Genomic DNA, 40,688 nt, shown 5'->3' with positions numbered 1-40,688 from the left:
GCCCGTCCAAAAAGGACGGGCGGGACGCCCATCCCACAATAACAATTAAAATTGTAAGTTATTTAATTCGCGATCCTTAGTCTGTTCAACGGTAAGGTTTATTTGCGCCTAGCTAGTTAATTTTGAACTTTTAATTGATAATTTTTAATTTCTCAGGCGACCGGGTATGTAAGCAAGCCAGCAAAAACCTACGATTAAGAACAGCCACGTCACGGTAATATTGCTGCCCAACAAGTTGCGGAGAAAATCTTCCATTGTTCTCAAAAATTATAGGGTTTAAAAGAATTTATTGCTGTTCCCTCTCCGAACACAAAAGGTAGAGTGCGATCGCGTTTTAGGCGATCGGACTCTACCTCATCTACCTAATATTATGGCTGGCTGGTATCTGCCAACATTTGGTTAACCATTTGCAAGTGCGCTTGAAGGTTCGGCAGCTTCTGGGTGGCCCAAGCCTTCAAGTCGGGATCTTGTCCCTGTTGAGATTGTGCCTGAAACAAAGCAATAGCCTGATTGTGGCTCTCGATCATAGCCTGCTTGTAAGCCCTGTCAAAACTTGTACCAGAGAGTCCCGAAAGTCGCTCCATCAAAGCGGTGTTCTGGGTACTCATCTCCGTTGGCAATTCAACCTGCTTTTGCATTACTAACTGCATCAATTCTTTATTTGCTTGAGTGTGTTCCTCAACCATTTCTTGCCCGTACTGTTTCACGCCAGCACTAGAACCGCGCTGCACTGCCAATCTGCCGAGCTCTACTTCCATCATACTAAGTTGACCTGCTTGCATGACAAAGGTTCTGTCTCGGCTGCTGAGAGAATTAGGCGAGGTTTCGCCACCTGTGGGAGTGTTGGGAGAACGACCGGGAGTGTTGTTGATGGGGGTATTTGGAGAACGGCCGGGAGTGTTGTTGGTGGGGGTATTTGGAGAACGACCGGGAGTGTTGTTAGTGGGAGTAGTTGGAGTGTTGGGAGAACCGCCAGGATTGTTGTTGTTGTTTTGATCTGTAACAGGAGGTCCCGGAGAATTAGGATCGTTTAAGTCGTTATCAGCAAGCTCAAAAACTCGATCGCCCGACTGGTTGAAGCCGTGAGTCTGGCGGTTTAATTCTGCGAATCCCGGCACAGCTATCAAGGAACTAACGCCGGCAATTCCGGCAACTGTTACCAATTTTTTGAACAAATTTTTGCGATTGAGTGAAGTCATGAATTTCTAAGCCTCTAAGTTGTTTTCAAAAGTATGTGAAGCGAAACTATCCCGTAGGGAATCGCCAGAAACTACCGATGGGAGGGTGTACTGCCTTTCCGAAACAAGTTGATCAAACCAAACGCGCCCAAGGCACCCAGCCACCCGAAATTGTTGGGGCTATCGCGCCGAGCACTCAAAACTCCAGAATTAGTATCAGCCGGCGTCGATGTGGTACCGGTTGTACCGGTTGTACCAGTTGTACCCGTTGTACCCGTGCCAGTCGTACCAGTTGTACCGCTTGTACCGGTGCCACTCGTACCCGTTGTACCGCTTGTACCGGTGCCAGTCGTATCGGTTGTACCGCTTGTACCGGTGCCAGTCGTATCGGTTGTACCGCTTGTACCGGTGCCACTCGTACCCGTTGTACCGCTTGTGCCGGTGCCAGTCGTATCGGTTGTACCGCTTGTACCGGTGCCACTCGTACCCGTTGTACCGCTTGTGCCCGTTGTACCGCTTGTGCCACTCGTACCGCTTGTACCAGTTGTACCGCTTGTACCCGTTGTACCCGTTGTACCGCTTGTACCCGTTGTACCGCTTGTACCCGTTGTACCCGTTGTACCGCTTGTACCCGTTGTACCGCTTGTACCCGTTGTACCGCTTGTACCCGTTGTACCCGTTGTACCCGTTGTATCGGTGCCAGTCGTACCCGTTGTACCGCTTGTACCGCTTGTGCCCGTACCGCTTGTGCCCGTACCGCTTGTACCCGTACCCGTACCAGTCGTACCGCTTGTACCGGCGCCTGTGGTATCAGTTGTACCGCTTGTGCCAGTCGTACCGCTTGTGCCCGTACCGCTTGTGCCCGTACCCGTACCAGTCGTACCGCTTGTACCGCTTGTACCGCCGCCAGCACCGCCGCCCGTACCGCCCGACTGGGCTGAAGCAGGCACTGCTAAGGAAACCGTTGCTAAACCTAAAGTACAAGCGCTTGCTAAAACAACTTTCAACAATTTAGAAGATTTCATGGTAATGCTTGCTTTTGCATAGAGTGCTGCGATCGCTTGTGATGCCAAAACCGCCGGGTCAACTTGACAGCGTAACGTGCAAATTTTATAACCTTTGCTGCGGAATAATGAAGGTAAGGGGGCAAATTTAGTCCCGTTCCCTCGATGATTTTTCCCTGATTAATTACACCGCTACGTTAACAGTTTATAAGCTATTACTTATGCTTCAACTTCGCCATTCATCTTTAGGAATATTTGACAAAATGGCTTTTTATTTCAGGTGGTGGATGAAATTTGATTGAGCGGCAGACTAGCTCTATAAAAATTTGTGTACGGGGGATAAAAAGCGGGTTGATATGAAAAATTTTGGGTTGAGTAACGAGACATATAAGCATCAACCCGGTTTCTGAGACAAGCGGCCGCTTCTTCCTATAAATTTTCCCCGGCAGCAGGTGCTTTGAGCCAGAAATTATTGATTTTATCACCATCAATTTTGGCTTAGCACTCCGCCAGATGAGTTAGTTTAAAAATTTTTTGATCGCTATTTTTCCTTAACTTGCTGCTGGCAATTTGGGCACTGGCAGAATACCGTTCAAACTTTCCCCGAAACTAAATTATCTCAAAACGCCAGATCGCTCGCTCTGAGTCGCCAGAACACCTACAACCCCGAAACAGCAAGGCTTTGGACTGGATTTTGACTAGCCTAAAACAGTAAGGCGAACTGAGGGCTATCCGAGTCTGGCCCGCGCGAGATTAAATTAACCAGCGGCGGCGCAGTCGTCAGAATTGCTTGTGAGTGCGATCGGCTAAACTCTCCTATAGTAAAGCCAAAACTATGCCAGATAGCGCTTATTCCATAACACATTTCACAAGCAGACATCAAGTATGCTGTATCGAATTATTGCCCGAATTGGCTATGTAATGTTCATCGCTTTTTCTAAATTTGCAAGTGAAAAAGCCGATCTCAGATTAATGGCTGTTTCATAAAATAAATTACCCAAATACGGCTGAACCTGCAACGGCAAGTCAATGGCCTTAGCCGCTCAGAATAAATTTAATATTACATCTGTCCTAGGAATGAGAAAAATGCGGTTGAAAACTTGCTTTTAGAGAGAGGAAAGTAGTGGCTTCTAGTATATAAGATTTACTTTGTGTTTAATAATTAGAGGTCATTATGCCAGAACAACAATTTGACACCTTACCTTCGGAAGCACAAGAACTCCCCCAAGGAGCTAAACAAATTTTTCAGGCGGCTTTTAAGAGCGCTAGCGAAGATGGAATGAGCGCAGATGGTGCTACTAGCGTTGCTTGGAACAGTGTAAAATCTGAATATGTTCAAGAAGGTGGTACGTGGCATCACAAGGGCGACGATACTAACCAAACCCGCAAATCTGTACAGTCTGGTGGCAATTAGTTATCAGGCATTAGTAATATCGTGTCCGCTAACATAACCCCTATCCGCTGTGTAGTGAGGCCTTCATTCCTCAAATTTTGATTTGGAGAACGAAGAATTCTCACTACCAACCAATTGTAGTGACGTTATTCTAGCGGGCATGATATCATGAGTCATTAGCAATCTACTCATCACTTGTGGTTAATGCTTGACGTTGATAGCTGTTGGAATCGCGGTGGTACACAAGTTAATCGAGCCTGTTAATAGGCTGGCGCATATCCCATTGCAATTCGGCTAAAACGAGCAAGCTAAATACCATTACGGCTCCCGTAAATAGGAAAGACCAACCGCCCGTGTAAGGCAAAATCAAAATCCCCAACAGGTGAAATAAACTTGCTGCTAAAAGCGCGCGCGATCGCACTGCAAATCCCGTCCCCAAATACCCTATTCCGCTCATTCCCAACCACAGGGGACAGAGATTCGCCAACACTTTCCCCCAACTGAGAAAAATTGCTAAATCGGTCAGCAGCAATCCTAATAACATCAGTATTACCCAACCGTAAAGCACCCAAATCAGGCGTTCTATTTTGACCCAAGAGTATGTCATGCTTACCATTGCTGCTGTACCTACGAGGCTGAGGACTGACCACAAACCTGCTTGCAGCATCCAACTCACCGAAAAAAATTGTGCTGTGCCGAAAATGGGTATTAACAGCAAGCTCCACAGCAAGCAAGTACGATCGAGACAAGTATAAAATTGTGAATAAAATCGAGCTTTGCCAAGGGGAAACTGAACCTGCCAAAGCCCTTCTAAATCCTGAAGCTCGATGTTAAGCTGTTTCCGGCGCAGAGGGGGAACTGAATAATTAAAAAAGGTCATATCTGACACTATTAAGATTTACAATTATTTGCTTAGGTACTATCTCACCAGCAATCGCTCTAATTGCAATCTGTCAATCGGATTAATCTAGTTAATTTGATAATCTGCCTGCAGTAATAGTTATTCGCTCGCACCCGGTAAAACTGGAATAGATAGATTGCACAAGTTGATAAAATAGCTCTTGCGACAGATGGCTGGAATATTACTTATTCGATACTTTAAAAAGAAAGTAAACTTTGTTACAGAATTTATGCTCACTTCATCCCATCCTCTGAAACAGGTATTCCACTGCCCGGAAGAATCGGATTTTTACGCGCACTGCTTGGAAAGTTTAGTGTTAAATGCTAGTGACAATTCTCGACTTATCGTAGAGTTTGGTTCAGGAGAGGGAAGTCCAGTTATTAAGTCTTTGCTGAGAAGTGATTTTGATGGGAAAATACAGGGATTTGAGCTAAATAATGTAGCTTGGAAAATTGCTCAGTCTCAAATTAAAGAATATCAAGTGAGCGAAAAATACACCGTCAACAATTGCTCTTTTTTTGATTCGCCTTTATACGAGTCGGCGGATTGTGTCATCTCAAATCCGCCTTACTTGCCGGCGGTGGATGATAATATTTACCAGCCGCTGTTGCACGGCGGGAGCGATGGTTCGACAATTGCTAAGAAACTTTTATCTCTGGGCAGTGACGAAGTTTTGCTGATGGTTTCTAGCTATTCTAATCCTGTGGGTTTGATCGATTATGCCTTGGATCGAGGCTACTCGGTTGCGAATTTTGAAATTGCACCTTTAACTTTTGGCTATTATAGTTCGGAACCCAAGGTGAAAAGCGCGATCGCCAGTCTCAGAGAACAGGGAATGGCTTTTTATTCGGAAAACATCTATCTGCTGGCTGGAGTTTTGTTTAAGAAGCACCAAAAGTCGCAAAGAGATTTGTCGATCGAGCTCATTCAGTTAATGACAGCATTTTAAAATACAGCGCTGGTAGGTGCAAGATGCCTGTTCCACCATTGTCAGCAACAGGCAAGATGCCTGTTCCACAAAGATTGTATTTCTTGTGGAACAGGCATCTTGCCTGTTCTACCATTGTCAGCAACAGGCAAGATGCCTGTTCCACAAAGAGTGTATTTCTTGTGGAACAGGCATCTTGCCTGTTCCTAAAAGGATTATTGAGAACGTTGCAATATCTAGGGTGCATCAGTCTCTGACGTACCCTAGGATATAGCTGTTAATTGTGTTCTGCAGCTTGGATCGATCGCACTACAGCAGCCCCAGCCCGATCGCCGATCGACTTCTCCTGATCGTACCCCAACACCAGCTCCCAAGCCTCCTGCGGGTATCTATCAACCAGCGGGATCGCCACTTCATCCAACATCCAGCGGCCGTGACGCTCATCTTCTTTGATGTGCAGTTCCCAATAACCCATCGCAGCCTGCGAGAGGCCCAAACGCTGGGCGGCGGCTAGATAATTGCGGTAAGCGACGGGCCCCGCCACCTCAAAATAAGTGAGTCCGCCGTTGTAGCGCAGAAAATGGCGCTTGCGTTCCGTCAGCAGAAAGTTGTGATTAATGCTTGCGAGCACTTCCCAAGGCACTAAATCGAAGTACGCTTCCGGTTCCGTACTCATATCGAATTCAGCCAGCATTTGAGCAAAAAAGGTCGAATGCTTGCGGGGGAGGCGACCGCCACCGTATTCTTCGATCAGCACTCGCGTAAGGGTACACTGAATTTCGTTGCCGGCACCGCCGATGATGCGAGAAACACGGCTGGCTTCCACTAAACCGTCGAAGGAGGCGATCGCCAGCAGGTGTTTGTATCCCTCTTCAGTCATGTGTTCGCGCAAATAGCGATCGATCTCAGTTAGCGGAGGATCGACATCGGCGGCCGCGCGATCGCGCAGGGCTTGCTTGACATCCGGCAATTTTTGCAGCGCTGCAACGTCGATTTGCGCGATGTCCCACTGCTGCCAAGGTTCCTCAATGCGATCGCGCACAGAACGCAAATAGTGCGATCGCTCATTATTGTAGCGGCGCAAATCATCGTACCAAAACAAGTTGAGGCGGTTGATGCGGTAAAGTACGCGCTGCAAGAAGCGGTGAGCGGCCTCATCGCCCGGTTCCTGTTGATAAGCTGCTTGAATTGCATAGGCGATCGCGCTTTCAAAATCGCTGACAAGTAACGGTTTTGCCGCCACCGTCTTGTCTAAATCCTCGACTTCTAGCAAATTGACAAATTGTCGATCGGCTGCTTCGTAATTTGGGGGTGGGGGTTGCTTTTTGGGAAGACTCGGCGAGTCTATTTTGGGGAGTAAATCTGCCGTGTTTTGCATGGAATCAACTTATGTTATGACTTTGATTATTGTGCTGCCTGCCCAAACAGCCAACCGTTGCAGATTGCTGAGGATTCTGGCTAATTACTTTCAAGATAGCGAATCTGTCAGCCGTATACACCCTTCCATTGATAGAGATTTGATAGAAATCAATTTGGTCACAACGGCCCCGATTCATTCCGAAAGCAGGGTGACTGAGGGAGACTTTATCAAACTCCGCAAAGTAATTGGAGCTAATATCTGGGCATCTTTTGCAGCCGGCACTGCTTCCCGCCACGCTTTGATACCGCCTGAAAGGACAACAACATTCAGGCTAATATCCTTAATCTTATTAGTCTCATTTCCTCCAGATTCTTGGGAATACCGAGCGATTTTTTCCAACTGTTTGTATGCTTTAACAGATCGCCCTCCTCTGGCACAATAAAGTACAATTATCGGCTGAGGTCGATCGGATTTAACCCTTGCTTTGACAATGGATTGCACCTGCTTGACACCGAACCCTAACTCAATATCAGTTAGGGGAACCAGCGGACTTTCATCGATGCGATCTTCGGCGTATTCTTCGGGCGATCGCACATCGATCAAAATCACTGGTTTCAACTTACCCTGCTGCAATTGGGCAACACTTACTTGTTTCGTATTTAAACTGGCGATAAAAGTTAGGATATCCATGTGATGAAATAGGGCAACTGCACTCAGAGAAGCAACACTCGTCAAGCCAAAACCCATAATTGCCAGCAAAAAGCGAGAATAGCGATTAATACCTGGTTTTGCATTTTCATCTAGCATTTTTCATCATCCTTGAAAATGGATAGAAAATTTGTCCGACATATCCAGCAGGTATAGAATCAGAGATTCCATATTTATGAGGCATTTTTTTTGCTGGCATATAGATAGTGCCAAATAGCAAATCTAACAGTGGCAACTGAACAGCAAAATTTTTGTTGTTTATTCCGGGAATTTTACTGTGATGCCAGTGATGAAATTGTGGGGTTGCTACGAACCATTTTAGGATGCCAAATTTTAATTTAATATTAGAATGAATTAAGAAAGCGATCGCGGCCGAATAAAGAGCATAAACCACCAAACTCTCCTTGGTAAATCCCAAGCAGTAAAGAGGCATAATTTTACAAATCTGAGTAAACAGTTGCTCGCAGGGATGCACCCGCACTGCTGCTAACCAGTCCATATGTTCAATGCTGTGATGGACTGCATGGAATTGCCAAAGCCAGGGTACTTCATGCAGTAGTCTGTGAGCGATATAATATGCCATATCTGAAACTATAACTGCTTCTGCCAACTGCAACCAGACAGGTTGAGAGGCTACTTTGCTTTGCAATTCCGGGTTGAGTAAATTAGTCATCAGCGACAAAATTACAGTCACAACAATAGCGCCTAATCTACCAATAAAGTGACCTGTAAAAAAATATGTGGCATCGGTTTCCCATCCGAAACGAAATATCTTTTGCTTGTGCAAGGAAAAGATTCTTTCGAGGGGAATGAAGATGCAAGCTAAGACGACGAAGCCTTTGACAAGTTCAGGTAACATGAGATTCTCATTAATGTCGATATTTACTTAAGCACGTCGCTACTACCAGCAGCGCAGACAGGATTACCATTCTGAAGGATAGGAGCAGACGGTTGGGTATTTCCAGGAGAATTTGCTCCACACAGAATGGATACAGTAGTCTTCCCTTTGTTAGCTGCTTGGGAAACAGGTACTAAAAATACAGCCCCGACATAGCTACGAAGATTATTGCTGCGGGCTACAGCATAACTAAACGCAGAATTTTTGGTAGATATGGTTGAATAGTTATAGTTGGTTGTCTGAGTTTTAATGCCGAGGCCTAGGGCATTAACGGAATTGGAAAATGCGCCATCCTCGGCGTATATTGCTTGTTGACCTTTGTTCATTGCGCTAACATATTGTTTAGCTTCTGATAGCTTCGCCTTGCCACCACAACCGACAACAGAAGGGAGGGCGATCGCACCAACTATTATGCTGCCCAGAGGAAAGTAAATAAAAGTGATTCTCAGTAAAGTTCCTACCCATGATTTACGTTTTTTGTCAGGGAGAATGTTTTTTTCTGAAGATTCCGCTTTTTTATCGAGTGCATCGAGTTGAGGGTTTGTCTTAAGCTGCATGGTTGTTCTCGATACTGCTTGTTTGTTGAGTGCATCGAGTTGAGGATTTTTTTTAAGCTGCATGGTAGTTGTCCAAATGTGTTAGCAGAGTAGTTTTCAAGTGATTGACATACTCCCCAGCGTAAACACATGGGGATTCTAGAGTCAAACAGCGAGTGCACGCGTAGCTTGTCTAATATCGCCTAATCTAACAGTCGATGCCAAGAAAAATAAGCAAGTTATTTTTAGCGTCGTTTTCATCTAGTCCATTGAGTGCGGTGGGGCTTGTGCAAACCTCGCCTACTGCGCCTTGCTTCTACTCTATTTTTATTAAATCACGTGGCTATTTGAGAACTTGAGTGAGTTTTAATCGACTTCTCATCGACTTTTCTGGGACTTACGCAACACACACCTGTGACAGAAACCGGGTTTCTGGCCAAAACTGGGCAATCAACCTGAGATTTTTCCTCAGAAACCCGGTTTCTCTGGCGTTATCCCAGGGTTAGAAACCGGGTTTCTGGCCAAGACTTGGCAATCAACCTGAGATTTTTCCTCAGAAACCCGGTTTCTCTGGGCTTATAGCCGATCGCCAAAATACTCCTGATACAACCGACATCTCGGAATGCAATGATTTCCATCCAATTTCACCAACCCCATACTATTTAACTTAAACCCCAATTCTGACCTCAATCTAACTGGCTGCGGAACACTAACAATCTCTCTCATCGCCTCCATTAATTCCGAATATTTCTCTAAATTCCATAAATGTCGCCGCAAATGATCGCTGTAAATTCCCGCTTCAGTTGCAGATTCTTTCACTAACCGATCTAAAGTCACATCTTGACGCGAAATATGATACATTCCTAGCCGCACTAAATAAGGATTTCCGCCCACTAACCCCATCAATTCTGCAACTTCATTCCCACTCCAATTCAATCCGTGCCGCTTTGCTAAATCTTGCATTTGCTGGGAATTAAACTCTGGCAATTCAATCGGTAAACCCACATTAAACGGCGATTTATTCACATCCAGCGGGATATAAACTTCTGTCGAATGCACCACAATCAAACGAAACTTTTTCCAAATATCTCGCCGTTTTGCTTCTTCGTGTAAAGCTCGCAATAACCCAAAAAAGTCATCGGCAATTTCCGGTGATTCAAACAGGCGATCGCTCTCATCCAAGCCTAACGTCAGAGGTTTTGAGGATTCTGAAAGCAAATACTGTTCAAAATAAGCCTTGCAGCACTGATTGCTGCCAATCAAATCGGCTAATTCCCAACACTTGGGCAACTGCTCCAGCATTCCTAACTCTTGACCGATGCTAGCACAAAACCACTGCAAAAATGTATCTGAATTAGCGAATATTTTCCTATTGGCTAGCTGAAAACTCAGCGCTACTGTGCGAGAACCTTGCTGTTCTGCATGATGCAAAATCCTCGCCATCAAGGAAGTTTTTCCCATTTGTCTGGGTGCTTTTATACGGATCAGGGCTCCCGGTTGGGCGATCGTCTCGTAACAGCGGGATTCGATCGGAGGGCGATCGATATAAAAACAAGAAGTGAGTTCAACTTGTCCTCCCGGCAATTCTGGCGGCGCTGCTGGCAGGGGTTGAATTATTGACTGTTTGGTGCTAGTAATTACTTTCCATTCTACAGCCAATTCATGGTCGGCAGTTAACGATTTGCGACCTTCTTTGATAATGGTTAAAATTTGTGATATTAACTTAAATGAGTCGCCAACACCGCGCCACAGCCAGGGCTGAATTCCTGCTAAATAGCTCAGTAAATCAAAAGAAAGCGGTGTATTTAATTCAAATAAAATCGGTAAAATTGCGGGTTTATGAGCAGTTAGATTGTGCAATTCCTTGGCTAGCTGCACTTGTTCCAATATCATTTCGCTAGCGGCCGATTCTTCGGAAATCAGCAACAGCAAATAATCGCAACGCTTTAAATATGAGGCGGAGTCGCTGCTGTTGTTAATAAAAAAGACTTCGTGGCCTCCCGCACTCAAAGCTTGGTGTAACTGCTGGGAAAGCGTATTGTGTGAGGTCGATCCTCTTCGAGGGCTTCGCCAACGGGCGATCGCCACTTTTGCCCTCTCCAGCAGTACCTCCTCTGGCTCTGAATTCGCCTCAAAATCGGCTATATCGCGCCATTCCTGCCCCAATCCGCGACAAATTTCGATGAAATTGGCATAATCCACAGGTTTGCCATTCAGAAAATGGCTGACTGTAGATTGGGCCATCCCTAAATCCTCAGCCAGGATTTTCTGACTGGGGAAGCCATTTCTCAGGAGACAGGATTTAACTGCGCGAATGCACTCTTCGCGCACCCTTAGCGATCGTGGCATTGCTTATCACAATCAAAACACTGAAACCATCATAAATGCCAACCGCCCCTAAAGTCGATGAAAAGTCGATGAAAAGTCGATGAATTTTCAAATAACTCAGTCGCCAACTCAAATAGCCACCTGATTAGATTAGAAATAACAAGGTTGAATCCCATCAAAACGAGGTAAAAGCATTGTGTATTCTATCCTAATTTGGTCGCTGGCGTCAGCCACTAATCAACCAGGTTTCGCCTTCACCCCGCCCCTATTCTGGTTACTGCTCGGAGTTGTGCTTAGTGCGATGGAGCTATTAATCATCAAAACTCAGCCCCAAAAATACAGATTTTACCTGCTAATGATGGGAGCTTCGGCTGTAATTGAATCATTTATTTTGTGGAGAGGTTCTGTAGCATTTGAGTTTAGTTGGGCGAACATAATGTATGAAGATTTTGACTGGCAAATCTTCTACTGGATGGGGATAGCCCTCGCGCTGAGCATCTGGATTAGACCGATTTTTATTGTTCGCAAAAAGTTTGTCATTCCCGAAGCCACGGAAGCGACAACTATCTCCGAAATTTTCCCCGGAGAAACCGGAATGGTGATTTATGAAGGGGCTTCGTGGAAAGCCCGCAATGAAGATTCCCAAGGGGCGATCGCACCCCGACAAAAAGTTTATGTTTTGCGCCGCGAAGGAAACACGCTGATTGTTGTACCTGACAGATTAATTCACATCAACAGCTAAATCTCAGTTAGCTCTTTTATGACTCGGCGATAGAAATCGCTTCTTGCCAAACAAAGTCCCTCTCTAAGAGACTAATAAATCACTACCAACTGTCAACTGTCAACTATCAACTGTCAACTATTTACCAGGAGATTCACTATGTATCACTATTTTTTGACGGTATTGCTTGCCATCACCGGAGTATCCTTAGCCAGCAGTGTCAAAATCGTCCGTCAAGGAGATGAGGCTTTAGTTGAAATTTTCGGAAAGTACGATCGCAAGAAACTCGAACCGGGTTTGACTTTTTTGATTCCCTTCGTCGAAACAGTGGCTTATAAACAAACTCTGCGCGAGCAAATTTTAAAATTGCCACCGCAAGAATGCACAACGCGCGATCGCGTTTCCGTCACCGTTGATTTTATTGTGTACTGGCGAATCATTGACTTAGAAAAAGCTTCCTACAAAGTGCAGAATCTCAAGGAAGCGATGTTAAATATGCTGATTCTTTCAATTCGGACTCACCTTGCTAAATTATCTGTTGAGGAACTCTACACGGCTCGACATGAGATTAATAATGCTTTAGTCGAGGAGTTGGATACAACGACAGATCCTTGGGGTGTGAAGTTTACGAGAGTGGAATTGCGCGATTTTGCGATCGGCAGTAAAGTGATTCAGCCCACATCCATTGACCGGAAAGAAGTACAAAAGCTGCGAGCTTAGAGATTAGTATTTCCTCCTTTTCCTCGTTACCAGGCTCTGCCTGGTAACGCAGATCCAGAGGCTCTGCCTCGCCGACTTTAATTCGCATTGTATATACCATTTAAGGAGACAACACCATGACTAGAAATCAAGAATCAATTGTTCGCAATGCAGCTTATCGCGGTTGCGGATGCTTATCACTTATAATCGGTATTGGAGTAATGAATGGGATAGCTCTGCCATTTTATCTCACTAATACCAATAGAAGCAAGCAGTCGGAAGCAAAACAGTATGTTAGCTCAATGAACAAGGCGCAGCAAGCTCACTTTGCTGAAAAAAGTGCTTTTGCCACTTCTGTTAATGCTTTGGAAATTGGGATCAAAACGGAGACAAAAAATTACAAGTATTCAGTTCGCGCCACAAAGCAAACTGCTTTTAATTATGGAGTCTCCAAGCAACCACAACTTAAGAGTTATGTCGGCGGTGTCTTTCTACTTCCTGTTAAAAAAGTTGAACCAAATGCTGCTAAAGATGGAAAAATAACAACAATATCCATATTCTGCCAAGCTGATTCTCTCGGTCCAATTAAACCAGCGGAGCCCACCTATGAAAATGGTAAACTTGCTTGTGGGCAAGGCACAAGACAAGTGACCAGATAATCTAACTATACGCAATATAATGACAGTCGATTACCAATATCAAATCGGCATTCAATTGAGATTTACCGAACTAAAGTCTTTACTACAAACAGGGAGGATACAAAACTATGAGCCAACAAGATTCTAAATCAGCTAGCATTTCACCTAACGGTTGCGGATGCTTATTGCTTTTAATGGGCATGGCAGTAATTAGCGCGATCGCTCTGCCATCATTTCTAGGTGATAGCGCGCATGATAAGTATATGACATCGTATATGACATTTCAAGCGCAAGAGTATGTTAGCTCAGTGAACCGAGGTCAGCAAGCCTATTTTGCAGAAAAAAATGCTTTTTCCAGTTCTGTTAAGGCTTTGGGAATGGGCATTCAAACAGAGACAACACATTTCAAGTATTCAATTCGTGCCACTAAGAAAGCAGCATTTAATTATGCAGTAGCCAAGGAAAACGACTTAAAAAGTTATGTCGGCGGTGTTTTTATTGTTCCGCAAAAAAACTTTGTTCCCAATGCTACTAAAGAGGAAATAACTACAACGTTTATATTCTGCGAAGCTGATTTTCCCGGTAGCATTCAACCAGCGGAACCCACCTATGAAAATGGTAAAACTGCTTGCGGTAAAGGCACAAGACCAATGGTCTCACCAAACTAACTATACGCAATATAATGACAGTCGATTACAAGATTAAATCGGCTTTTAATTGAGATTTACCTGACTAAATTCTTTACTACAAACAGGGAGGATACAAAACTATGAGTCAACAAAGTTCTAAATTAGCTAGCCTGGCATCGAATGTTGGTGGATACTTAGTGTTTTTAATGTTGATTGGAGTATTAGCTTCGGTAGCTCTGCCATCCTTTCAGGCTAAGCTTAGGATCAACAAGCAATCGGAGCCCAAAGATTATATTAGCTTAATCAACAAACGTCAGCAAGCGTATTTTGCCGAAAAAAGTGTTTTTAGCACTTCTGTTAAGGCTTTAAAAATTCGCATTATTAAAACCGAGACAGAAAATTACAAATATTCCCACCATACAACAAAAAAAGCAACATTTAATTATGGAGTTTCAAAGCAAAAAGACCTTAAAAGCTATGTCGGGGGAGTCTTTGTAATTCCTGCTACAAAAGTTGAGTCATATTCTTCTAAAAATCCAATAACAACCACATCTATATTGTGCCGAGCTGATTCTGCTGGTACAATTAAACCACCAGAACCAACTTATCAAAATGGTAAAATTGCTTGTGCTACAGGCACCATAGAACTGAGACAAAGTTATCACTAGAGGCTAGATCATGACAGTCGATTACCAATATCAAATCGGCGGCAGTCTCCCGCAAAATGCACCTACTTATGTAGTGCGACAAGCTGACTCAGAACTTTATCAAGCTCTCAAAGCCGGAGAGTTTTGTTACGTGCTCAATTCCCGACAAATGGGCAAATCCAGTTTGCTAGTGCGAACTGTACAAAAGCTCTCGGCTGATGGCATTGCCTGTGCTACGATCGACCTTTCGGACATTGGCAACCAGCAAGTCTCTCTAGATAAGTGGTACGGCGGCGTCGCTTACAAACTCTTGTGCAGTTTCAACCTGTTTAACCCAGTCGAGTTTATGGCTTGGTGGCGGGAGAGAGAGTTGATGTCGCCGGTGCAGCGCTTAGGAGAGTTAATTGAAGAATTGCTGCTGGTCAAAATTTCTCAAAACCTGGTCATTTTTATTGATGAAATTGATAGCGTTCTGAGTTTCCAAGAACCGCTAGACGATTTCTTTGCATTAATTAGATGTTGCTACAATAAACGCGCTCACAATTCAGAATACCAGCGCATTACATTTGCTTTGCTGGGAGTAGCTACGCCATCGGATTTAATTAGCGATGCAACTCGCACGCCCTTTAATATCGGTTTACCTATTGAATTGCACGGTTTTAAGTTACAGGAAGCTCTGCCTTTAGCAAAGGGTTTTGAGGGAAAAGTAGACAATCCTCAAGAGGTTTTAAAAGAGATTTTGGACTGGACTGGAGGGCAGCCATTTCTGACTCAAAAGCTTTGCAAGCTGATTTTGCACCATGTAAAAAGCTTAGCTTCTGCTTCTATTATATCAGATTCAACCGATGAAAGCAGAACGGAAAATTTTACTACAAATCAATTATTAATTAGCGATATAGTGCAATCTCATATTATTGATAATTGGGAGTCATCCGATGAACCGGTACACATCAAAACAATTCGCGATCGCCTTCTGAGAAGTCCGCACCGCGCCAGTAGGTTATTAGGACTATATCAAAAAATATTGCCACTTTCAGAACCCCCCGATTGTAGGGGCGGTGCCCCCGTGCCCGCCCTGGTAGGGGGAATATGGGCGGATGATACTCCCGAACAAACAGAATTGCGGCTGAGCGGATTAGTAGTAAAACGAGCCGGAAAATTAACCGTATCCAACCGCATTTACGCAGCTATATTCAGCCATGACTGGGTAGAAAAAGCGCTCTGCGACTTGCGCCCCTATGCTGAATCCCTAACAGCATGGATAGCTACAAATTGTCAAGACGAATCTCGCTTGTTGCGCGGTCAAGCACTGGAAGATGCTCGACAGTGGGCGGCAAATAAAAGCTTGAGCACCCAAGATTATCAATTTTTAGGTGCGAGTCAAGAAGCGGAATTTGCCAAATTGCGCGATCGCGAAAAACAAACTCAAACGGAAATTGAACAACTGCGCCGCGAAAAAAAGTTACTAGAGGAACTAAGCGAAGCACAAAAGCAGAAAAAATTGATTGCAGTTAAACTTTGGCGCGAGCACCAACTGAGAGTGCAGACACTTACAGGAGCAGCAGGAATACTGATATTAATTCTGATAGCAGCCTTTTGGATTAAACCATCAATCGAAGAAAGAAACAACAAAATTCTCACTCTCAGTCTACTATCAGAAACGCTCTTGGCGGCCGATAAAAAAGAGGAAGCTTTGCTAGAAAGCATTAGAGCTGTTACAGAAATGAAAGGATCGCTCGGAGTGAGTTCAGATATTCAGATGCGAGTGGCGATCGCCCTCGAACAGGCCGTTTACAACTTTCGGGAACGCCGCCGCTTGCAGAGTCAAGCCAGTACCCTTGCTTTCGCGAGTTTCAGTCCCGACAGTCAAACAATTGTGACTGCTACCGATGATAATTATATCAAAATTTGGCAAAATAATGGCACTTTGCAAGCAACTTTGACAGGGCATACTGATAAAGTTAGGATGGCAATTTTCAGTCCTAGCGGTCAGATAGTTGTCTCAGCAAGCGACGATAAAACACTCAAGATTTGGCAAAAAAATGGCAAATTGATCCACAATTTAAAAGGACATAGCGCTCAAATAACAAGCGTCTCTTTGAACCCAGATGGTAATATTATTGCTTCTGCCAGTGCCGATGGAACTGTTAAACTCTGGAAAATCAGCGGTGAAGAATTGTCAACTTTTCAAGTGGAGCGAGGTTGGATAACCAGCGCGACTTTTAGCCCAGACGGTCAGATAATTGCTGCGGCTGGTAATGATGGCACTGTTAAACTTTGGAGTTTGAGAAACGTTGCGGACAAGTTGCAAAAACAGCAGTCAATCGAAGCCAGCACCGATATCAAATTGCTCCGAACTTTACAAATGGAAAGTGATAAAATTATGAGTATAGCTTTCAGTCCAAACGGAGCAATGCTGGCGACTGCAAGTGCTGGGGGAACTGCGAGAATTTGGAGCAAAGACGGCACACCGCTAAGTATTTTCAAGCATACAAGTGGATTGACAAATATCAGCTTTAGTCCCGACAGTCAAATGTTGCTATCTGCAAGCACAGACAAAATGGTGAGGGTGTGGAACATTGACGGTACATTGCTCAAAACTTTAAAAGGTAACAAGGATGCTGTTTGGAGTGCGAGTTTTAGTCCAGACGGCAAAGCGATCGCTAGTGCTAGTGCTGACGGTACGGTGATGCTGTGGAATTTTAATCTTGACGATTTGTTGCTGCAGGGTTGCGAGGGAGCCCGCAATTATTTTCAGACAAATCCGATCGCAAATCAAAGCAATCGCCACCTCTGCGACGGGATTGGAACTCAGTCGGAACTCACGCAAAAAAAACCGGGTTAAAAGTCAAAATGTTGAGTTTGGTAGCAAAGTATCTAGGCATAAACTGGCTTTTTGACCGCCCCTGCGTCTAGGGCTGATATGGTTTAATTTGGTAGCAGCTAATAGGTAATAGGTCAGCCAGATCGGTGTATTCAACTTTAGAGCAAAAGTATCAGCGCCTGCAAAAAGACTTAAGAAACGGAGTCCTCGCCCTTGGCGGCATTTTTTGCACGGGTACTCTCTGGTATTGGCAAGTGGAAAGATGGTCTTTGCTAGATGCCGCTTACATGACAGTAATTACCTTAGCAACTGTCGGCTACGGTGAACTTCAGCCCCTCGGTCAACGCGGGCGAATGTTTACCATATGGCTGATTTTGATGGGCGTGATTGTGATTGGTTTCATCGTCAACCGCTTTACAGAAGCGCTGATTGAAGGATATTTTCAAGAAGGAGCAAGAATTAGGCAGCAGCGACGATTGGTAGATTCTTTGATCGGGCATTACATTCTCTGCGGTTTTGGGCGCACTGGCCGCCAAATTGCCTTGGAATTTCAGGCCGAAAACATCTCTTTTGTGGTGATAGATTCGGCAGTACATTCGGTTGAGGCAGCTTTGACGCTGGGGTACACGGCTGTCCAAGGAGACGCGACTTTGGACGAAATTTTGCTGAGTGTGGGGATCGATCGCGCAATTTGCATAGTAGCAGCTTTGCCTTCGGATGCCGAGAATTTATACACTGTCATGTCGGCGAAAACTCTGAATCCGAAGGTACGGGCGATCGCTCGTGCGACCACAGAAGAAGCCGTAAAGAAGTTGCAGCGGGGCGGCGCCGATGCCGTTGTATCCCCCTACATTACCGGGGGAAAACGCATGGCTGCGGCGGCCTTGCGGCCTCAAGTTATGGATTTTTTAGATGGTGTTTTGACGGGTACCGATAGTTCTTTTTACATGGAAGAATTTTTGGTCGATCCCAATACTTGTGTCTACGTTGGGGAAACTTTGAGAAATGCCAAGTTGCGATCGCAATCGGGGGCCTTGGTTTTAGCAGTGCGGCGCGCTGGCGGGACTTTGATTGTCGGGCCTACCGGAGAAACTGCGATCGAAGGAGGAGATATGCTGATTTGTTTGGGCACTGCTGAACAACTGCGAACTCTCAATCAAATCCTCAGTCCCCTGAGTTTTCGCCTCCCCCGGCCCCCAAAGTAATACGATGTCAGGTTTCTAGTCAGGAATGCAAGTCTTCTCTCGATCAATGCTTCCCAGAAAAAATATTGACTGTTGACTGTTGACTGTTGACTGTTGACTGTTGACTGTTGACTGTTGACTGTTGACTCTGGGTCGAAAAACTCAATGGTTGAGTGTTAAATGTTGACTCGATTTTATTATTCCGATGCAACCGGAAACGATATGAATTTAAAAAATTCACAATCTCCACTACACAAGGATTTAGGGCAAACAAAAATGCTCTCGGCTACTTTGCCGAGAGCATTTTGGAGCAGTTAAACTGCCTTTTGATCACAGTTTGAGCTCAGTCATAGACTAAAGCATAGACAAAAAATCGCTGAAACCCAAAGCCGATGGTGGGATTTGAACCCACGACCGTTCGATTACGAATCGAATACTCTACCCCTGAGCTACATCGGCACAGACAATTTTGGATTATAGCACAACTATAGCGAAAAAAGCAAGGAGTCGTAGAATTTAATTCAAAATTCCACAACTCCTAGCTCACCAACAGTTAAACGGTCACTTCCGTGTCAGTTGAGCCGCCTCTGGCCCCGGAATAAACTAAACCCCGCTGCATATCCAGCGTCAACATCGTTCCGTCCCGAATTACCCGCGTGGCATTCTTCACGCCCACCATCACCGGCACGCCCAAGCGCAAACCGATAATCGCGGCATGAGAAGTCAAACTGTCCTCCTCCGTCACCACACCTGCGGCTTTCCGAATCATCTCCACAAAAGCGACGCTTGTGTGTTCCACTACCAAAATTTCTCCAGGGTGGAAATTGCCTACATCCGCAGCAGTGCGAGCAACCCTGGCCATGCCACTCACCGATCCCAAACCGACACCGGTGCCTTTGCCTAGAACTGCTGTCACTACTTCAACTTTGATCAAATCCGTCGATCCGGCAACCCCTTGCAGAGTACCGGCGGTCATCACCACTAAATCTCCGTCGCACACTAACTCTTTTTCCTGGGCGACTGTCATGGCAGAGTGAAATGTCTGGCCAGTGGAGGGCAAATCCAGCACCAGCAAGGGTTTTACTCCCCATACTAATTGCAGTTGTCGGGCTACGTCTACGTGAGGAGTAACTGCCAAAATCGGAGTTTTCGGTCGGAACTTCGAGACATTTCGGGCTGTGGCGCCGGTTTTGGTCAGCGTCATGATCGCCGCCGCGTTCAATTGTTCGGAGATTTGACTGACTGCTTGGCTGATGCCGTTGGGGATCGATCGACCAATATCTTCTACATTCCTAATATTCCGCTTAATTCCTTCTCTCTCCATCCGCACCGCAATTCTCGCCATCGTCGCCACCGCTTCGACGGGGAACTTGCCGACAGCAGTTTCATTCGAGAGCATCACTGCATCAGTTCCGTCAAGAATCGCGTTTGCCACGTCGGAAATCTCGGCGCGGGTGGGACGGGGATTGTTGACCATGCTGTCGAGCATCTGGGTAGCGGTAATTACCGGAATGCCCAGGCGGTTGGAGGTAGCAATCAGGCGCTTTTGCAAAATCGGCACGTCTTCGGCGGGTAGTTCCACTCCCAAATCGCCGCGGGCGACCATCACGCCGTTGCAAAGGGTGAGAATTTCCTCCATTTGTTCGATCGCCTCGTGCTTTTCGATCTTAGCAATCACCGGTACTTGCTTGCCCGCACTGGCAATCAGCTCTTTAATTTCGAGCACATCTTGGGGATTCCGCACAAAGCTCAGGGCCACCCAATCGACACCTTGGTCGAGGCCGAACATTAAATCTTTGCGGTCTTTATCAGTCAGCGCTTTAATTGACAGGTAAACTCCCGGAAAATTCACGCCTTTGTTGTTGGAAAGCGGCCCGCCGACTACGACGCGGCAGTACAATTCCCGCGCCGCGCGGTCTACTTTTTCCACCAGCATTTCCACTTTCCCGTCGTCAAGCAGAATCACTGATCCCTCTGGAACTTCGTCTGCTAGGGGGTCGTAGGTGACGGAAGAAATGAGCTCGGTGCCGGGAACTTGGCGGCTGGTGAGAATGAAAGGATCGCCGTTTTTGACAACTATAGAGCCTGTCTCAAAGCGCCCTAAACGAATTTTCGGGCCTTGGAGGTCTTGGAGGATGGCAACCGGCTGGTTGAGTTCAAAGGATGTTTGCCGGATTAAGCGAATGCTGCGCTGGTGGTCTTCTTCTGTTCCGTGGGAAAAGTTGAGTCGCAAAGTTGTGGCACCTGCTTCTATAAGCTGGCGCAGCACTTGTGGGTCAGAAGTTGCTGGGCCAATGGTGGCGACGATTTTAGTCCGGCGTAGGGCTTTTGGCAATTGCATCAGCGGTGTTCTGGGGAGGCAGGTGGATTTCTTGTTTAAATTTCGGCTAACGTTTCATCTTTGCACTACAAGCAATGACGCTAGTCTCAAGTCTTAAAAATTTTGATAGTCGTCAAAAAAGCAGGTATTGAACAATATATAGAATATCTGACTTTTTACCGATCGGTAATTTTTTCTTGGGGAGCGCTCTTTTTTGCAAATTTTTCCGCTCTCAGGCTTGACATAAATACAGACATACCCATTGATTTTATTTGGTCTGCTGAGCTCTTTTGGCTAATCTAGGACTGGTATCCTTGTACAACAGCAATACTTTCCTGTTTGTGCAGAGGGGAGCATCTCATATTTGTAAAAACACTTCTTCTGGCTCCTTCCTTCTTCCTTCTTCCTTCTTCCTCTTTTCTCCTGGCTCCTGACTCCTGACTCCTAACTCGAATTTCTAGCGGAGGGCGGCTTTCATTGAGATGCTCTCGTGCAGAGGCTAGTTTTTGGCCATCGAACTCTGTTCTTTCATAAAACTTTACTATTGTCAGGCTTGTATCTTATACTACGCAAGTGTGAAATATTAAGGAGTCTTAACAAAGATGTCGGAGGCAGGACGGCCGCTGACAGTGCCGAAAGAGTTTCTGAGTCCTCCCGGTGACTTCAATCCGACACTGCTGCTGTTTTTGAGTGCAGTAGTGATTATCGTGATTTCTAACTTGGGTTTCTGGTGTTGGGGATGGCCGCAGTGGTGCTGTTTTACGCTGAACGTGTTGGCTTTGCACATGGCTGGAACTGTGATTCACGATGCGTCTCACAATGCGGCCCATCGCGATCGCACGATCAATGCTATTTTGGGACACGGTAGCGCGCTGATGTTGGGTTTTGCTTTCCCGGTGTTTACGCGGGTACATATGCAGCATCACGCCCACGTTAATGACCCAGATAACGATCCAGACCATTATGTTTCGACCGGCGGGCCTTTGTGGTTGATTGCTGCGAGGTTTTTTTACCACGAGATTTTCTTTTTTAAGCGCAAACTGTGGCGGAAATACGAATTATTGGAATGGTTTCTCAGCCGTTTGTTTGTCGTAGCGGTGGTGTATATTGCCATTCAGTACGACCATTTAGGTTACGTGCTGAATTTTTGGTTTTCTCCTGCTTTGGTGGTGGGGTTGGCCTTGGGGTTATTTTTTGATTATTTGCCGCACCGTCCGTTTCACGAGCGCGATCGTTGGAAAAATGCCAGAGTATATCCTAGTCCTATTCTAAATATCTTGATTTTGGGGCAGAATTATCATCTGATTCATCACTTGTGGCCTTCCATTCCTTGGTACAATTACAAGCCTGCTTATGAGGCTGTCAAGCCGCTGTTGGATGAGAAAGGTTCTCCTCAAACTTTGGGAATATTGGAAGGGAAAAAGGACTTTTGGAGTTTTATATATGACATCTTTTTAGGGATTAGGCTGCATCACAAAAAAAGCGTCTGATTGACAAAAAACCCGGCTTCTCAAAGAAACCGGGTTTTTTTTCTAATAAAAGCTTTTAAGCATATATCCCCAGGGCAGGTTTTGTCCTGTATCAAGTCCCGTCGTAAAAAATAAACCCACCTGTAATGGTGAGTTAACTTTTAAATCAAGCCCAAATTGATACTCCCCAGGGCTGAAGCCCTGGGGATTCTTGAATGAATCCGAAAACTCTCAAAGGCGTTATCAAAGCACCTCTATACGCTCAAAACAACTACCAGTACAAAGGGTATTGCAATTGCGCTTACTTTTGTTTTACTTTCGGAGTCCATCACAACGCCAGATAGGTACGCTCCATGTTCACCATTACTTGTTTACCCAGGCTACGGTCATGCCGAGACGAGATAACGAGCGGGGTTTCTCCTTAATAAAACACTTCTTCACGTAGATGGTTGTTCTTACTTGCAATTTAATTCTAATACAACCTTTCAATCGCTTGTGTAAAGAAATATTGAAGGCGGTTGAAACCGCAGCCGACTTCCTCCCCGTGTCTAAAGCCAGGGGCACGCCGGGCTCGTTTTTCGGTGAATCTATTATTTTTCCCCAGCCACCGCCACCGCTAAATTCCTATCGGGGCGCAAATTTTGAGCTCCCCGCAAATAAGGATGATAAATTTCAGTATGTGCCGGCCAATTGACGTGAATTAAAAACCGAATGCAGCGTTCCAAAGCACCCTCAACGTGCATTTGCTGGACATCCAACAAAGGAACATTACACCAGTGTGGACGTTCGCGGGCGATCGCGGCCGGAAACACAGCATCTAAATCGCGAGTAGCAGAAAACGTAGCACTAATAATTAAATCTGGATTTATATCATTTTTTGCTTCTAATTCATCTAATAATTCTTTCACCGCTTCTCGAATTGCTGCCACCGAATTCTCGCTAGCAGTTGTTGCCCCACGAATCCCCCGCACTTGCCACTCCACGCAAATTTCCTCCATATTTTTGTTATTAGTCATTAGTCATTAGTCATTAGTCATTAGTTATTAGTCATACTAAATTAGGCTTAAATACCCACTTTATTTCTCAGTCCCCGCTTGAGTGGACTTCGTTTGTGTAGTTTGAGCTCGAACTCCTAGGCGAAGCCAGCGCGAAGCGCTTATGACGGGCAAAGCGCCACATTGGAGTTTGAGGTCAACAGATTTGAATCGCCCAATCATCCAGGCAGTAACTAATGACTACTGACTCCTGACTAATGACTAATTTATTTAATCACGGGCGATACATCCACAGCGGCAAACCGCTAGTAGAAAGCTCGAATTCCAGCAAATTATTGTAAGCTGAAAGCCCGGATATATCCAGACTACTCCCCAAGACGCGATTTAGGAAAGGTTTTTGTTTTTCTAGGGTGCAAGACTCGGTTTTTTCCGGGTCTAGGCCTGCGAGTTCGGCGGCAAGGCGGCGAGCGTCCTCTTCTGTTCCCAGTCGATCGACCAAACCCAATTCTAAGGCTTGCTGACCGGTAAAAACCCGACCGTCGGCAAAACTTTTGACTTTTTCAACAGCCAAGTTCCGGGCTTCGGCAACGGTTTCCACGAATTGCTGGTAGCTGGTGTCGATCAAGTCTTGCAGAATTTGCTGTTCCGGATCGGTCAATTCTCGATCGAATGCCAAGATATCTTTATACGGCCCCGATTTAATCACCTGAAAAGAAACGCCTACTTTTTCTAACAGCCGTTCTAAATTGTTGCCCCGGATAATCACGCCAATGCTGCCAGTAATTGTACCGGGATTGGCAACGATATGTTCGGCTCCCATGCCGATGTAAACTCCACCAGAAGCTGAAATATTGCCAAAACTGGCAACAATTTTGACTTTTTCGCGCAGACGCTTGAGTGCGCTGTAAATTTCCTGGGAATCGCCGACAGTGCCGCCGGGGCTGTCTATCCGCAGCAGCAAGGCGGGAAATTTTCGTTCTTCAACGGTTTTGAGAGCTTCTAGGACTCGTTTACGGGTTTCTCCGGCAATGGCTCCGGTGATTTCGATACGGGCGATTTGTTTGCGGTAGCGGGGCTTGAATGGCCAAATCATGGGCAGTGTACAGGCAAGGTGAAATTTTGTAGCTAACTTCTAGTGTGCCTTATTCATCGGGGTAGATGTTGTGCTTGTGTTCGCAACAGGCAAGATGCCTGTTGCACAAGAAATTGCTTGATTGTGGAACAGGCATCTTGCCTGTTCCAGATTGTTGGCAACAGGCAAGATGCCTGTTGCACAAGAAATTGCTTGATTGTGGAACAGGCATCTTGCCTGTTCCAGATTGGCGGCAACAGGCAAGATGCCTGTTGCACAAGAAATTGCTTGATTGTGGAACAGGCATCTTGCCTGTTCATAATTGCCGCAACAGGCAAGATGCCTGTTCCACAAGAAATTGCTCGATTGTGGAACAGGCATCTTGCCTGTTCCTAATGGCCGCAACAGGCAAGATGCCTGTTCCACAAGAAAATTCTCGATTGTGGAACAGGCATCTTGCCTGTTCCAGATTGCCGCAACAGGCAAGATGCCTGTTCCACCTTGATTTTGTGGAACAGGCATCTTGCCTATTCCTAATGGCCGATCAAGATTTGTGCGATCGCACTTAACCCAACACCAATATATAATTGTAAAAATTGCTTAACAAAACTACATCATCCCCACGAGAATCAATCTCATCAATTATTTGGAGTCTCCGCCATGCAGCTAAAACTTACCGATTCAAAACTGCCTTTTGCCCCGCTGTTGCTAATTGCGCCGTTTTTCCTGTGGGGAACCGCGATGGTAGCGATGAAAGGGGTGATGCCGCACACAACGCCGCTGTTTGTGGCCTTCGTGCGTTTAGTACCTGCGGGTGTGTTGGTGCTGCTGGCGGCGGCATTCATGGGAAAACCGCAGCCGCAGGGTTGGAAAGCTTGGCTGTGGATTTCGCTGTTTGCTTTGGTTGACGCTACTTTGTTTCAAGGCTTTTTAGCCGAAGGTTTGGCGAGAACCGGTGCGGGTTTGGGTTCGGTGATGATTGATTCTCAACCGCTAGCAGTGGCGATTTTGTGTTTGTGGCTGTTTCAAGAAAAAATTGGTTTTTGGGGCTGGTTGGGATTAGTTATTGGCGTTGCGGGCATCAGTTTAATCGGGTTGCCCGATGGCTGGATTTTGGGGCTTTTTCATCCTGAAAACAGGCAGGTTTCTGCGGGTATCGAACAGTTGTTTCAGGGTGGAGAATGGTTGATGCTGTTGGCTGCTTTGTCGATGGCTGTGGGTACGGTTTTGGTGCGCTGGGTTTGCCGTTATGTTGATCCGGTGGTGGCGACTGGTTGGCACATGATTTTGGGCGGTTTGCCGCTGTTGGCAATTTCGGCTGCAACTGAGTCCGAACAGTTTGTGAATATCGATTTTTCCGGCTGGATGGCGTTAGGTTATTCTACTGTGTTCGGAAGTGCGATCGCCTACGGTTTATTCTTTTATTTTGCTTCTAGTGGCAGTCTAACAAGTTTAAGTTCTCTTACCTTTCTTACGCCTGTATTTGCTTTGCTATTCGGCAATTTGTTCTTGGGCGAAGTGCTGAATCCGCTGCAATCGATGGGAGTTGGGCTGACTTTGGTGAGTATTTATTTGATTAATCAGCGGGATACTTTGGGTGAGAAATTGCGAAAAGTGCGGCACGTTGAAGCGGGTGCAGAAGTTGAAGCAACAGGATTGTTAGAGTCGTCTGAGTTGAATTCTGTAGAATTACCCGTGCAGTTGCGGGTTAGCGAATTGGAATCAGAAGTTTAGCGCTTTGAGAAATTTAGGGAGCATTGGTTAATTCTTGAATTAACTGATTTGGAGTTACAATCCTAGGAGTAGTAACCGGAAAATCTCGCGGGTTGCGGGTGACAATGGCATCAATTCGATTGATGACAGCAGTGCTGTACTGAATCGCATCTTCAAAATCTTTGAAGTTGCAAGTTAATGCCATTGAAATAACAGAGTTATCTACTGTTGCGACTTGACAAAATGTAGCTAACTGCCTCAAAAACTCAAGTGTCCAATCGCGACCTTTGTCTCGGCGAATGATATAGTAAAGGTCACTAAAAGTTGAGGCAGAAACATAGCCTTGAATTTGGCCTTCTTCAACAAAAGTTAAAATGCGATCGCTCTCGGCAAAGAAAGGTTCTCGATCGAGCGCAACATCTACTATTATATTGGTGTCTCTCAAGACTTTCACAGGTTATGTTTCTCCTTTAAATATTCCCATTTTGCTTGTTTGTCTGGATCGTCAAAATCCAGCGGTTCCGGTACAGCATCTCGATCGAATAAACCTTGAAATGCCTTCACCCTAGTTTTAAACTTTTTTTTAGGTGTTTCAGGTGCGATCGCACTTTCTGAAGCGCTGGCTTGTTTAACCGTGTCAGCTAGCTGCAAAACGATGATTTCCACATCTCCCGGTGGCATATTCACGGGTTCCACAACTACCAAGTTGCCAGTTGCATCGATTTTACCTCTAAGTTTGTATGCTTGCATGGTAATCTCCGATAACTATGTTTCTATTATATGACATAATAACTTGCTTCATTACCAATGCTCTTCAACATCTGGAATATTGAAATATTCAGATAAAATATTCTCAATAACAATCGGGTCAGTAAGTCACTCTGTAACAACTCCAAAACTAATCATATTAAAAAAAATTAGGAAGTCCGCAGATCGCATTTATTGAGGTTCTATAATTATTTTGAAATAAGTGAATTTTACTGCCGATCGCCCTCAAGCGTCAACTGTTCGCGAAACCAGCCCCATTGCTAAAATCCCCAAAATTTTATTCACATCTTTGAGGTAATATTCAGTCAGATCGATACTAATTACACTTGCTTCTAATTTCATAAATTTCCAAATACTCCCAGTTGTCACTGCCCCGTAAATTGTTGAAACTTCATTGCCTGCACGTTCATTAAATATCCTAGCTGCTAACATTTCCGCTACGCATTGTCCCAAGCCAGCGGTGATATTTTCTTTTTTAGCTTCCACAAGGGTAATTACGGGAGCGCTGACAAATAGTATTTCTGGTGAATGGCTGATAATAAAATCGCAAATCCCATTTAATCCCCTTTCGCTATCCACGTCAAACTCTATTCCCGAAAACAAGTTAATTCGTTCGTTTAACTGCCTTCTGAGGTCGATTAAAATTGGGGATATAATCATTTCAGACCGCGCTTTTTCGCTGTTGCTGGCAAGGGCTAAAGGTACATTATAACGGAGAATTTCTGTCAAGAGTGGGCTGCATTCTAAGTCGGGTACATTTCCGAATAAATCGACTGTTTCTGAAGTGGTTAGTTCAAAAGTTCGCTTGACTTTTTCTAAACTAAAATCGCTGTAAGGCATTTTTCTGGTCTTCCTATAATTTCCAAGATTAAACAGAATATAATTTGATTGTACTCATTGTGTAGCAGACTGCATGGATCTCAAAGAACGCTTGCACAGCCATCTGATTCAAATTGTACGCGATCGCAATCCATACCTCGCATCCCAAGGGCATTTTTATGCCCAGCAATACATCCGCGAACAGTTGGCACAGTGGGGAACTGTAGAAATTGACGATTTTGCGGTGCGCGGGCGAATTCATCACAATTTTATCTTGGATTTACCCCCCCTCAGTCCCCCCCTTGCGAAGGGGGGGAAGCAAGAAAATCAGCAAGAAAAGCCGATCGTAATTGGTGCTCATTACGATACTGTACCCGGAACACCTGGGGCCGATGATAATGCTACTGGTGTGGCTGTTTTGCTGGAAATCGCAAGGGATCTCGCATCTGCGCCGCTCAAATATCCAGTGCAATTAGTAGCCTTCGATATGGAAGAATACGGTTGTTTCGGAAGCAGTCATCATGCAGCTAAATACAAGCAACAGCAAAAGTCAATCCGGTTAATGATTTCTTTGGAAATGTTGGGTTATTGCAACCATAATCCTAATTCTCAAAGCTATCCCGCTGGCTTGAAATATTTTTATCCAAATAGGGGCAATTTTATTGCTTTAATTGGCACTTTGCGGACGGTTCCCGATTTGATTAATTTGAGTGGCAAAATTCGCAAATCGGGTCAGCCCTGCGAGTGGTTGCCGGTGCCGAATCGAGGTGTAATTGTGCCTGATACTCGCCGCAGCGATCATGTTCCTTTTTGGGATAATGCTTATCCGGCTATTATGGTGACTGATACTGCTAATATGCGAAATCCGCATTATCATCGAGAAAGCGATAGGATTGAGACTTTGGATTTGGATTTTCTGGCTGGTGTTTGTCAGGGATTGATTGAGGCTATTCGACATTTATAGGAATTTTATTTGAACTGACATTTTGTACCTCGATCGAGAACAGGCAAGATGCCTGTTCCACAAGAGATAAATTGTATTGTGGGGTGGGCATCCTGCCCGCCCATAAAAGGCTGATTAACATTTATGATCGAGAACAGGCAAGATGCCTGTTCCACAAGAGATAAATTGTATTGTGGGGTGGGCATCCTGCCCGCCCATAAAAGGCTGATTAACATTTATGATGGATAATGATATGAATGCTGTTTTTGACGATCGCACTCGCTGGCAATTTTGGATCGATCGCGGTGGCACTTTTACCGATATTGTCGCCAACAGCCCCGACGGTAAATTAGTCATTCACAAGCTGCTGTCGGAAAACCCGGAACGCTACACCGACGCCGCAGTTCAAGGAATTCGCGATATTTTGGGAATTGCTGCAGATGTTCCCATACCCGCTGCACAAATTGAAGCGATTAAAATGGGGACGACGGTGGCGACAAATGCTTTGCTGGAACGAAAGGGCGATCGCACAATTCTGTTAATTACTAAAGGTTTCGGCGATGCGCTGAGAATTGGCTATCAAAACCGCCCGAATATTTTCGCGCGTCACATTGTCTTGCCCCAGATGCTGTACGATCGAGTTATTGAAGTTGCCGAACGCTACAGTGCTCAAGGTGAGGAGTTAACTGCTGTCAATCCCGACTTTATCCCGTCTTTGCAGCAAGCATACGATGAGGGAATTCGCAGTTGTGCGATCGTATTCATGCACGGCTACCGCTACTCGGAACACGAAAAACAAGTTGCTAAAATAGCCAAAGAAATTGGCTTTACTCAAATTTCAGTATCTCACGAAGTCAGCCCGCTGATGAAATTAGTTTCGCGGGGAGATACTGCGGTTGTCGATGCTTATTTATCTCCGATTTTACGTCGATACGTCGAACAAGTAACCAGTCAATTATCTGTAGGGGCGGTGCCCCCGTGCCCGCCCTCCTCCTCCTCCCCGTGCCCGCCCTCATCCTCCTCGCCCTCCCCGCCCCCCCAATTAATGTTTATGCAATCGAACGGCGGCTTAGTGGACGCCGCACAATTTCAAGGAAAAAACAGTATTTTATCCGGGCCTGCTGGGGGAATTGTCGGTGCAGTTCAAACGAGCAAAAAGGCAGGTTTTGATAAAATTATTACCTTTGATATGGGCGGAACTTCGACAGATGTTGCCCATTTTAACGGCGAATACGAACGCGAATTTGAGACGGAAATTGCTGGGGTGAGATTGCGATCGCCCGTGATGGCAATTCACACTGTAGCAGCCGGCGGCGGTTCAATTGTCTTTTTTGACGGGGCTCGCTACCGCGTCGGGCCGGAGTCTGCAGGGGCCAATCCTGGGCCTGCTTGCTATCGCAAAGGCGGCCCTTTGACGGTTACTGATTGCAATGTGATGTTGGGGAAAATTCAACCGGATTTTTTCCCGAAAGTATTTGGATTGAATGGAGATTTGCCGATCGCCCCTGACGTAGTAAAGCAAAAATTTGGGCAATTAGCGGGGGAAATTGGGGGCGAGAGGACGGCGGAACAGGTGGCGGAGGGTTTTTTGGCGATCGCTGTGGAAAAGATGGCAAATGCTGTCAAAAAAATCTCGCTTCAGCGCGGTTACGATGTTTCGGAGTATACATTGTGCTGTTTCGGCGGTGCGGGCGGCCAACACGCTTGTGCGATCGCCGATGCTTTGGGGATGAAACGGGTATTTATTCACCCTTATGCGGGTGTGTTGTCCGCTTACGGTATGGGTTTGGCTGATGTGCGGGCTATTCGCGAAAGGGCGATCGAGCAACAATTAAATGCAGAATTATTACCTGATTTGCATGATATTTTAGCCGAATTGGAGGCTGAGGGAAAGAGGGAATTGAACCGCCGAGGCGCAGAGAACGCAGAGAATGAGCCAGAGGTTTTAGTTGTTAGGAAGCTGCGCTTAAAATATCAGGGAAGTGACTCGGTTTTGGCGGTAGATTTTGCTGACAATATTGAGGTCATGCAGGCTGAATTTGAATCAGCACACCGACAGCGTTACAGTTTTATTATGCCCGAAAAACCGCTGATTGTGGAAGCGGTTTCGGTGGAAGTTGTAGAAAGAATGGATGTGCCGGAAGCATCCAAAATTTCCCCCTCTGGTGGCACGGGCATCTTGCCTGTGCAACCAATTTCAACCGTGCAAATGTATGTTGCTGGCGGGTGGCGGGAAACGCCTGTTTATCGGAGAGATGATTTGCGATCGCACGACTGCATAGAAGGCCCTGCTATGATTGTTGAAGCTACGGGAACTAATATCATAGAACCGGGCTGGGAAGGGGAAATCACCGAAAATAATGATTTAATTTTGAACCGCAGATGCACGCAGATGGACGCAGATAATATCCGCGTTCATTCGCGTTTATCTGCGGTTAAATCAGATCCGGTTTTGCTGGAAATATTTAATAATTTGTTTCGGGCGATCGCGGAACAAATGGGCGTCACATTGCAAAACACAAGTTCCTCCGTCAACATCAAAGAACGCCTCGACTTTTCCTGTGCAATTTTCGACCAAAACGGGCAATTAGTGGCCAACGCGCCGCACATTCCCGTACATCTGGGCTCGATGAGCGAAAGCGTTGAAGCTTTAATTTTAGCACAAGGCAATGCGATTCAACCGGGCGATGTTTATGTTTCTAACAATCCCTACAACGGCGGCACGCATTTACCAGATATCACCGTTATTACTCCAGTATGCGATCGTGATTGCTCTCTTCCTTTGTTTTATGTTGCCTCGCGAGGACACCACGCCGACATCGGCGGCATTACTCCCGGTTCTATGCCTCCTAACAGTACAACAGTAACTGAAGAAGGTGTATTGCTTGACAATTTTCTGTTAGTAAGCGAGGGCGATTTTCGAGAAAAAGAATTACTAGAAATTCTGACATCGGGGAATTTTCCTGTTCGCAATTCCGCTCAAAATATAGCCGATTTGCAAGCACAAATTGCTGCTAACAAGCGCGGCGCAGAAGAGCTGCTCAAGATGGTAGAACATTATGGATTAGAGACTGTGCAAGCTTATATGGGCTTCGTACAAGACAATGCGGAAGAGTCGGTGCGGCGGGTAATTGAGGTTTTGAGTGATGGCGAATTTACTTATCCGATGGATAGTGGCGGACAAATTAAGGTAGCGATTACAATTGACAAATCTGCGCGCAGTGCAAAAATAGATTTTACTGGCACTTCTGGTCAACAAACCAACAATTTTAATGCTCCTGCAGCCGTGGGCAAAGCCGCTGTTTTGTATGTTTTCCGCACCTTGGTAGATGACGATATTCCTCTAAATGCGGGCTGTTTAAAACCTCTCGAAATCATCAATCCCGAAGGCTGTATGCTGAATCCTCGCTATCCGGCGGCGGTAGTTGCCGGGAATGTGGAAACATCGCAGAATATTACCGATGCTTTGTATTGTGCTTTGGGAGTGATGGCTGCTTCTCAGGGAACTATGAATAATTTTACCTTTGGGAATCAGCGCTATCAATATTATGAAACTATTTGCGGCGGTGCGGGTGCGGGTGCAAGTTTTGATGGTACGGATGCGGTTCAAACTCACATGACTAATTCGCGTTTAACTGACCCAGAAGTATTAGAATGGCGGTTTCCGGTGTTGTTAGAAAGTTTTGCAATTCGGGCTAATAGTGGGGGGAATGGATCTCATCGCGGCGGTAATGGAGTGGTGCGGCGAGTACGGTTTCGGGAGGCGATGACGGCGGGAATTTTATCGGGGCGGCGGGTGATTTCTCCCTACGGTTTGAATGGGGGGGAAGCGGGAAAAGTTGGGCGGAATTATGTTGAGAGATTTGATGGAAATGTTGAGGAGTTGGGAAGTACGGCGACTGTGGAAATGCTGTCGGGGGATGTGTTTGTCATTGAGACTCCGGGGGGCGGAGGATATGGTTGTTGTATAAAAAGTTAAGAGGGCTTTACGTTTTCAAATGTTGACCTCTCTCGGTTTTTCGGCTACACTGTGTTGAGAAAATAAATTCAACTACAGTCTATAATAGCGCGGGGGTGAAAATGGAAGGTGTACAATTATCATTTTCTCTGTTTCCTGAAGAACCAAATAACCCAGAAAATTACTTTACTCGAAAACGGTCATGGTCAGCAGCTAAACATCGGATTATGCTGAGGTATATTCAGTCTTATTGTTACAATCTGGGCGGTAATAAAGCTTATCAATCAGAGTCTTTAAATTATGTCGATGGGTTCGCAGGAATAGGAAAATATACAGAAGGAATAGGTATTGAAGATTTTGTAAACAATTCCAAATTTTGGTCAAGTAAGTATGAACATGATTTTGAAAATACTGATGGTTCACCCTTGATAGCTCTTAAATGCGCTAAACTATTCCGAGAAGAGAAGCGGGTAAATTTAAAATGTTTTTTTATAGAATCTAAGCGTGATTTCAATATAAAGCTCCGTAAAAATTGTGAAACTGTAGGTGAGGGATTGTCATATAAAATATATAAACCTCAAACATTTGAGGTTGCTTTTCCTGAGCTAATGACAGACTTAGAAAACTATCCTACCTTATTTTTTCTTGATACCTTTGCTGTTAAAGGAATGAATTTCGATAATATATGTGAGATAGGAAATTATGTAAGTCAGTATAAGGGCGAAGTATTTTTGCTTTTTCACAATATACAAGTAGCTCGTAATGCTGGGCAGTACAAAACTACCTATGCTGATTCTAAAGAACAAAAAACTGCCGAGAGTTATATGAAAAATTTGACTACGCTTCTAGGTGTTAATTCTGATATAGAGTGGAAACCCAAGTGGCTGGAACTAAAAAATGAGCCTCAAAAATTTGAAAGGTGGGCGCTGGAATACTTCAAGGAAAGAATGAGAAAAGAAGGAGGTTTTAGAGGTGTAACTAGCTTTGAAATTAAGGAAACTTATAATGATGTCAGACCTCAATACAGTATTGTAGTCGGCAGCAATCATCCTGAAAAAGCATTTGGTCATTTTCTGAATGATTTTGTTTGTGATGAAGATAAATTATTATTTTTTCAAGATAATTATCAAGGAATTGAAAAATTTCTTGATAAAGAATGGGAAGCCGAACAGAAAAGACGCATCGCTATAATTAAAACACAATCTATCCAAATCTTGCGTGAAATCAAATCTGAATGGAAATCTTTTGAAGATGTAATTACTCATATTATTTTAAAATTGAATGATTTGGGTTGTTTAAAAAGAACTCAGCATTACAACGATATTCTCGGTTCACTGTATCAAGAAGGGATGTTAGAGATACAAAAACCTGGTTCTAAAAAGCCTTACACACTAAATAGTTTGCTAAAAATAGTAGAATAATATGATTATTAAATTTTAGTTGTAATAATTTAGCCTCTGTTACTAGCATTTATTTATCTTCGAGCACCGAAGCAATTTTTGTCTCTGTTTATTCTCAGCTTTTGGCATCTCATCCCAAATTTTATCATCGAGAAGTCTCCCAGCAGCTTTAGGTGTTCTACCTCCCCATTGCTTGAAGAAAAACGCGACTTCAGCATCCTGACACTGATCCCGAATACTTTGTGCCCATTCTGGTTGCATTGGACGGTGTTTTTGTCCCGACTCTCCACCAACTATTACCCAGTGAATTCCTGTTAAATCAAGCTGTAACGGCCCTAAAAGTGGTTCACAGGATAAAAAGCGTACCTTTGCATTGACTTGTCGCAAAGAATCCACACGATGAACATAATTTTGATTCTCAACAGACACGCCCATCCAAATATTATCAGACCATTCAAGTTGAGGGGCTAACTCTACTAAACGTTTATCTCGCTTGGTAAGGATTTGATAAATGTGGTGAGGAGTTTCACGCATTACATTAAAGACTTGTTTCAAAAAATCAAGAGAAACATCTTCATGGAACAAATCGCTCATTGAATTAACAAAGATGCGACTAGGCTTTCGCCAACCCCTAGGTTCGTTCAAACGCTTTGGGTGTTCTGTTAAAGTAAACCCATTAGGGAAATTAGTATGAAACCGTTTTGTTAATGCTTCTGCATAACAATGAGTGCAGCCGGGACTGACTTTATCGCAACCTGTTGTGGGATTCCATGTCCGATCGCACCATTCGATACCAGTATTAATGCTAGACATACAAAAACCTTACCATTGAAACAACAAATTATCTTTTTAGGTGTGCTGAATATATAGAGTTTATATGTATCACTTTAGATTGATCCAGCATCACCTACAATTCTATTATAGAATTAATTGACTTAATTATCAACATAATTTTTCAGCACTTGCATCAAATGTATATCGTGTTGTAGAATCGGGCTGCACCCGCATTTATTCTCCAAGCTATTCCAGAACAATTGTGCAAACACCTAATTTTTCCGAATTCAACCATCCTGTGGTCAAATCCCTGTTTCACCACAGCGACCAGGAATTATTGACTCTGTTTCAAAACCATCCAGATCAAGGTAGGTTCTTCACGGCGATTTTTTGCCGCTACGCTCAAATTGTACACTCCCTGATTCGCCATTCGGTACGATCGCCCGTACAAGGCGATTACCTGTTTGCCCACACTTGGCTGCACATCTATCACGAACTCCGAGGCCTCGATTTGCGCCGCGAAATCCAAGAGTCTGATGGCGGAAATCTCAGTCTCCAAAACTGGCTGATTAATGTCACCGCAGTCTGCATAAATCAAGCTGAATTGCCCCCTGTTGAGTCGATTCACTATTCTTTGCAATCGGCTCCGCCTCCCCTGTGGTGTTACGTCAAACAAGCCTTAGAATTGTTAGCGCCGCTGCCGCGTTTAGTGGTGTTGATGGCTCAGACTTTCCGCTGGAGCGAAACTCGAATTGCAGCTTATTTGCAAGCAGAAGGCGAAGCTATTTCGCCCGCTCAGGTAAAGGCTTTGCTCCAAAAAGGATATCAAACTTTAGAATCAAATTTGCCGGAGGATATTCGGGCTATTTATCTAGATGAAAATCTCGATTATCAAGAAGCACTTGTCTAGATATACACGATATAAATCCGCCCTTTCTAGTTGTACGGGCGGGTTTTACCCGAAATATTTGCTAGGACTAACAGCATCGTAAACCCGCCCTTTCGCGAGGAATAAGGAAAAAATGGCAGTTTATCAAGTTCGGTTGGTGAATGAGGCGATCGCCCTCGATCGCACGATCGCAGTACCAGACGACCAGTATATCTTAGATATGGCAGAAGATGCCGGCATCCGCTTGCCGAATGGATGCAAGCAAGGAGAGTGTTCTGCTTGCGTTGCCAAACTGCTGAGCGGTGAAATCGACCAAAGCGAACAAAAGTTTTTGAAGCCCTCAGAATTGCAAGCTGGCTACGCTGTTACTTGTGTGGCTTACCCGCTTTCTGACTGCACTTTGTTAACGCATCAAGAACAAGTTTTATATCAAGCTGCTCTTTATTTTAAGTAATAGAAAATCAGTTTTTTACCATCTTTTATTCTAGCCTCGCTGGGCGCGAAATTTCTTTGTAGAAGAGCGAATTATATTCGCCAGTCATATTATGTCCCGTCGATTACCCCTAATACGGTAGGGGCGGGTTAACAAAAAATATCTGCCCATAATTGACAATCTCAAAAACCCGCCCTTTTCATCGCGGTCACTCGATCGGACATGATCTCAAATCCTTATCAAACCAGATTTGGTGTCATGTAAGGTGCGTGACTTTCCAGCATCTCGCTGTTAATTGAGGAACTAGAAAGCCACGCACCCTAACGAGTATAGATAAACCCACCCTTATAAATTCAGCAATTGTAGAATCCGCTGAAGCGGAATTTCCGCGAAATCTAAGCGGTAATTGAGTTCGTAGGCTAGCTCGGCAACCGCTTTTTCCAAAATGTAAGCATCCAGCAAAACTTGTAGTTCCGGTATAGATTTGGGCAAGAAACTTGCATCGGCGGCAGTCGCCAAATAACTCTTGACAAAAGTTAGGCTGACCCAGCGGTGCCAAACGTTCGCCCACTGCTGCATCTCCGGGAGATTTTCAGGGCGAATCATGCCACTTTCTACTTCATTGCGGAGTGCCAAAGTAACAGCGTAACTTATAGATTGCAGCATTCCTGCAACATCTCGCAGGGGCGACCTCTTCATCCGCCGCTCGCTTAAGGGTCGATCGCGTTCTCCTCCGAAATCAATAATTACGAAGTCTTTGCCTGTATAAAGAACTTGCCCGAAATGAAAGTCCCCGTGACACCGAATTCTATCGGCGGTGATTCTCAAGTTCAAAATAGACTTGAAACGTTCCATGAGCAAATCTTCGCGGTTGAGCAGCTTTTGCGCCGATTTTTGTATTTCTGGCGGCAGTTTGGACATCCGTTTTTTTAGCTCCAGCAAAGTTCTTCCTGCCAGATTTCTCATGTATTGATAGATGGAACGCTGGTAAAACGAGGTAAAGCTTTCTGGGGCAAAAGCGGGATTTTCTATGTCAGAAGCTAAAGCGAGGTGAAGTTCGGCTGTCCGCTGACCTAAAAGTTCTGCTGATGCTAAGTAAGAGCCGATGAGTTCGCGAGCTAATGCCGGAATTTCTAGGGATAAATCGGCTACTAGCGAGTTTTGCTGCCGCGGGGTTTGTCCGGTCAAAGCGTTCGGCAAATAATTTTCGGGGGCAGTAGATAAATTCTCGCTGGAATGCTTTGCTTCTACTGTCATTACTTGCTCGAAATAGTCGCGCAGCGTGTCTAATGTATAAGACCAAGCATCTACGCTGTCGGGGATTAATTTTTGTAGGATTCCGACTGTAAGGACTTGTTTTGCTGGTGTGTGATATTCCAATGCTCCGGCAATTGGAGCGTAGTGTTGGATCGAGTTGCGCTCTGTTAAAAAGCGTCCGATTTCTAATTCGGGGTTGATTCCTTCCTCGATTTTTCGCAAAATTTTCAGGACGAAGCGGTCCCCGTAACCTGCGGATGTATTGCTTTGTTCTTTTTTGAACAGGTGAGGATCGAGCTGCGATAAATCTTGTTCGGAGTTGAATGCACGGTCGGCAATTCCTAGCAGTTGACCTGCAACACCTCTGTAACTGCGAGAATTGGCGATCGCTCCCAGCAGCGCGCTCAGAAAACCTTTCTCCCCAGCAGCATCAAATAGTACCCCGATTTCCTTTTTGGTTTCTGGGAAGTGCAGGCGCGCGATCGCCCGATCGTCCACATCGCCTTTAATCTCTTCCCAACCTAAAGGCAAAACGTAAGTTTCCGGCATACCTTCAGTATAATTCAACTGCAAGAACAGAATGTAAACTTGAGATTGCTCCCCCGCACTATCTTTACATTCAACCGATACAATCTCACTTATTTCTAAAGATTGAATTGTCCGATCCGTACCGCTAAACCAGCGATTGCGCCGCAAGTATCCCGGCAAAATATTAAGCAGCATATCGCTTAACTGAGTTGTAGCGAAAGCAGTTTTCCAATTGCCTATCACCGCCAAAGTAGGCAAGTCTGTGGGAACACCGTGCAGCGAAAAATCTTCGTGTTTAACAGTAAGAGTAAACCAGTAAAACGTGTGAGGACTCAAGCTCAAAAAGTAAGGGGATTCGCCAACCGCCGGAAACTCAGTGCGGCCGAAAATCTCCACCGGAACCGCACCTTTAAAGGGCGAAAGGTCTAATTCTGCCGTCTGCACGAACCGCGACAAATTAGCGACGACGAGGATGTGTTCGTCTTGATAAGTCCGCACAAAAGCTAAAACTTTGCGGTTTTCGGGGGACAGAAACTCGCAAGTTCCGCGGCCGAATGCTTGGAAGCGCTGCCTAATTGCAATCAGGCGTTTCATCCACCACCACAGAGAACTCGGATTCGCCCGCTGCGCGTCCACGTTAACAGATTCGTAGTGATATTCAGGGTCAACAATTGGCGGTGCGTAAAGTCGCTGGGGGTTCGCGCGGCTAAAACCAGCATTGCGATCGCCACTCCACTGCATCGGAGTTCTCACCCCATTGCGATCGCCCAAATAGATATTGTCTCCCATGCCAATTTCATCGCCGTAGTAAAGCACCGGCGTACCCGGAAGAGACAGCAGCAAAGCATTCATCAACTCGATACGGCGGCGGTTATTTCCCATCAAAGGAGCCAAACGGCGGCGGATGCCCAAATTAATTCTCGCCTGAGTGTCTTGAGCGTAAACCCGATACATATAATCTCGGTCTTCATCACTCACCATTTCCAGCGTCAATTCATCATGATTCCGCAAAAATAATGCCCACTGACAATTATTGGGAATATGCGGAGTTTGCTGGAGAATGTCGCTAATTGGGAAGCTATCTTCCATATGCAAAGCCATAAATAAACGCGGCATCAGTGGAAAATGAAAGTTCATGTGACATTCATCCCCAGCCGCGTAATATTCAACTGCATCCTCCGGCCACTGATTCGCCTCAGCCAGCAGCATCCGGTTCGGGAATTTCTCATCTACGTGCTTCCGCAATTGCTTCAGGAATACGTGAGTTTCTGGCAGGTTTTCGCAATTAGTACCTTCGCGCTCGTACAGGTAAGGCACCGCATCCATCCGCAGTCCGTCTACTCCCAGTGCCAACCAGAAATCTACCACATCTAAGATGGCTTGGCGGACTGCCGGATTGTCGTAATTCAAATCTGGTTGGTGCGAATAAAAACGGTGCCAGTAATAAGCTTTTGCTACCGCATCCCAAGCCCAATTAGATGTTTCAAAATCTTGGAAAATAATCCGAGCATCTTGATATTTTTCCGGCGTGTCGCTCCACACATAAAAATCTCTTTCGTTACTGCCTTTCGGGGCCCTGCGCGCTCGCTGAAACCAAGCGTGCTGGTCGGAAGTGTGGTTAACAATTAACTCAATAATGACCCTAATTCCCCGTTGGTGGGCTGCTTCTAAAAGGTCTTTAAAGTCATCTAATGTGCCGTAAATCGGGTTGACGGTAGTATAGTGAGATGTATCGTAGCCGTCGTCTCGAAGCGGCGAGGGAAAAAATGGCAGTACCCAAATTGCTGTTACTCCCAAGTTTTGCAGGTAATCCAGTTTTTCTGTCAGTCCTCTAAAGTCGCCAATGCCGTCTGCATTGCTGTCGGCAAAAGCCCGAACTGGTACTTCGTAAATAATCGCGTCTTTGAACCACAAGGGGTCGTCATTTAACATGGAGTTTGGCATGATTGTAGCGATAATTGGTCATTGGTAATTTGTACTTAAAATTTGGTAATTGGGATTTGTTAGTTCCCATCCAAACTGATAAATCATAACTTATAATTGGGTCGCTATTCCTCATGCCAGCGGCAGACTTTTAATCGTAATTTATTAACGCAAAACTTATAATTTCTTAACTATAAAATCTCAACAATCTGTTTTGCTATTTCGGATACAGTTCACAATCCGGGTACTGTGCTAGCTACCGATGCGCGGTGCCCACCCTACATACTCTCGCTCTCTCCCCTTCTTCCCCTCTCCCGGTTCCGTCAAAGGTGCGGTATTTACTACCTGCCGGACGGTTCCCACGACATTACAGTACCTTGACGTTGATTACTAATTTTCGTTACATTAGTTTACATAAAGCAACAAAAGTTAAGGAAAAAGCAAATATGGCTATTGTAATCTCTCTTTTAATCGTCGGTTGGGTCGCAGCAGCATTAATTGGCACTCAAGCATATTTCCTGGGCGAACAGTCAAAGCCCATCCACGAGCGGAATTGGAACGATGAATCTTTTGAACAACTGGCAAAATCAGTGACGGGAACAGAAATTGATTACCGCGTTCGCGTTCCTGCCTACAGCATGGATGCCTATGGCAGCCGCACGATGAGCAATTCGTAATATTAAGTAGCAGGCTTGACTATTTTCAAGAACAGGCAAGATGCCTGTTGCACAAGCAGATTTATTTTTTGTGCAACAGGCATCTTGCCTGTTCTTAATTTTTGAATTACAGGCAGGATGCCTGTTCCACAAGAAAATTGATGGTTTGTGGAACAGGCATCTTGCCTGTTCCTA

At 45.1% G+C, this 40,688-nt stretch carries 35 protein-coding genes and 1 tRNA gene; 17 read left to right on the top strand and 19 right to left on the bottom strand.

Annotation, left to right across the window (positions count from 1 at the left end; genetic code table 11):
* Positions 1-368: 368 nt before the first annotated feature.
* Positions 369-1,199, bottom strand: coding sequence for a DUF4142 domain-containing protein (locus QUB11_RS05400; RefSeq protein WP_333389973.1), 831 nt, complete (start codon positions 1,197-1,199; stop codon positions 369-371).
* Between the two features lie 71 nt (positions 1,200-1,270).
* A complete protein-coding gene (locus QUB11_RS05395) occupies positions 1,271-2,203 on the bottom strand; it encodes a hypothetical protein (protein WP_333389972.1) in 933 nt (310 codons plus the stop codon).
* Between the two features lie 1,153 nt (positions 2,204-3,356).
* Here QUB11_RS05395 and QUB11_RS05390 point away from each other — a divergent pair.
* Complete coding sequence (locus QUB11_RS05390) at positions 3,357-3,596, top strand: ChaB family protein (protein ID WP_333144661.1); 240 nt, start codon at positions 3,357-3,359, stop codon at positions 3,594-3,596.
* 226 nt (positions 3,597-3,822) lie between these two features.
* On the opposite strand, the gene QUB11_RS05385 is transcribed toward QUB11_RS05390, so the two are convergent.
* Complete coding sequence (locus QUB11_RS05385; protein WP_333205999.1) at positions 3,823-4,455, bottom strand: hypothetical protein; 633 nt, start codon at positions 4,453-4,455, stop codon at positions 3,823-3,825.
* A 250-nt stretch (positions 4,456-4,705) separates the two neighbouring features.
* Between QUB11_RS05385 and QUB11_RS05380 the strand changes: the two genes are divergently transcribed.
* A complete protein-coding gene (locus QUB11_RS05380) occupies positions 4,706-5,425 on the top strand; it encodes a methyltransferase (RefSeq protein ID WP_333205998.1) in 720 nt (239 codons plus the stop codon).
* Here QUB11_RS05380 and QUB11_RS05375 read toward each other — a convergent pair.
* The 6 genes from QUB11_RS05375 to QUB11_RS05350 form a co-directional block, all read right to left on the bottom strand.
* Positions 5,400-5,651: a hypothetical protein gene (locus QUB11_RS05375; RefSeq protein ID WP_333205997.1), complete on the bottom strand. Its 252-nt coding sequence runs from the start codon at positions 5,649-5,651 to the stop codon at positions 5,400-5,402. The genes QUB11_RS05380 and QUB11_RS05375 overlap by 26 nt on opposite strands.
* Before the next feature lie 30 nt (positions 5,652-5,681).
* Entirely contained in the window at positions 5,682-6,782 is a 1,101-nt protein-coding gene (locus QUB11_RS05370) for an iron-containing redox enzyme family protein (protein ID WP_333205996.1), read from the bottom strand.
* 174 nt (positions 6,783-6,956) lie between these two features.
* On the bottom strand, positions 6,957-7,571 hold the full coding sequence (locus QUB11_RS05365; RefSeq protein WP_333205995.1) for a rhodanese-like domain-containing protein: 615 nt from the start codon (positions 7,569-7,571) through the stop codon (positions 6,957-6,959).
* Entirely contained in the window at positions 7,561-8,331 is a 771-nt protein-coding gene (locus tag QUB11_RS05360) for a sterol desaturase family protein (protein WP_333205994.1), read from the bottom strand. Before QUB11_RS05360 ends, QUB11_RS05365 begins: the two co-directional genes overlap by 11 nt.
* A gap of 23 nt (positions 8,332-8,354) precedes the next feature.
* Positions 8,355-8,990 carry a type IV pilin-like G/H family protein gene (locus QUB11_RS05355; protein WP_333205993.1) on the bottom strand — a complete coding sequence of 212 codons (636 nt, stop codon included), beginning with the start codon at positions 8,988-8,990 and terminating at the stop codon, positions 8,355-8,357.
* 492 nt (positions 8,991-9,482) lie between these two features.
* A complete protein-coding gene (locus QUB11_RS05350; protein ID WP_333205992.1) occupies positions 9,483-11,255 on the bottom strand; it encodes an AAA-like domain-containing protein in 1,773 nt (590 codons plus the stop codon).
* Between the two features lie 175 nt (positions 11,256-11,430).
* On the opposite strand from QUB11_RS05350, the gene QUB11_RS05345 reads away from it, so the two are divergent.
* The 7 genes from QUB11_RS05345 to QUB11_RS05315 all read left to right on the top strand — a co-directional run bounded on the left by QUB11_RS05345 (position 11,431) and on the right by QUB11_RS05315 (position 18,597).
* Complete coding sequence (locus tag QUB11_RS05345) at positions 11,431-11,976, top strand: NfeD family protein (protein ID WP_333205991.1); 546 nt, start codon at positions 11,431-11,433, stop codon at positions 11,974-11,976.
* Between the two features lie 138 nt (positions 11,977-12,114).
* Complete coding sequence (locus tag QUB11_RS05340) at positions 12,115-12,675, top strand: SPFH domain-containing protein (protein WP_333205990.1); 561 nt, start codon at positions 12,115-12,117, stop codon at positions 12,673-12,675.
* Between the two features lie 116 nt (positions 12,676-12,791).
* The gene (locus QUB11_RS05335) at positions 12,792-13,313 is read left to right on the top strand and encodes a type IV pilin-like G/H family protein (RefSeq protein WP_333205989.1); all 522 of its coding nucleotides are present in this window, start codon (positions 12,792-12,794) and stop codon (positions 13,311-13,313) included.
* Positions 13,314-13,420: 107 nt separating this feature from the next.
* The gene (locus QUB11_RS05330) at positions 13,421-13,960 is read left to right on the top strand and encodes a type IV pilin-like G/H family protein (protein ID WP_333205988.1); all 540 of its coding nucleotides are present in this window, start codon (positions 13,421-13,423) and stop codon (positions 13,958-13,960) included.
* Positions 13,961-14,061: 101 nt separating this feature from the next.
* A complete protein-coding gene (locus QUB11_RS05325) occupies positions 14,062-14,589 on the top strand; it encodes a type IV pilin-like G/H family protein (protein WP_333389970.1) in 528 nt (175 codons plus the stop codon).
* A gap of 10 nt (positions 14,590-14,599) precedes the next feature.
* Positions 14,600-17,413, top strand: coding sequence for an AAA-like domain-containing protein (locus tag QUB11_RS05320; RefSeq protein ID WP_333205985.1), 2,814 nt, complete (start codon positions 14,600-14,602; stop codon positions 17,411-17,413).
* Between the two features lie 125 nt (positions 17,414-17,538).
* Positions 17,539-18,597: a potassium channel protein gene (locus QUB11_RS05315; RefSeq protein WP_333205984.1), complete on the top strand. Its 1,059-nt coding sequence runs from the start codon at positions 17,539-17,541 to the stop codon at positions 18,595-18,597.
* Positions 18,598-18,963: 366 nt separating this feature from the next.
* Here the strand turns inward: QUB11_RS05315 and QUB11_RS05310 are convergent.
* Positions 18,964-19,035 (bottom strand) — tRNA-Thr (locus QUB11_RS05310).
* Positions 19,036-19,129: 94 nt separating this feature from the next.
* Positions 19,130-20,917, bottom strand: coding sequence for a pyruvate kinase (pyk, locus tag QUB11_RS05305; RefSeq protein ID WP_333205983.1), 1,788 nt, complete (start codon positions 20,915-20,917; stop codon positions 19,130-19,132).
* A gap of 581 nt (positions 20,918-21,498) precedes the next feature.
* On the opposite strand from pyk, the gene crtR reads away from it, so the two are divergent.
* The gene (gene crtR / locus QUB11_RS05300) at positions 21,499-22,386 is read left to right on the top strand and encodes a beta-carotene hydroxylase (RefSeq protein ID WP_333205982.1); all 888 of its coding nucleotides are present in this window, start codon (positions 21,499-21,501) and stop codon (positions 22,384-22,386) included.
* A gap of 569 nt (positions 22,387-22,955) precedes the next feature.
* Here the strand turns inward: crtR and aroH are convergent.
* The 3 genes from aroH to QUB11_RS05285 all read right to left on the bottom strand — a co-directional run bounded on the left by aroH (position 22,956) and on the right by QUB11_RS05285 (position 24,954).
* The gene (aroH, locus tag QUB11_RS05295; RefSeq protein WP_333205981.1) at positions 22,956-23,381 is read right to left on the bottom strand and encodes a chorismate mutase; all 426 of its coding nucleotides are present in this window, start codon (positions 23,379-23,381) and stop codon (positions 22,956-22,958) included.
* A gap of 253 nt (positions 23,382-23,634) precedes the next feature.
* Complete coding sequence (gene sppA / locus QUB11_RS05290; RefSeq protein WP_333141974.1) at positions 23,635-24,453, bottom strand: signal peptide peptidase SppA; 819 nt, start codon at positions 24,451-24,453, stop codon at positions 23,635-23,637.
* Between the two features lie 39 nt (positions 24,454-24,492).
* Positions 24,493-24,954 carry a hypothetical protein gene (locus tag QUB11_RS05285; protein ID WP_333205980.1) on the bottom strand — a complete coding sequence of 154 codons (462 nt, stop codon included), beginning with the start codon at positions 24,952-24,954 and terminating at the stop codon, positions 24,493-24,495.
* Between the two features lie 138 nt (positions 24,955-25,092).
* Between QUB11_RS05285 and QUB11_RS05280 the strand changes: the two genes are divergently transcribed.
* Positions 25,093-26,166: a DMT family transporter gene (locus tag QUB11_RS05280; RefSeq protein ID WP_333205979.1), complete on the top strand. Its 1,074-nt coding sequence runs from the start codon at positions 25,093-25,095 to the stop codon at positions 26,164-26,166.
* Between the two features lie 13 nt (positions 26,167-26,179).
* On the opposite strand, the gene QUB11_RS05275 is transcribed toward QUB11_RS05280, so the two are convergent.
* The 3 genes from QUB11_RS05275 to QUB11_RS05265 all read right to left on the bottom strand — a co-directional run bounded on the left by QUB11_RS05275 (position 26,180) and on the right by QUB11_RS05265 (position 27,753).
* A complete protein-coding gene (locus tag QUB11_RS05275; protein ID WP_333205978.1) occupies positions 26,180-26,599 on the bottom strand; it encodes a PIN domain-containing protein in 420 nt (139 codons plus the stop codon).
* On the bottom strand, positions 26,596-26,895 hold the full coding sequence (locus tag QUB11_RS05270; protein WP_333037391.1) for a hypothetical protein: 300 nt from the start codon (positions 26,893-26,895) through the stop codon (positions 26,596-26,598). Before QUB11_RS05270 ends, QUB11_RS05275 begins: the two co-directional genes overlap by 4 nt.
* Positions 26,896-27,138: 243 nt before the next feature.
* Positions 27,139-27,753 carry a hypothetical protein gene (locus QUB11_RS05265; RefSeq protein WP_333205977.1) on the bottom strand — a complete coding sequence of 205 codons (615 nt, stop codon included), beginning with the start codon at positions 27,751-27,753 and terminating at the stop codon, positions 27,139-27,141.
* Positions 27,754-27,826: 73 nt separating this feature from the next.
* Here QUB11_RS05265 and QUB11_RS05260 point away from each other — a divergent pair, with 73 nt between their 5' ends.
* The 3 genes from QUB11_RS05260 to tcmP all read left to right on the top strand — a co-directional run bounded on the left by QUB11_RS05260 (position 27,827) and on the right by tcmP (position 34,054).
* Positions 27,827-28,696, top strand: a complete 870-nt coding sequence (locus QUB11_RS05260; protein ID WP_333205976.1) for a M20/M25/M40 family metallo-hydrolase — start codon at positions 27,827-27,829, stop codon at positions 28,694-28,696.
* A gap of 232 nt (positions 28,697-28,928) precedes the next feature.
* Positions 28,929-32,654: a hydantoinase B/oxoprolinase family protein gene (locus QUB11_RS05255; protein ID WP_333206002.1), complete on the top strand. Its 3,726-nt coding sequence runs from the start codon at positions 28,929-28,931 to the stop codon at positions 32,652-32,654.
* 101 nt (positions 32,655-32,755) lie between these two features.
* Entirely contained in the window at positions 32,756-34,054 is a 1,299-nt protein-coding gene (gene tcmP, locus QUB11_RS05250) for a three-Cys-motif partner protein TcmP (protein WP_333205974.1), read from the top strand.
* Positions 34,055-34,096: 42 nt separating this feature from the next.
* Here the strand turns inward: tcmP and QUB11_RS05245 are convergent, their stop codons facing one another.
* On the bottom strand, positions 34,097-34,846 hold the full coding sequence (locus QUB11_RS05245) for a phage Gp37/Gp68 family protein (RefSeq protein WP_333205973.1): 750 nt from the start codon (positions 34,844-34,846) through the stop codon (positions 34,097-34,099).
* 223 nt (positions 34,847-35,069) lie between these two features.
* On the opposite strand from QUB11_RS05245, the gene QUB11_RS05240 reads away from it, so the two are divergent.
* Both QUB11_RS05240 and QUB11_RS05235 read left to right on the top strand, forming a co-directional pair.
* Positions 35,070-35,717, top strand: a complete 648-nt coding sequence (locus QUB11_RS05240) for a sigma-70 family RNA polymerase sigma factor (protein WP_333205972.1) — start codon at positions 35,070-35,072, stop codon at positions 35,715-35,717.
* Between the two features lie 112 nt (positions 35,718-35,829).
* On the top strand, positions 35,830-36,150 hold the full coding sequence (locus QUB11_RS05235) for a 2Fe-2S iron-sulfur cluster-binding protein (protein WP_333205971.1): 321 nt from the start codon (positions 35,830-35,832) through the stop codon (positions 36,148-36,150).
* 324 nt (positions 36,151-36,474) lie between these two features.
* On the opposite strand, the gene treS is transcribed toward QUB11_RS05235, so the two are convergent.
* Entirely contained in the window at positions 36,475-39,858 is a 3,384-nt protein-coding gene (gene treS / locus QUB11_RS05230) for a maltose alpha-D-glucosyltransferase (protein WP_333205970.1), read from the bottom strand.
* Between the two features lie 425 nt (positions 39,859-40,283).
* Here treS and QUB11_RS05225 point away from each other — a divergent pair, with 425 nt between their 5' ends.
* A complete protein-coding gene (locus QUB11_RS05225) occupies positions 40,284-40,514 on the top strand; it encodes a photosystem II protein, Psb35-related (protein WP_333205969.1) in 231 nt (76 codons plus the stop codon).
* Positions 40,515-40,688: the final 174 nt, after the last annotated feature.

Source organism: Microcoleus sp. B6-A1, from assembly GCF_036705085.1.
Classification (GTDB): domain Bacteria; phylum Cyanobacteriota; class Cyanobacteriia; order Cyanobacteriales; family Microcoleaceae; genus Microcoleus.
The sequence above is the reverse complement of the archived record's forward strand: the minus strand, read 5'-3'. Positions and strand labels throughout refer to the sequence as shown.

What these genes read in the sequence shown, in the direction of transcription:
- QUB11_RS05400 (WP_333389973.1), bottom strand. Translation starts at nt 1,199, where the DNA reads ATGACTTCACTCAATCGCAAAAATTTGTTCAAAAAATTGGTAACAGTT.
- QUB11_RS05395 (WP_333389972.1), bottom strand. Translation starts at nt 2,203, where the DNA reads ATGAAATCTTCTAAATTGTTGAAAGTTGTTTTAGCAAGCGCTTGTACT.
- QUB11_RS05390 (WP_333144661.1), top strand. Translation starts at nt 3,357, where the DNA reads ATGCCAGAACAACAATTTGACACCTTACCTTCGGAAGCACAAGAACTC.
- QUB11_RS05385 (WP_333205999.1), bottom strand. Translation starts at nt 4,455, where the DNA reads ATGACCTTTTTTAATTATTCAGTTCCCCCTCTGCGCCGGAAACAGCTT.
- QUB11_RS05380 (WP_333205998.1), top strand. Translation starts at nt 4,706, where the DNA reads ATGCTCACTTCATCCCATCCTCTGAAACAGGTATTCCACTGCCCGGAA.
- QUB11_RS05375 (WP_333205997.1), bottom strand. Translation starts at nt 5,651, where the DNA reads ATGCACCCTAGATATTGCAACGTTCTCAATAATCCTTTTAGGAACAGG.
- QUB11_RS05370 (WP_333205996.1), bottom strand. Translation starts at nt 6,782, where the DNA reads ATGCAAAACACGGCAGATTTACTCCCCAAAATAGACTCGCCGAGTCTT.
- QUB11_RS05365 (WP_333205995.1), bottom strand. Translation starts at nt 7,571, where the DNA reads ATGCTAGATGAAAATGCAAAACCAGGTATTAATCGCTATTCTCGCTTT.
- QUB11_RS05360 (WP_333205994.1), bottom strand. Translation starts at nt 8,331, where the DNA reads ATGTTACCTGAACTTGTCAAAGGCTTCGTCGTCTTAGCTTGCATCTTC.
- QUB11_RS05355 (WP_333205993.1), bottom strand. Translation starts at nt 8,990, where the DNA reads ATGCAGCTTAAAAAAAATCCTCAACTCGATGCACTCAACAAACAAGCA.
- QUB11_RS05350 (WP_333205992.1), bottom strand. Translation starts at nt 11,255, where the DNA reads ATGCCACGATCGCTAAGGGTGCGCGAAGAGTGCATTCGCGCAGTTAAA.
- QUB11_RS05340 (WP_333205990.1), top strand. Translation starts at nt 12,115, where the DNA reads ATGTATCACTATTTTTTGACGGTATTGCTTGCCATCACCGGAGTATCC.
- QUB11_RS05335 (WP_333205989.1), top strand. Translation starts at nt 12,792, where the DNA reads ATGACTAGAAATCAAGAATCAATTGTTCGCAATGCAGCTTATCGCGGT.
- QUB11_RS05330 (WP_333205988.1), top strand. Translation starts at nt 13,421, where the DNA reads ATGAGCCAACAAGATTCTAAATCAGCTAGCATTTCACCTAACGGTTGC.
- QUB11_RS05325 (WP_333389970.1), top strand. Translation starts at nt 14,062, where the DNA reads ATGAGTCAACAAAGTTCTAAATTAGCTAGCCTGGCATCGAATGTTGGT.
- QUB11_RS05320 (WP_333205985.1), top strand. Translation starts at nt 14,600, where the DNA reads ATGACAGTCGATTACCAATATCAAATCGGCGGCAGTCTCCCGCAAAAT.
- pyk (WP_333205983.1), bottom strand. Translation starts at nt 20,917, where the DNA reads ATGCAATTGCCAAAAGCCCTACGCCGGACTAAAATCGTCGCCACCATT.
- crtR (WP_333205982.1), top strand. Translation starts at nt 21,499, where the DNA reads ATGTCGGAGGCAGGACGGCCGCTGACAGTGCCGAAAGAGTTTCTGAGT.
- aroH (WP_333205981.1), bottom strand. Translation starts at nt 23,381, where the DNA reads ATGACTAATAACAAAAATATGGAGGAAATTTGCGTGGAGTGGCAAGTG.
- sppA (WP_333141974.1), bottom strand. Translation starts at nt 24,453, where the DNA reads ATGATTTGGCCATTCAAGCCCCGCTACCGCAAACAAATCGCCCGTATC.
- QUB11_RS05285 (WP_333205980.1), bottom strand. Translation starts at nt 24,954, where the DNA reads ATGCCTGTTCCACAAAATCAAGGTGGAACAGGCATCTTGCCTGTTGCG.
- QUB11_RS05280 (WP_333205979.1), top strand. Translation starts at nt 25,093, where the DNA reads ATGCAGCTAAAACTTACCGATTCAAAACTGCCTTTTGCCCCGCTGTTG.
- QUB11_RS05270 (WP_333037391.1), bottom strand. Translation starts at nt 26,895, where the DNA reads ATGCAAGCATACAAACTTAGAGGTAAAATCGATGCAACTGGCAACTTG.
- QUB11_RS05265 (WP_333205977.1), bottom strand. Translation starts at nt 27,753, where the DNA reads ATGCCTTACAGCGATTTTAGTTTAGAAAAAGTCAAGCGAACTTTTGAA.
- QUB11_RS05260 (WP_333205976.1), top strand. Translation starts at nt 27,827, where the DNA reads ATGGATCTCAAAGAACGCTTGCACAGCCATCTGATTCAAATTGTACGC.
- QUB11_RS05255 (WP_333206002.1), top strand. Translation starts at nt 28,929, where the DNA reads ATGAATGCTGTTTTTGACGATCGCACTCGCTGGCAATTTTGGATCGAT.
- tcmP (WP_333205974.1), top strand. Translation starts at nt 32,756, where the DNA reads ATGGAAGGTGTACAATTATCATTTTCTCTGTTTCCTGAAGAACCAAAT.
- QUB11_RS05245 (WP_333205973.1), bottom strand. Translation starts at nt 34,846, where the DNA reads ATGTCTAGCATTAATACTGGTATCGAATGGTGCGATCGGACATGGAAT.
- QUB11_RS05235 (WP_333205971.1), top strand. Translation starts at nt 35,830, where the DNA reads ATGGCAGTTTATCAAGTTCGGTTGGTGAATGAGGCGATCGCCCTCGAT.
- treS (WP_333205970.1), bottom strand. Translation starts at nt 39,858, where the DNA reads ATGCCAAACTCCATGTTAAATGACGACCCCTTGTGGTTCAAAGACGCG.
- QUB11_RS05225 (WP_333205969.1), top strand. Translation starts at nt 40,284, where the DNA reads ATGGCTATTGTAATCTCTCTTTTAATCGTCGGTTGGGTCGCAGCAGCA.